This window comes from Streptomyces doebereineriae, assembly GCF_031845645.1.
Taxonomy (GTDB): Bacteria; Actinomycetota; Actinomycetes; order Streptomycetales; family Streptomycetaceae; genus Streptomyces; species Streptomyces canus.
The window spans coordinates 55,624-111,320 of the sequence record NZ_JAVREZ010000001.1; the positions used below are offsets into that span (position 1 = coordinate 55,624).

Below are 55,697 nucleotides of genomic sequence, written 5' to 3' on the forward strand. Positions count from 1 at the left end.
GCAGTTTCACCACGGCGCGCCCGGTGTCCGGATAGAGCGTGTCATTGACACAGGTCAGGAACAGGGCGACACGCATCGCGGCTCCTTGTGGTCGATCATCGGATGAGTGAAGCGTAGTCCGGGGTGGAAGTCCGGGGGAGACCCCGGTCAGTCCCCGGCGAGCCGGGCCTGCGCCTCGCGCCAGCGCGCGGAGTCGCCCTGCGGCTCGTACCGCGTGAGCGGCTGGGTCCGGGTGAGCAGCTCGCGCCCGCCCGCGAGGTCCCCCACGAGCCCGTGGGCCCGCGCCTGGACCAGGACGTTGCCGAGCGCGGCCGCCTCGGTCGGCCCCGCCACCACCGGCAGCCCGCAGGCGTCGGCGGTCAGCTGGCACAGCAGGGCGTTGCGCGTCCCGCCCCCGACGACGTGCACGACGTCGACGGGATGGCCGGCCAGCCGCTGCGCCTCGTCCACGGCCTTGTGGTGGGCCAGCGCGAGGGAGTCGAGGATGCACCGCGTGACCTCGGCGGGGGACTCCGGCACCGGCTGCCCCGAAACACGGCACGCCTCGGCGATCCGCTCCGGCATCCGGCCCGGCGCGAGGAACAGCGCGTCCCCGGCGTCCACCACCGACCGCAGCGCCGGCACCTTGGCCGCGTCCAGCAGCAGTTCGCCCAGGTCCGGGTCGCCCCAGGCCCGTACGCACTCCTGGAGCAGCCACAGCCCCATGATGTTGCGCAGATACCGGACCGTGCCGTCGAGCCCCAGCTCGTTGGTGAAGTTGGCGGCCCGGCTCTCCTCGGTCAGCACCGGAGCGTCGAGCTCCAGGCCCGCGAGGGACCAGGTGCCGGTGCAGATGTAGGCGAACCGCTCGCCGGACGCGGGCACGGCGGCCACCGCGGAGGCGGTGTCGTGCGATCCGACGGCCGTCACGGGCACGGGCCCGCGCAGTCCGGTCTCCTCCAGAACCTCGGGCCGCAGCAGCCCGGCCGGATCACCCGGCTGCCGCAGCGGCGCGAACAGCTCCAGGTCGATCCCGACCCGTTCGGCGATGTCGTACGACCACGCCCGCGTCCGGGGATCGATCAGCTGGGTGGTCGAGGCGTTGGTCAGCTCGGTGCCCTGCTCGCCGGTCAGCCAGTAGGTGAGCAGGTCGGGAACGAGCAACAGGCGCTGTGCGCCCACGAGTCGGTCCGCCACGAGCTGGTACAGCGTGTTGAACGGCGCGTACTGGAGCCCGGTCGCCGCGTAGAGCTCCGGCGCGGGCACGGTCGCCCACACCTTCTGCGCGACCCCTTCGGTGCGGGAGTCCCGGTAGTGCACCGGGTTGCCGAGCAGCGCCCCGTCGGCGTCCAGCAGTCCGTAGTCCACGGCCCAGCTGTCGATACCGACGGAGTCGACCTGACCGGCGGCCCGCAGCCCGTCCAGGACACCCCTGTACAGCGAGAGGATGTCCCAGCGCAGGCCCTCCGGGACCCGGACCGGCCGGTTCACGAACCGGTGTGCCTCGGACAGCTCCAGGCTGTCGGGGCCGACGCGGCCGACCATGACACGTCCGCTGGACGCGCCGAGGTCGACCGCGGCGTACGACTTCACGGACGCGCTCATCGCAGGAAGGCGGCCGCGACGCCGGCGTCGACCGGGACGTGCAGCCCGGTGGTGTGCGTCAGCTCCCCGCCGGCCAGCGCGAACACGGCGTTCGCCACGTGCTCGGGGAGCACCTCGCGCTTGAGGATGGTCCGCTGCGCGTAGAACTCGCCCAGCTTCTCCTCCTCCACGCCGTACACGGCCGCGCGCTTGGCACCCCAGCCGCCGGCGAAGATCCCGGACCCGCGCACCACACCGTCCGGGTTGACACCGTTGACGCGGATGCCGTGCTCGCCCAGCTCGGCGGCCAGCAGCCGCACCTGGTGGGCCTGGTCGGCCTTGGTGGCGGAGTAGGCGATGTTGTTGGGCCCGGCGAAGACGGCGTTCTTGGAGGCGATGTAGACGATGTCGCCGCCGAGCTTCTGCGCGATCATCACCCGGGCCGCCTCCCGCGACACAAGGAAGGAACCGCGCGCCATGATGTCGTGCTGGAGGTCCCAGTCCTTGGCGGAGGTCTCCAGGAGCGGCTTGGAGATGGAGATGCCCGCGTTGTTCACGACGAGGTCCACCCCACCGAAGGCCAGCACCGCGGCGCGGAACGACTCGGCGATCTGCTCCTCGGACGTGACGTCGACGGTCACGGCGACGGCCTTGTCGGGCCCGCCGAGCTCCTCGGCGACCGCGGCGGCGTTGTCGGCGTTGAGGTCGGCGACGACGACACACGCGCCCTCGGCGACAAGGCGCTGCGCGATGGCCTTCCCGATACCGCTGCCGGCGCCGGTCACCAGCGCCACGCGGGTCGCGAGCGGCTTGGGCTTCGGCATCCGCTGGAGCTTGGCCTCCTCGAGGGCCCAGTACTCGATGCGGAACTTCTCGGACTCCTCGATGGGCGCGTACGCCGAGACGGCCTCGGCGCCCCGCATCACGTTGATCGCGTTGACGTAGAACTCACCCGCGACCCGGGCGGTCTGCTTGTCCTTGCCGAAGGAGAACATGCCGACACCCGGGACGAGCACGATCGCCGGGTCGGCGCCACGCATGGCGGGGGAGTCGGGCAGCGCGTTCCGCTGGTAGTAGGCGGCGTACTCCTCGCGGTACTCGGCGTGCAGGACGTCGAGCCGCGCGATGGCCTCCTCCAGCGGAGCCGTGGGCGGCAGATCCAGGACGAGCGGCCGCACCTTGGTCCGCAGGAAGTGATCGGGGCAGGAGGTTCCGAGCGCGGCGAGCCGGGGGTGCTCGGCGCGGGCCAGGAACTCCAGGACGGCCTCGGAGTCGTTGAAGTGCCCGACCTGCGGCTTGTCCTGGGAGGCGACGGCGCGGACGTACGGCGCGAGGGCAGCGGCCCGCTCCCGCCGGTCGGCCTCGGCGAGGGCGCCGTAGCCCTCGATGACGGGCCCGAAGGGCTCGGCCTTGCCGCGCTCCTCCAGGAACGTCTCGGCGGTCCGGATGATGTGCAGCGAGTTCCGCTCGCACTCCTCGGCGGTGTCACCCCAGGCGGTGATCCCGTGCCCGCCGAGGACGACACCGATCGCCTGCGGGTTGGCGGCCTTGATGGCGGCGATGTCCAGCCCCAGCTGGAACCCGGGCCGCCGCCACGGCACCCAGGCGACGGTGTCGCCGAAACACTCGGCGGTCAGCTTTTCCCCGTCGGCGGCACAGGCCAGCGCGATACCGGAGTCCGGGTGCAGATGATCGACATGGGCGGCCTCGACCAGTCCGTGCATGGCGGTGTCGATGGACGGAGCCGCCCCACCCTTCCCATGCAGGCAGTAGTCGAACGCGGCGACCATCTCGTCCTCGCGCCCGACACCCGGGTACACGTCGACGAGCGCCCGCATCCGATCGAGCCGCAGCACGGCAAGCCCGCCTTCGGTGAGCGTCCCGAGGTCACCCCCGGACCCCTTGACCCACATCAGCTCGACGTCACCCCCGGTGACGGGGTCGGTGTCGGTGCCCTTGGCGGACGCGTTGCCGCCGGCGTAGTTGGTGTTACGGGCGTCGGAGCCGAGCCGGTGGGACCGGGCGAGGAGGGCGGCGGCTTCGGGATGGATTGCCATGAACTTCCAGTCCTTACTGAAAAGAGGGTGAGATGACTTCCCTAGGGGCGCGGGGAACTGCGCGACCAGCCACAACGGACTCGCACCCCGCATACGACAGAACCCGGCAGACGCCTACGCCCCCCACCCGGCCTGCTCCCCACCAACCCGCTCGGCCACGATCTTCTCGGCCCACCCGGACCGCTTGTACGCAGCAATCGGATTGGCGTCCAACCCCATCTCTTCCCGCACCTCGGCGAGAAGCGGCCGCACGTCGGTGTTGTACGCGTCCATCAGCACGGCGTTCGCCTCCAGAACATCACCCTCGCGCTGAGCCACGGCAAGAGCGTCCCGGTCGACCAGGAGCGCCTTGGCGGTCGCTTCCTGGACGTTCATGACGGACCGGATGATCGCCGGAATCTTCGCCTCGATGTTGTGGCACTGGTCGAGCATGAAGGCGACGTCGGGCGTGTACCCGCCGCCACGGATGACCTCGTACATGATCCGGAACAGCTGGAACGGATCGGCCGCCCCCACCATGAGGTCGTCGTCGGCGTAGAACCGCGAGTTGAAGTCGAACCCGCCGAGCTTCCCCTCCCGCAGCAGCGTGGCGACGATGAACTCGATGTTGGTGCCGGGAGCGTGGTGCCCGGTGTCGACGACGACCTGCGCCTTGGGCCCGAGCTTCAGACAGTGCGCGTACGCCGTCCCCCAGTCCGGCACGTCCGTCGAGTAGAAGGCCGGCTCGAAGAACTTGTACTCGAGCAGCATCCGCTGCCCGTCGCCCAGACGGTCGTACACCTCGGACAGACCTTCGGACAGTCGGTCCTGCCGGGCCCGCAGATCATCCTGACCGGGATAGTTCGTGCCGTCGGCGAACCACAGCTTCAGGTCCTGGGACCCGGTCGCGTCCATGATGTCGACGCACTCCAGCAGGTGATCGAGAGCCTTCCGCCGCACCGAGGCGTCCGGATGGCAGATGCTGCCCAGCTTGTAGTCGTCGTCCTGGAACGTGTTGGAGTTGATGGCGCCCAGCTTCACGCCCCGCTCCTCGGCGAGCTTCGCCAGTGCGGCGTAGTCCTCGACCTTGTCCCAGGGGATGTGCAGGGCGACGGTCGGGGCCACCCCGGTGAACGCGTGCACCTGCGCAGCGTCCTCCAGCTTCTCCTGCGGAGTACGCGGTACGCCCTGCTGGGCGAAGACCTTGAAGCGGGTTCCGGAGTTCCCGTACGCCCACGACGGCGTCTCGACTGCCTGGGTCTTGAGAGCGGCCTTCACCGCGGCGAGCTCGGTCACTTGAGGGCTCCTGTGACGTCGGGTCCGAAGGGCTTGCGAACAGCTTCACTGTGAAACGATTCAAGACGCGAAAGTATGGCGCCCTCGAAGGGGTGTCAACCCCTGCGGCCAAGGCTGTTGCCCGTGACCCTGCCGTGACCTGAGTCCATCGAAACATTTTCGACACGAACCCATTGACGTGACATGCGCTCCATGCCTAACGTCCCGGCAACCAAGTTGAAACCTTTCACGACGCCGAGAGGGTCGTCCCGCCGGCGTCGTCGAGGAGCCCCCAATGACCCACCCGTCCACCACGGGTCCGGCCCCGGTTCTCGCGCTCAGGGACATTTCGAAGTCCTTCGGCGCGGTTCGCGCCCTGCGGGACGTCTCCCTGGAGCTGTTTCCCGGGGAGGTACACGCCCTCGCCGGCGAGAACGGCGCGGGCAAGTCGACCCTCATCAAGACCCTCGCGGGAGTGCACCGGCCGGACACCGGCCAGGTAGTGCTCGACGGCGAGCCGGTCCTCTTCCACGGTCCCGGTGACGCCCGCGACGCCGGTATCGCCGTGATCTACCAGGAGCCCACGCTCTTCCCCGACCTGTCGATCGCCGAGAACATCTTCATGGGCCGCCAGCCCCGGCGCGCCCTGGGCCGGATCGACCACAAGGCCACGCACGCCGCGACCCTGGCGCTGATGCAGCGTCTCGGGGTCGAGCTCGACCCCGACCGCCCGGCGCGCGGCCTGTCCATCGCCGACCAGCAGATCGTCGAGATCGCCAAGGCGCTGTCCTTCGAGGCCCGGGTCCTGATCATGGACGAGCCGACCGCCGCCCTCACCGGCAGCGAGGTGGCCCGCCTCTTCGGCGTCGTCAAGGCGCTGCGCGAGCAGGGCGCCGCCGTCCTGTTCATCTCGCACCGGCTGGAGGAGATCTTCCAGATCTGCCAGCGGGTCACCACCCTGCGCGACGGCGCCTGGATCGCCAGTGAGCCGATCGAGGGCATGACCGAGGACGACCTCGTCCGCCGTATGGTCGGCCGCGACCTCGACGAGCTGTACCCCAAGCAGGACGTACGCCCCGGCGAGGTCGCGCTCACGGTGAGCCGGCTGACCCGGGAGGGCGTCTTCACCGACGTCTCCTTCGAGGTCAGGCAGGGCGAGATCGTCGGCCTCGCGGGGCTCGTCGGAGCGGGCCGTACCGAAGTCGCCCGAGCCGTGTTCGGCATCGACCGCTGGGACGCCGGCCAGGTTTCCGTGGACGGCAAGGTCCTGGTCAACGGCGCCCCCTCCACCGCGATGGCCGCAGGACTCGCGCTGGTCCCCGAGGACCGGCGCGCCCAGGGCCTCGTGATGGACATGTCGATCGAGCGCAACATCGGCCTCACCGGACTCCGTACGACCGTCAAGGCGGGCCTCATGGACCGCGGGGCCGAACGCAGCCGTTCGCTCGACTGGGCCGTCAAGCTCCAGGTGAAGTACGCCCGGATCGCCGACACCGTCAACACCCTGTCGGGCGGCAACCAGCAGAAGGTCGTCCTCGCCAAGTGGCTGGCCACCGGCCCCAAGGTGCTCATCGTCGACGAGCCGACCCGCGGCATCGACGTCGGCACCAAGGCCGAGGTGCACCGGCTGCTCAGCGAGCTGGCCGCCGACGGGGTGGCCATCCTGATGATCTCCTCCGACCTGCCCGAGATCCTCGGCATGGCCGACCGCGTGCTCGTGATGCACGAGGGCCGCCTCACCGCCGAGATCCCGCGCTCCGACGCCACCGAGGAAACCGTGATGGCCGCAGCCACCGGGAGGGCCGCCGCATGACGGTCACCACCCCCCAGCAGGCCCCTCCCGCAGAGGTGCCGAAGGCCGGTGCCACCCGGCTCGTCGACCGCGTCTTCAAGATGCGCGAGCTCGCCATCCTGCTCGTCTTCCTGGCGATGATCGTCGTCACCCAGATCGGGAACAGCGACTTCCTCACCGAGCAGGGCATCAAGGACCTGCTGCTGAACGCCACCATCCTGGTCCTGGTCGCCACCGGACAGTCGCTGGTGGTCATCACGAGGAACGTCGACCTCTCGGTCGGCTCCATCCTCGGGATCAGCGCCTTCGCCGCCGGTACCTACCTCCAGGGCGGCGGGAACCCCGTCGTGGCGATCGGGCTCGCGGTCCTGTTCGGCATCGGCTTCGGCCTACTCAACGGCCTCCTCGTCAGCCTCGGCCAGGTGCCCGCGCTCGTGGTCACCCTCGGCACGCTCTACATCATCCGGGGCATCGACTCCATCTGGGTCGGCTCCCGCCAGATCACGGCGGCCGACCTCCCGGACAGCTTCGTGAACTTCGGCTCCGGCGGCATCTCCGCAGTGCCCTACCTGGCCCTGATCGCGCTGGCGGTACTCATCGCCACCGCCTACTACCTCAAGCACTTCGGCAGCGGACGCGAGCTGTACGCGCTCGGCTCCAACCCCGAGGCCGCACGGCTCGCCGGCATCCCGGTGCGCAAGCGGATCCTGGCCGCGTACACCTTCTGCGGCGGCCTCGCCGGTCTCGCCGGCGCGATGTACCTGGCCCGGTTCGGCAACGTCGACTCGGGCACCGGAACCGGCTACGAACTGACCGTCGTCAGCGCGGTCGTGGTCGGCGGTGTCGTCTTCACCGGAGGCTCCGGCAGCGTCTACGGCGCGGCGCTCGGCGCCCTCCTGCTGACCTCCATCAACAGTGTGCTGCCCGCCCTCGGCGTCAGCTCGGTCTGGGTGCTCGCCATCAACGGCATCCTGCTCATCCTCGCCATCGCGGTCGACCGGATCGTCGCGCTGCGCGTGGCCTCCGCCCTGAAGAAGAGGAACGCCCGCCATGCCTGACTCCCTGACGCGTGCGATCCGCTGGGACACGGTCGTCGGCGCCCTCCTGATCGTGGTCCTGCTGCTGTCCTTCAGCACCGTCGACGGTTTCGGCAACGCGCTGAACCTGTCCTTCCTGATCGGCAACACCCTGCCGATCGCGCTGATCGCCCTGCCCATGACCATGCTCGTGGTCTCCGGCGAGATCGACCTCTCCGTCGCCTCCACCGCCGGTCTGTCCGGCGCGGTGATGGGCGCCCTGTGGAACCAGGGCCTGACGATCGAGGTGATCATCCCGATCTGCCTGGTTCTCGGTGTCGTGTGCGGGCTGGTCAACGGCCTGCTCGTCACCCGGCTGGGCCTGCCCTCCCTCGCCGTCACCATCGGCACCCTCGCCGCCTACCGGGGCATCGCACAGATCGTGCTCGGCTCCGACGCGGTGACCGACTTCCCGACGCAGTACCTGGACTTCGCGGCGGGCCGCGTTGGCGACACGTTCATCCCGCAGGCCTTCCTGCCCTTCGTCGTCCTGCTCGCTATCGCCGTGGTCGTCCTGCACGCCACGCCGTTCGGGCGGTCGGTGTTCGCGACCGGTGCGAGCGAGGAGGCGGCGCGTTTCGCGGGCATCCGGGTCAAGCGCCAGAAGCTGATCCTGTTCACGGTGACGGGTCTGATGGCCTCGCTCACCGGCATCTTCTGGGCACTGCACTACGCCAGTGCCCGCTACGACAACGCGACCGGCCTCGAACTCTCCGTGGTCGCCGCGGTGCTGCTCGGCGGTATCGACTTCGACGGAGGCAAGGGCACGCTCGGCGGTGCGATCGCGGGAGTCTTCCTGCTCGGCGCACTGCAGAACGTGATGAGCCTCCAGGACGTCTCCGCCCAGTCCCAGATCGTCGTCACCGGCGTTCTGCTCGTCCTCTCCGTGCTCGGCCCGCGGGTCGCACGGCAGATCTCGGTTGCGAGGGCCGGCCGCCGAGCCGCCTCGACACCGGCGTCCAAGGCGCCCACACCGGCCGCATAGGTCCGGGCGTTCAAGGAAACCTCGTATCCGCTCACCCTCGTAAGGAAGATCCGTCATGCGTAAGTCATCCCTCCGCCGTTCCTGCGCGGCCCTCGCCGCCGGCACCTCCCTCGCCCTCGCGCTCACCGCGTGCGGCGGCACCACCAAGAAGGACGTGCAGGACGAGGGCGCCTCGGCGGCCTCGACCGCCAAGGCGGACCCGAACGCGGCCACCAAGAAGGGCCTGACCGTCGGCTTCCTGCCCAAGCAGGTCAACAACCCGTACTTCACCTCCGCCGACAAGGGCGGCGAGGCGGCCCTGACGGAGCTCGGCTCGAAGTACAAGGAGGTCGGTCCGTCCAGCGCCACCGACACCGCCGGGCAGGTCTCCTACGTCAACACGCTCACCCAGCAGCAGGTGAACGCGATGGCCGTGTCCGCGCAGGACCCGGGCGCCCTGTGCACCGCCCTCAAGCAGGCCATGTCGAACGACATCAAGGTCGTCACCTACGACTCCGACACCAAGCCGGAGTGCCGCAACGCCTTCGTGTCGCAGGCCTCCGCCGAGGACCTGGGCCGCACCGAGGTGCAGCTGCTCGCCGAGCAGATCGGCTACAAGGGCGAGATCGCGATCCTGTCCGCCGCGCAGACGGCGACGAACCAGAACACCTGGATCGACTTCATGAAGGACGAGCTGAGCGACCCGAAGTACAAGAACATCAAGCTCGTCAAGGTCGCGTACGGCAACGACGACGCCCAGCAGTCCTTCCAGCAGACCCAGGGCCTGCTCCAGGAGTACCCGAACCTGAAGGGGATCATCTCCCCGACCACCGTCGGCATCAAGGCCGCGGCCCAGTACCTCTCCGGCTCCAAGTACAAGGGCAAGGTCAAGCTGACCGGCCTCGGCACCCCCAACGACATGCGCAAGTACGTCAAGAACGGCACCGTCGAGGGCTTCGAGCTGTGGGACCCGTCGAAGCTCGGCGCACTGGCCGCCCAGACCGCCGTCGCCCTGGTCTCCGGCCAGATCACCGGCAAGGAGGGCGAGACCTTCAAGGCCGGCGGCACCACGTACACCATCGGCAAGGACGGCGTGATCAACCTCGGCAAGCCGACCGTGTTCACCGCCAAGAACATCGACCAGTTCAACTTCTAGTTCCGGAGCGGTACTTCATGCAGCGCGTCTGTTTCCTCCTCAAGGTCCGTCAGGACAAGCTCGCCGAGTACCGCGAACGACACGCCGCCGTGTGGCCGGAGATGCTGGACGCACTCTCGGCCACCGGCTGGCACAACTACTCGCTCTTCCTGCGCGACGACGGCCTGCTCGTCGGCTATCTGGAGACCGAGGACTTCGAGGCCGCCAAGGCCGGTATGGAAGCCACCGAGGTCAACGCCCGCTGGCAGGCCGAGATGGGCGAGTTCTTCGAGTCCCTCGAAGGAGCCCGCCCGGACGAGGCGATGAAACCGCTCACTGAGGTGTTCCACCTCGCCTGACCTTCCCCATCAGGAGCCGCACCATGAGAAGACGCACACTGCTGGCAGGTGCCATCGTGTCCGCCATGTCCACCACCGCGCTCACCGGCGGCACCGCCCGCGCCGCCGACCCCGGTCCCTCCGTCACCCGGACCGGCACCACCACGCTCGACAGCCAGGCAGTCTTCTTCGTCTCCTACGACGGCCTCGTCAACAACAACTCGTTCCAGAAGAACGGCCTGCTGACCTACAAGGGCTATCAGTACGCCGTCTGGTACACCGCCGACAAGAACGCCGTCGTCGGCCGCCGCGTCCTCGGGGGGAGCACCTGGTCCACCGTCCAGGTCGGACACACCCTCAAGACCAGCGACTCCCACAACGTCATCTCCATGGGCGTCTCCAAGGTTGACGGCCGCCTCCACCTCAACATGGACTCGCACAGCGACGGCTTCACCTACGTCAAGTCGGTCGCCGGCCTCATGGACAACCCGTCAGGACTGAGCTGGACCGCGGCCCGGTTCGGCGCACCCCAGTCCACCCTGGACGGCCTCGCCCTCACCTCGCAGTTCACCTACCCGCAGTTCGTCTCCACCCCCGACGGCAAGCTCCAGCTCAGCTACCGGGTCGGGATATCCGGCAACGGCCGCAACGCCCTGGCGGAGTACGACGGTTCGACCTGGACCAACCTCGGCGAGTGGTCCGCCTCCACCGGCACCTACACCAGCGAGCACGGCTCCTCGACGGCCCGCAACATGTACCTGCACGGCATCGACTACGACAAGAACGGCCGGCTGCACTCCTTCTTCACCTGGCGCGAGCAGAACGGTGCCGTGATGTGCTCCAGCGGCGGCATCACCAACCACGACACCGGTTACGTCTACTCCGACGACCGCGGCCGCACCTGGCGCAACAACTCCGGCACCGTCGTCGGCACCACCGGCGGCTCCGACAAGGTCGCCGTCACCGACAGCGGCCTGGTCATCGACGCGCTGAACCCGGACCACTCCCTGATGAACCAGGAGAGCCAGTCCACGGACTCCTCGGGCCTGCCGCACGCGATCATCAGTTACGTCCCCGGCCGCTTCGGTCAGTGCACCACGAACTACGTCTCCGACCGCACCGCCAACGGCCGCGCCTTCCACGTCCGCAAGAACTCCTCGGGCACCTGGCAGAAGACCGAGATACCGGTCGTGCTCGGCTCCAGCCAGCGCACCAAACTGATCCTGGACAAGTACGACAACGCCTACGCGATCTTCCCGTTCGGCCGGATCGCCGGCGCCTCCAAGGCGTCCGGGTACACCGACTGGACGGTCCTGTTCGACGGCAGCGACCTCAACGCCTTCGGCGAGGTCGTGATCGACGAGATGCGGGTCGCACAGAGCAACGTGCTGTCGTTCATGTACCAGGAGAAGTCGAGCGGTACGACCCCCTCGGCGCTCCACGTCGTCGACTTCGCACTGCCTGCCTGATCGTGACCGGTGTGGGGGCGGCTCGACGATAATGTGAAAGTCGTCCTGTCGCCCCCCGTCTTCCTGGAGGTCCCTGCCCGATGGCCCAGTCGGTGGGTATCAAGGACGTCGCCCGCGCCGCCGGAGTCTCCGTCGGCACGGTCTCGAACGTCATCAATCGTCCGGACTCCGTCGCCACCGAGACCCGGGCGCGCGTCCTGTCCGCGATAGACCGGCTCGGCTATGTCCGCAGCGAGTCCGCGCGTCAACTGCGCGCGGGCCGCAGCCGGATCATGGGTCTGCTCGTGCTCGACATGGGCAACCCCTTCTTCGTCGACGTCGCGCGCGGCGCCGAACGGGCCGCCCGCGAGGACGGCCTCGGCGTGATGGTCTGCAACAGCGCCCAGAGTGCGAGCGAGGAGGCGGAGTACCTGTCCCTCTTCGCGGAGCAGCGGGTCCGGGGCGTACTGCTCACCCCGACCGACGCCTCCGGCCGCAACATCGACTCCTTCCGCCGCCACGGCATCCCCTTCGTCCTCGTCGACCGGGTCGCCGAGGGCACCACCGAGTGCTCGGTCTCCGTCGACGACGTCGCCGGCGGCGCCCTGGCCGTCCGGCACCTCGTGGACGCCGGGCACCGCTCCATCGCCTACGTCAGCGGCCCGCCCGGCCTCAACCAGGTCCGCGACCGCCGCACCGGCGCCCTCAACGCGCTGGCCGAGGCGGGCCTGGGCCCCGAGCATCTGCGCGAGCTGCCCACCGAACGGCTCGACGTGGCCGCGGGCCGGGACGCCGGCGCCCGTCTCCTCGGCCTCGCCGACCGCCCGACCGCAGTGTTCTGCGCCAACGACCTGCTCGCCCTCGGCGTCCTGCAGGCCATGTACGCGGCGGGGATCACGGTCCCCGACGACCTCGCCATCGTCGGCTACGACGACATCGAGTTCGCCGCCGCCGCGGCCGTCCCCCTCACCTCGGTCCGGCAGCCCGCCGTCACCATGGGCGCCCTGGCCGCCGAACTGCTTCTGGAGGAGACGGAGGCGGAGACCACCGGCAAGCGGCACGACCACCGCCGGGTGGTGCTCCAGCCCGAACTGGTGGTGCGGCGCTCCAGCCTGGCCGCCCGCTGACCGGGGAGTCAGTAAGATTTCATGATCGAAGGGGTCGGACGGCGGACGAACATGTGCTGAACTGGGACGCGTCCACAGAATGTCCGTCCGTCCCGGGAGCCCTGTTGACCGCGACCTACCGCCAGCCCGGCCTCGTCCTCACCGACCGCCGCTTCACCGTCCCCCTCGACCACGACGACCCGGCCGGGGAGACGATCGAGCTCTACGCCCGCGAGGCCGTCGCGAGCGACAAGGCGGGCCAGAACCTGCCGTGGCTGGTCTATCTCCAGGGCGGCCCGGGCTTCGGGGCGAACCGTTTCGTCGGCAAGGGAGCCTGGTTCGGCCGGGCCCTGAAGGAGTACCGCGTCCTCCTGCTCGACCAGCGCGGTACCGGCCACTCCACACCGGCCAACCGCCAGACGCTCCCGCTGCGCGGCGGCCCCGCCGAACAGGCCGACTACCTGGCCCGCTTCCGCGCCGACTCCATCGTCCGCGACTGCGAGGCGATCCGCGCCCAGGTGACCGGCGGCGCCCCCTGGACCGTCCTCGGCCAGAGCTTCGGCGGTTTCTGCGCCACGACCTATCTGTCCCTCGCCCCCGAGGGCCTCGCCGCCGCCCTCATCACCGGCGGTCTGCCCTCCCTCGACGGCCACGCCGACGACGTCTACCGGGCCGCCTACCCACGCGTGGAGCGCAAGGTCGCCGCGCACTACGCCCGCTATCCGCAGGACGTCGACCGGGCCCGCCGTATCGCCGACCATCTCCTCACCCGCGACGTCACCCTGCCGAACGGCTACCGCCTGACGGTCGAGGCCTTCCAGTCCCTCGGCATCCTCCTCGGCGGCGGCGAGGGCAGTCACCGGCTGCACTACCTGCTGGAGCACGCCTTCGTCCGCACCCCGCAGGGCCCGGAGCTCTCCGACGCGTTCCAGGAAGAGGTCCAGGGCCTCCTCTCCTACGCGCCCCACCCGCTCTACGCCCTCGTCCACGAGGCCACCTACGGCCAGGGCGAGCGCCCCACCGCCTGGTCGGCCGAACGGGTACGCACCGAGTTCCCGCAGTTCGACGCGGCCAAGGCCCTCGCCGGCGACGAGCCGTTGCTGTTCACCGGTGAGTCCATCCACCCCTGGCTGTTCGACTGCGACCCGGCGCTGCGCCCGCTGCGCGAGACCGCCGAGCTCCTCGCCGCCCGCACCGACTGGCAGCCCCTGTACGACCCGGCCCGCCTCGCCGCCAACGAGGTCCCGGTCGCCGCCGCCGTCTACCACGACGACATGTACGTCGACACGGCCCACTCCCTCGAGACCGCCCGCGCGATCCGCGGTCTGCGCACCTGGGTGACGGACGAGTTCGAGCACGACGGCGTCCGCGCGGGCGGCCCCCGTGTCCTGGACCGGCTGCTCGCCCTCGCCCGCGACGACGCCTGACGCCGGACACCCGGACAGCCCGCGGGTGGCGACATGCCGCACTCTCGATTCCGGCATAAGGTTCATTTCGGCCAGGTGTCGATGCCGGAGTCGAGAGGACGTCAGTCGATGAGCACACCGTCACCCCACGGACGGTCCCGGATCGCCGCCCTCGCCGTGGCCCTGGCCGCCGCGACCGCGTTCACCCTGACGGCCTGCGACGACGACTCCGGCGGCTCGTCGACGTCCTCCGCCACGCCCACGGCCCCGGACACGGCCTCCTTCTCCGGCAACGCGGCCTCCGCGCTCGCGTCCGCCAAGGCCTCGGTGCGGGCCGAGGCCTCGAAGCGGGCCGCGTCCGCCTCGGCTGCCGCCTCCTCCTTCGAGGCCTCCGTCTCCGCGGAGGTGGAGCGGGCCAACAAGGCCGCGCGGACCGAGCTCGCCAAGGTCGACGGACAGGGCAACGCGATGTCCGAGGTCACCATGACCGGCAAGCCGCGCTCCGAGACCGGCGGTCTGCTCGCCGTCGTCGTCACCATCACCAACAAGACCGACAAGACGGCCTCGTACGCCGTGCAGGTCGACTTCCTCGACTCGTCCGGCAAGGTGGTGGAGACCCGGTACGTCGGCGCCGAGGACCTCGGGCCGGGGCAGAAGGCACAGCCGGTCGCCGTCAGCCGCAAGCCCACCGAGCCGGTGCTGACCCCCAAGCTGGCGAAGGCGCAACGGTATTGACTCAGGCGGCCGCGGCCAGCGCGCCGGGTGTGCGGTGCGGGCTCACGACCCGTCCGTCCGGCAGGAGTTCACCGGTGTCGTCGAAGACGATGGTGCCGTTGCACAGCAGGCTCCAGCCCTGTTCGGGATGGGCCGAGACGATCACCGCGGTGTGGTGACAGGGGCTGTCGGCGGTGGGGCACGGGGGCTGATGGCTGCACATGACATCTCCTCGATGCGTTCGGCTCCTGCCTCGGTTCGGCCGATATCTCTGTGGTAGCCGAGCTTGTTTTCCGCTGGATGAGGAGACCCCCACATCGCAGGAATCTCATCGGTGAGTTCTCGTCAGGTCGGCCGGTCGGCGAGGCCGTTAGGCTGGCGGCGATATGCAAGAACAAATGCTCGACCTCAGCGGCGACTGCGCGCGGTGCTTCGGACTGTGCTGTGTCGCCCTGCCCTTCACCGCCTCCGCGGACTTCGCCCGTGACAAGCCCGCCGACACGCCGTGCCCGAACCTACGGGACGACCACCGGTGCGGCATCCACGCGAAACTGCGCGCCGAGGGCTACACCGGATGCACGGTCTACGACTGCTTCGGCGCCGGACAGAAGGTCTCGCAGGTCACCTTCGGCGGCCGGGACTGGCGTACCGGCCCGCGCGAGGACGCCCGCCGGATGTTCGACGTCTTCCCGGTCGTGCGCCAGCTCCACGAGTTGCTCTGGTACCTCACCGAGGCGCTCACCCTGCCCGCCGCCCGCCCGGTCCACGCCGACCTGCGCCGCATGCTGGAGCGAACCGACGCGCTCACCCGGGGCACCGCCGAAGACCTCGCCGCGCTGGACGTCCCCGCGCACCGGCAGGAGGTCAACGTCCTTCTGCTCAGGACCAGTGAGCTGGTGCGGGCCGGATTCGGCGCCGCGAACAGGAAGAAGAACCGCCGGGGCGCGGACCTGATGGGCGCCCGCCTCAAGGGCGCCGACCTGCGCGGAGCCACCCTTCGCGGCGCCTATCTCATAGCGGCCGACCTCACCGGCGCCGACCTGCGCGGCGCGGATCTGATCGGTGCCGATCTGCGCGACGCCGACCTGACGGACGCGGACCTGACGGGCGCCTTCTTCCTCACCCAGCCTCAGCTGAACGCGGCCCGGGGCAGCGCCGGCACCCGGCTGCCGGACTCAGTCACCCGCCCCGGACACTGGACAGCGTGACTCCGAGGCGGCCGGGGCCTCGTCGGAATCCGCCACGGGGGCGGCCGTAGCGCCACTGCCCGACCGCCGTTCCAAGTGCAGCCGCAGCCCCTCCGGCATCAGCGTCAGCCGCTCGGTCACGCTGAGCCGGTAGCCGGGGTCGGCCCGCAGCTCGTAGCGGCGCAGCAGCAGCCCGAGCACCAGCGTGGCCTCGTGGAGCGCGAACTGCCGCCCGATGCAGGCCCGGGCCCCGGTGCCGAACGGCTTGAAGACATGCGGGGGACGCGAGCGTACGGCCTTGGGGTCGAAGCGGTCCGGGTCGAACCGCTCGGCGTCGGCGCCCCACACCTCGGGGTCGCGTTGCAGCATCGGCGTGAGCACCAGCGTCCACGCCCCGCGGCGCATCAGGTGCCGCCCGGCCAGCACGGTGTCCTGGACGGCCTCCCGGGCGAACGCGGGTGCCGTGGGCCACAGCCGCAGCGACTCGTCCAGTACCCGGCGCACGTACCGCAGCTTCGCCACCTGGTCGTACCCCGGCACGGCGGCCGAGCCCCAGACGCGGTCCACCTCGGCACGCGCGCGTGCCGCGACCTCGGGGTGCCGGGAGAGGTAGTGCAGGGCGAAGGAGAGCGCGCCCGACGTCGTCTCGTGGCCGGCCACCAGGAAGGTGATGACCTGCCGGCGGACGTTCTCCGGGGACAGCCGCTCACCGGTCTCCGGGTGGGCCGTCTCCAGCATCCGGTCCAGCAGATCGCCGTCCCCGCCCGCCGCGCGCCGGGCCCCGACCAGGTCGTCGACCATGCGGTTGAGGTAGGCGATGTCGTCCGCGTTGCGCTGCGCGGCGCGCCGTAGAAGAGCCGGGAAGGGCACGGAGTTGAGGCGCTGCGCGTAGGTCAGGGTGCCCACCATGGCCGTCACGAAGGGATGCGGCCGGTCCCGCTCGAAGGAGCCGAAGTCATGGCCGAACCCGGTCCGCGCGATGGTCTCCAGGGTCAGCTTGGTCATGTCGCCGGGGACGTCCACCGACCGGCCCGCCGCCTGCTCGCGGTCCCAGCGGTCCGTCAGCCGCCCGGCGACGGCCAGCATCATCGGGTGGTAGGCCTCCATCGCCTCGCGGCTGAAGCCCGGTGCCAGCACGTCGTGTGCCAGTTGCCAGTTCGGCTCGTGGTTGTACGCGGTGAACAGCCCGTCGCCGGCGACCGGCCGCAGATTGGCGACCCCCAGACCGACATGCTTCGCGAACCGCGACTCGTCCGCCAGATCCGCCACCAGATCGGCACCCCAGACGAACACGAACTCCCGGTTGAACGCCTTGCGCCGGTAGATCGGCCCCAATTGGCGAGCGAAGCGCAGGGAGTCCTGGAGCGGGGTGGCCCGGTTGACGCCGAGGACGTCACCGAGCAGGGGGAGTCGGCGCGGCGGGTGCGGAATGCGGTGCAGCTCCGGCCAGCCCAGCTCGGCACTGCGGAAACCCCTCGGCTCCGCGGCCCTTGTCGTCGTCTCCGCCATGACGAGATCTCCCTTGATCCAGCGGCAGGTGAGTGCGTTGTACGTGGGTTCAATAACGCGTCTCAGTCTGATCCCGTTGTTGAACCGGCGTCAAGTAAAGTGCGGGCATGGCCGGGAAGCAGGGCGAGCGCACGCGCCGCAGGCTCAGCACCGGGGAGCGCCGGGAGCAGCTCCTGTCGGTGGGGGCGAGGCTGTTCTCGGAGAGCCCGTACGACGAGGTGTGGATCGAGCAGGTCGCGGAGATCGCCGGTGTCTCGCGCGGGCTGCTCTACCACTACTTCCCGACGAAGCGGGACTTCTTCGCGGCGGTCGTCGAGCGCGAGAGCGGGCGGATGCTGGCCATGACTGCGGCCGTGCCCGGCATCCCGGTGCGCGAGCAGCTCACCGCGGGGCTGGACACCTATCTGGAGTACGTGTCGGCGCACGCCCACGGCTACCGCGCCTTTCACCGTGCCGACGCCGCAGGGGACCAGTCCGTCCGCAAGGTCTACCAGCGGGCACTGGCCGCACAGGAGCGGCAGATCCTGGCGGCGCTGGCCGCGGATCCGGAGTTCGGGGCCCAGGCCGAAGAGCGCCCCGACCTCTCGCTGGCCGTCCGCGGCTGGCTGGCCTTCACCACGGCCGTGTGTCTGGAGTGGCTGAGGGGCTCGGACCTCTCCCGGGAACAGGTGCGCGATCTGTGCGCACGGGCCCTGCTCGGCGTTCTCAGGCCCTGACCCGGAATTCGCACGTCCGTCACGCATCCCATGGTTGGCTTCGTCGCCGATCTTCGATAAGTTAGGCAAGGCTTACCTTAGGAGGTAACGGATGAGTGACAGCCAACCCTGGACGGCCGCGCCTTCCGCGGCGGAGCACGCCCGGTCGGTGCTCGCCGCCTCGTGGTCCTGCGCGGTGACCGCCGAGGGCGGCCGCGAGGAGTTCGTCGGCGCGCACACCGTCGCCGAGGACGGACGGGTGACACTGGAGGTGCCCGAGGACAGCGCCCTGGTCGCGGCCGCGATCTGCGCGCCCCGCGGCGAGCCGTCCGCCGTCCTGGAGTTCGCCGACGTGGCGCCCGTCCCCGTGCGCAGCCGTATCCGCGCCCGGCTCTGGATCGCCGGCTGGTTCGTCCCCGGGGACGGCCGGCTGGAGTTCACGACCACGCGCGTGGTGCTGCGCCGGCCGTCCGGCGCGGTGGTCGTCGACCTCGACGAGTTCGCCGCCGCCGAGCCCGACCCGCTCGCCACGGCCGAGGCCCGGCTGCTCACCCACCTCGCCGACTGCCACCCCGACGCGGTGGAGCGGCTCACCCGGCTCGTCGACGCCGACAGCCTGCACGGCGCGGTCCGCGTTCAGCCCCTCGCCGTGGACCGGCACGGACTGACGCTGCGCATCGAGCGCGCCCGCGCCCACGGCGACGTACGCCTGCCCTTCCACGCGCCCGCCGACGACGTGGCACGGCTGACGGAACGCATGCACGTCCTGCTGACCCAGGCGAGCGCCGCGTCCTGCCCGCGTGCCCTACAGCGGCAGCGCACAGACCGCGACGGGTGAGGCGAACGGCTCCCCGGCGCGCCGCAGTTCACCGCTCGTCGTGCCCACGTGGAACACGCTGACGCTGCTGGACCTCTGATTCGCCGCGAACAGCAGTGTCCCGTCCGGCGAGAAGGCGATCTGCCGCGGGAAGTCACCGTTCACCGCAACCGTGTCGAGCAGCCGGAGCCGGGCGCCGTCCGCCTCCACCGCATAGCGCGTGAGGCTGTTGTGGCCCCGGTTGGCGAGATAGGCGTACGAGCCGTTCGCGGTGACCAGCAGCTGCGCCGGGTAGTTCGTGCCCGAGCCCGTTCCCGTGGACTGTGCCGCCCCGACGGAGAGGCGGCCGGTCTTGCGGTCGTAGGCGCAGACCGCCACGGTGTTGTCGGCCTCGTTGGCCAGGTAGGCGTACCGGCCCCCGGGATGGAAGGTGAGATGGCGCGGTCCGGCACCGGCCCGGGTGCGCGCCCGCGAGACCTCCGTGAGAGCGCCGGTCCGTTCGTTCAGGCGGTAGCTGTAGACGGTGTCCGTGCCCAGGTCGACGGCGAGTACATGGCCGCCGTCGGGACTGGTGAGGAACTGGTGGGCGTGCGGACCCTCCTGGCCGGGCCCCGGCGCCGGACTGGAGTGCGTGACCGTGTCCCTGCGCTCGCCGAGTGCTCCCGAGGAGTCGATCGGATGCACGGTCACACTGCCGGAGCCGTAGTTCGCGCTGAGCAGCCAGCGGCCGCCCGGATGCACCGAGAGATGACAAGGCCCCGCCCCGCCAGTGCTGCGGCTCCCCAGGACCTTGCGGTCGGACAGGCGTACGGCGGTCACGGCGCCGGCGTCCTGCTCGGCGACCGCGTACAACGTGCGGCCGTCGGGGTGCACGGCGAGATACGACGGATTGGTGACGCCGGTGATCGTGCCGGTGCCGGTGATACGCCCGCTGTCGGGGTCGTACCTGGCGACGCCGATGCCGTTGCCGCCGCCCTCGGCGGAGGTGTAGGTGCCGAGGTAGAGGGGGCGGGGGCCGGTCGGAGCCGGAGCAGACGGTGTTTTCGCCGGGCCCGGTGAGACAGCAGCCCCGGGGGAGCCGGGGGTCCGCGAGGGCACCGACGCCGACGACGATCCGGATGACGTCGAGCAGCCGACGAGTCCCGAGGCGGCTCCCGCGAGAACGCCGACGAAGCCGCGCCTGCTGCAGCCGTCGTTCGCACTGCCCATCCCTGCGCACCCCGGGTGATCGATCGTCGCGGTCGTGACAGCCACCTTCACCCGGATCACGCGCCCCGTGCAACCCGAGCCCCCGCGCCCCGCTACCAGTCGCCGTCCTGGACCGGCTTGCCCGGTGCGTCCCCCAGCTCCTTGACCTGGTGCGATCCCGGCGGCTGCCAGGGCTCGTGATCGTCCCCGAGCCAGTCGCCGACCGGCTTCACGTCCTCCAGCGGATCCGTCGGAGCGAGGTCCTCCGCGTCCTGGTCGTAGTAGTCGAACCAGGGCAGCCCCGCGTTGGTGTACGCGGCGCGGTCCACGGGCGACGGCGGGGGAGCCTCGCCGGTGATGCGGCGCCACTCGGGCGGTGTCACCAGGTGCACGAACACCCGACCGGCCGGTGTGTCCGCCCAGTCCGACAGGGGCCGGTCGTCCCGGTAGACCTCCTGGCGCATGGAACCGCCGACGCCGAGTCCCATGGCCGGAGCGCTGCGGGGCGCCCCCGCCGGAGCGGCAGGCGCGGCCATCGCCATGGGCGCGGCAGCGCCGTAGCCCATGGCGGACCTGCTCACCGACCGCAGCCGCCGCTGCGCCTCCCGCCACTCGGCCAGCCGCCCCTCGGCCAGCGGGAAGGACTGCAGCTGGACGCCGCCCCAGACCTCCTCGCCCGTGACCTGCCCCTCGACGGTCGCGCCCAGTCCGAGCGGCACGGCCACGAACTGGCGGACCGTCCCCTTGCCGGAGTTGATGCCGTCCAGCCACGGCTGGCGGGGCAGGACCACGTAGTTCTGCGGGTCACGGCTGAGCCGGTCGCTCCAGGGCTTCCCGGAGACCGCGCACACCTTGCCCACCCCGACCTGGAGGGCGGCGGGCTCGGTGGTGCTCCCGAAGCTCAGCCACATCGCCTCTCGCAGGTAGACCGGCAGCATCACCCCGCCGCGGGCCCGCCACTGCTCCGGCACGGTGTCGGGGTAGTCGGAGACACGGCGCACCGGGAACTCGCCGAGCCCCGGCGGCAGCGGATGCGTGCCCGTCTCGGGCAGCCGCAGGGTGCGGACGAACCGCACCGCCGCACCGCCCGGCAGCCGCAGTGTGTTCCCGTCGATCCGCACGCTCGTGCCGGTCATCGGCCCGCCCCCCTGTGTCTGCTCGATGTGCCTACCTCACCTGGAACGACGGGAGGGCACCGGGCGGTTCCCGCGCCACCGCTCCTGGAGCCGGGTCAGACGCGGCATCCGCTCGCGCTGCTCGCGGGCGGCCCGGTCCAGCTCCTCCAGCAGGCGGCGGGAGCGGTGCTCGGTGTCGAGCTCGTCGAGGATGCGGTTGACCTCGGTGAGGACGGCGCCGTGCAGCTGCCAGTGGCGGGAGTCGCGCTGGATCTCCTCCAGCAGCAGCTGGGCCAGTTTGTCGCGGGTCGCCGTGGCCTGGCGCAGCTCGGCGGTGAGCCGGGCCTCCGCGGACTCGGCGCTCACGCTGACATGCGTGGTGACCAGGACCGCGAAGCTGACCACGGCGTCGCCGATCTCCGACAGCAACTGCTCCACCGTACGGCCGGTCTCGGGCCCGAACAGCGGGTCGGGAGCCTGTCCCTCGTCGATCGCGTAGGGCTCGTCGGCGAAGGGGTCGCGTTGCTTCGCGAGGTCGGTGAGGGTGCGGGCGAGGACCCGCAGCACGACCGTGCAGATCTCCAGGGTGTCCAGGCCGGTGCGCAGCACCACCCGGTGCAGCAGACCCTCCTTCACCCTGGGGTTCAGTTTGAGACTGTCCTCGGCCTGCCGGAGGGCCGCGTCCACCTCGACGATGTCGTGGTCGAGCTCGCGCGCCTCGTACAGCCGGGCCGTCGCCAGCTCCACGGGCGTACGGCCCGCGGCCTCCTCGCCGATCCGCAGCATCAGCTTCCGCAGCCGGCGGGCCAGCCCCTCGATCGACTCGCCCGCCTCGCCCACCCACACCGGGGGAGCGAGCAGCAGATTGAAGGCGAGGCCGACGACCGCGCCGATCAGCGTCTCCACCACGCGCGCCCAGGCGGTGTCCCCGACGGTCGTCACCCCGAGCACCAGCATCGCGCTGATCGCCACCTCGGGCACGAACTCCTCGACCCGCACCAGCCGTCCGACCACCAGCGACGCCACGATCAGCAGGGCCAGGCTCCACCAGGTCAGACCCACCAGCAGACTGAAGGCGATGGCGACGAGGACGCCGGTCACCACGGAGTTCACCCGGCGGATGCCGGTGGTGAGCGTGGAGTAGAGGGTGACCTGCACGACCAGCAGCGCGGTCAGGGGAGCCGTGAGCGGCGCCGCTTCCGGGCTGAGCCGCAGCGCGATGACGTACGCGATCGTCGCCGCGCCCGCCGACCGCAGCGTCTGCACGACGACAGGGTCCCGGTGCCGCTTCACAAACCGCACCAGGGACGCCTTCCACTCACGTACATCTCGCATCCTCAGTGTGTTCCTCTTCCACATAGGCGTCCGGTGCACTCCTTGCGGACCGTAACTGTCCGCAAGCGTGCCCACATTGTGGGGTGCGGCCGGTTGACGGCAAGGGGCCAGGGCAGTGATCGCGGACACCCGCACGACCTCGGCGATCCCTGGGGAAAACCCCCGGCGTCGACGGTGGACCGCCGGATGGTCCGCGGCCGGTCGGGGGCGAAAGCGTGGAGCGATGACCTGGAAACGGACCTCCACCATCCTGACCCTGCTCATCACCCTCGGCACGGCCGTGCCGGCGGCGGCGACGACCCGGGCACCGGCCCCGACCGTCGTCGAAGCCCTCGACCGGACCGCGCACCCCCTGCGGACCGTCGAACCCGGCGGCGACACCCGCGATCTGCGCCCCCTCGACCGGATGATCGCCGACGCCGAGGTCGTCGGCGTCGGCGAGGCCACGCACGGCTCGCACGACTTCTTCGCCCTCAAGGACCGCCTCTTCCGCCACCTCGTCGAGAAGAAGGGCTTTCGCACCTTCGCCCTGGAAGCCCCCTGGAGCACCGGCCTGCGGCTCGACGACTACGTGGTGCACGGCAAGGGAGACCCGCGGCGCATCATGCGCGAGGAGTTCCAGCGCGACTATCTGTGGTGGAACAACACCGACTATCTGCGGCTCGTCGAGTGGATGCGGGAGTACAACATCCGCCACCCCGCCGACCCCGTCCGCTTCATCGGGGACGACACCGCCTGGACCGGACCCGAGGTGTACGACGAGGTGGTGGCCCGTGTGGCCGCCGCCGACCCCGCCTCCGGCGAGCGCCTGAACGGGCTGTACCGCGGGCTGCGGCCCACCGCGCCGACGGGAACGTACATCGAGAGCTACCTCGGCAAGCCGTACGCCGAACGCAGGGAGATGGCCGAACGCACCGGTGAGGCGCTGGAGCTGGTGAGGCGGACGGGGGCCGACGGGGGGACCGTCCAGGACGCCACGGCGATCGACCGCACCGCCCGCCAGTACGCCTTCGACTTCGAGGAGCCCGGACAGATCGCCGAGGCCATGCGCTACCGCGACCAGGCGATGGCCGCCAACGTGCTCTGGTGGCAACGGCACACCGGGACCAAGGTCCTGCTTTCCGCGCACGACGCCCATGTCGGCTACGAGAGCTACGACCCCGCCTACCCGAAGATGCAGGGTGCCTTCCTGCGCGACGGTCTGGGGGCGGCGTACGTGAACATCGGCCTGACCTTCGACCGGGGCTCGTTCAACGCCACCGACCAGGACGAGACCGCCGTCCGGCGCTGGACGGTGGGCCCGGCCGCCCCCGGCAGCAACGAGCGGACCCTCGACCGGGTGAGGTACCGCGACTACGCGGTCGATCTGCGGACCGTCGGCTCACCAGCGCGTGCGTGGCTGCGCCAGGCCCGCCCGACCTACCGGATCGGCACCGCGTACCCCGACGGCCCGCACGACGTCGCCCTGGCCCGCACCCACGACATCCTGATCCACCTTCACCGGGTGGAGGCGGCCCGGCTGCGGGACCGGTAGCCGGCGATCTTCGCGAGGTTGCCGCAGCGGTCCATCGAGCACCAACGGCGGCGGCGGGCCTGCGAATCGTCCAGGAACAGCAGGGAACAGTCCGGGTTCTCGCACTCCTTGACGCGCTCCAGGAGCGGGCCCCGCACCAGGAGTACGGCGTCCCGTGCCACCGTCGCCAGGGCCGCGCGGGCCGGACTGCGCGCCGTCCAGCGAACCGGACCCAACTGGGGCGCGAGATCCGGCTGGGCGGCGACCGAGTTGACCCGCTCCATGTCGGCCGGGTCGGGCTCCCGGCCGGCCATCGCGGCGCGGACCAGGCCGTACAGGGCCTCGCGCAGGAGGCGGGCGTCCGTCAGGTCCCGAGGGGTGACCCGCACCGCACCCGCGTCGGTGGCCAGCTCCGCCTCCGTGATCCAGCGCGCGAGGGCCGCGGTGTCGGGGAGTCGCTCCAGCGGCGTGGCGTGCCGTTTGCCGAGGGTGGCCGCGAAGTCCAGACAGGGGCGGCCGCCGATGAACGGGAACGCGAGTGCCGGGTCGGCGGGGGCGGGGCTGCCGGTCATGCGTTGAGCGTACACCGGTTCATGGGGTGTCGGAACGGTACGCCAACCCTCTTGACACCGGTTGAGGAGGTGTCGGATGGTGACACCAGTTCAACCGGTGTCAGTTGCTCGGGTGGCCGGGCAGAGAGCAGGTGCGGTATGCGTGCGGTGCGGATCGACAGGTTCGGCGGACCGGAGGTATTGGTGCCGGTCGACGTCCCCGACCCGGTGCCCGGCCCCGGAGAGGTGCTGGTGCGGATCGCCGCGGCCGGGGTGAACCGGGCGGACGCCCTGCTCCGCGCCGGCCTCTACCACCGCGCCGGACGCCCGCCGCTCATCCCGGGCGCCGAGGCGGCGGGGGTCGTCGTGGAGGTGGGGGAGGGGGTGACCGACTTCGCGCCAGGACAGCGGGTCATGGCCCTGGACGGCGGCAAGTCATCAGGTTTCTACGCCGAGTTGGCGACGGTATCCGCCACCCAGGTGGTCGTGCTCCCCGACGGTGTGGACCTGGCCCGGGCGGCCGCCCTGCCGATCGCCTGGCTCAGCGCCTGGTACTGCGTGCGGCACCTCGCCCGTGTCTCCAAGGACGACACCGTGGTGGTGAAGGCGGCGGCGAGCGGTGTCGGCACCGCGGCCGTGCAGATCGCCGCCGAGGCGGGGGCGCGGGTCATCGCCCTCGCCGGCTCGGCCGAGAAGGCCGCCTGGGCGGGAGAGTTCGGCGCCGACGTCACCGTCGACACCTCCGCCTTCCCCGACGACGCCGAGGTCGAGGAGGTGCTCCGGCTCACCGACGGCCGTGGCGCCGACGTCGTCCTGGACACCGTCGGCGGCCGGGCCTTCGGGCGCAGTCTGCGTGAAGTGGGCCACGGCGGCCGGGTCGTGGCCCTCGCCAACGTCGCCCTGGAGTCGAGCACCGTCGACACCCGCGACTTCTATCCCAAGAACGCCTCGATCCTCGGCTTCCAGCTCACCAACCTCCAGATCCACGGCTACGACCCGCGCCCCGACCTGCGGGAACTGGCCGACCGGGTCGCCGCCGGCGGCTATCGCGTGCCGATCGAGACCGTCGTACCCCTGGAAGAGGCGCGGGCCGCCCACGAGCGGCTGGAACGGCGTGACAACCGCGGCAAGATCGTGCTCTCGGTCGGACCGGAATTCGGCAAATGAGATGCGGGCGTCCTCCTCGCCAGGTGATCATCCGATGAGTCGTGGGTGAGGAGACGCCGGTGAATCCAGTGGGGCCGGTACGGGCACAGGCAGCGCTGAACCATGTGGCCGCCGTCTCGGAGGGGCCGGCCGTCGCCCCGGACGTGCGCATCACGCTGAACTTCCATCCGGACCGCGTGGCGCGCGGCCTGCCCCTCCTGGAGGCCCTGGCCCAGGACGGCGCCTACCACTCGCAGTTCGTCACCGGCACGAGCAACGGCGGGCTGACCGCGCGCCCGGGCGGCGACCGCTGGCGCTGGGAGAGCCGGATCTTCGGCGGCGCCTACGACGACGCGGACGCCCATGACCGGCCGGTGTACGGCGCCCTGAACTTCCGTCGTCAAGTGGTGGGAGCGGCCCCGCGGTTCGGCTCCTCGCACTTCCGGCTGACCGGCGAGCCGCTGGCCCGCGCCACCTTCTGCTACCCCGACAGCGCCGCCGAGCCGGTCCACTTCGGGGTCGCCGCAGGCATGGCCCTGATAGCCCTCGCGGAGGCGGACGAGCAGGACGCCCTCGACGACTACATCGAGGCCCAGGTGCACGGCGGCGTGGACCTGGCCCGCGATGTGGAGGCCCTCGTCCTGGACGCGAGCTACCGGGACACCCCCGTCGAGGCGGCGGCACACCTGCTGCCCGTCCCCGTCGAGTGGCACCCCGGCTACCGGATCACCGTCGCGGAACTGCACCGCCACGCCCACTACCGCGGACAGGAGTACGCCGACCTGGGCGCGAGCATCGCCGAGGACGGAGTGGTCGACCCGCGCATCATCGGCGACGCCGCCCGGACGGGCCGCTACGAACTCCAGCACCTGAAGATGGTCTGGCACACACTGGCCCGCTTCGGGGCGCCGGAGGCGACGGCTCATGCGAGGCGACGCGCGGGGATCCTTCGCACTCCTGCCGACTCGGTCGGCGGAGGATAGGGGCGACCGGTTCGTGCTCGTTTGATGCTTATGCGCCCGTAGGACCTTGGTACGTGACGGCACCCGTCATCTGCTCCGTCCTCCCGGGCGTGTCAGGAGGTGGTCCGTGAATCCGTGGGCACTGGTGGTGGCGGGTACGGCGGTCGCCTTCTATGGAGTGCTGTCACGACGGCTGTCCACCACGGTGGTGTCCGGACCGCTGGTGTTCGTGGCGGCGGGGCTGGCCATCGGCCCCCTCGGCCTGGGGCTCGTCCAGGAGGACGAAAGTCTGGAGCCGGTCCGGGCCCTGTTGGAGGGCGCGCTGGCGGTGGTGCTGTTCACCGACGCGTCTGCGATCCGGGGGCGCGAGCTGCGGCGGGAGCGGTCTCTGCCGTTGCGGCTGCTGGCTGTGGGGCTGCCGTTGACGATGGCGTTGGGGTGGCTGGTGGCATGGCCGTTGTTGCCGGGTCTCGGCATGTGGGAACTGGCTCTGGTCGCTGTCATTCTGGGTCCCACGGACGCGGCGCTGGGCCAGCAGGCGGTCTCGGACCGCAGGGTGCCCGCGTTGGTGCGCCATGGCCTGGACGTCGAGTCCGGGCTGAACGACGGTTTGGCGCTGCCGTTCTTCGTTCTGGCGCTGGCCGCGGCAGGAGGCGGCCATGGCGATCAGGGTGTCGGTGAGACGTTCCTGCGCGCCCTGCTGCTGAGCTCGGCGATCGGTTCCGTCGTGGGCTGGGCCGCTGCCCGGCTCCTGCGCTGGTCGGCCGCCCGCGGATGGGCTGCTCACGAGTGGCGCCAGCTGGCGTCGCTGGCCGTCCCGGCCGTCGCCTACCCCGTGGCCGTCGAGGCCGAGGGCAGCGGATTCATCGCTGTCTGGGTCGCCGGTCTGGCGTTCGGGAACGTACTTCGAAAGTCCGCTTCTCCTGCGCGCGGTGCCGACGCGGGCGTGTCCGGCGATGCGACCGCCTTCACGGAACGGCTCGGCCTGCTGCTCACCTCGATGAGCTTCCTGGCCTTCGGCGCGATCATTCTGGGCCCGGTGCTGGAGCACATGACCTGGCGGATGCTGGTGTACGCCGTACTGAGCCTGACCATGATCCGGATGCTCCCGGTCGCCGTGGCCCTGCTCGGAACCGGCCTGCGGCCGGCGACGTTCGCCTACATCGGCTGGTTCGGTCCGCGTGGACTGGCCTCTGTGGTGTTCGGTCTGCTGGCTGTCGAAGAGCACCTGCCGGGCACACACGTCCTCGGCGGCGCAGTGGCCTTGACGGTCGCCTTGAGCGTCTGCCTGCACGGAGCCACCGCTCCGCTGCTGGGCGGCCGTTACGGTGCCTGGTATTCCAGGACTCTCGCGATCCACCCCGGCCTCAAGGAACACGCGGATGTTCCGGACGAGGGTGTCGGTACGCCTCGGGGCGGCCCGGACCCGGCACGGTAGCCATGACCTGGGAGTCTTCCGCCTGCCACTGTTTACAATCGCAGGCGACCGGGGGGCGCTCGCAAGTGAGGTGGTCTCGATGGCGGTGACGGTACCGGCGGGCGATGCCCGCGTTGTCGCGGTCCGCGCTGCGCTGGAGCCCTTCGGCTGGCAGTCGTTCACGGCCCAACTGGTCTGCAGCCGTGCGGTTGCCGCCATGGACGGTGGGCAGGTATTTCCCCGCCCCCGCGGTCCGTCGAACGGGCCGAGCCCGCAGAACGAGTGCGCCGAAGCGCTGGTGCAGGTCCTGGATGCTTGCCGGTGGCGGTCGCTGACCGTCGACCGGCTGAGTCGGCTGCTGGTGGACGCCGCGCAGGCATGGCGCCAGGAGCGGGCCTGGTTCGACATCCGGCTGGGCCTGTTGCTGGACGGCATCGGCTGACCACCAGGCCCGGCCATGGGTCACTGTCGGGCCATGTGCATGCGCATCTCGCTGGGTGCGTCGACGATCAAGTCGCCGGACATGTCGACCGTGACGCCGTGCAGGGTGCCCGTGAAGCGGAACGGTGCCCGGTAGTCGGAGGTGACGGCCGAGCCGGGGTTGGCGCCGCAGCACATGCCGCCGGGGTTGAAGGCGACCGGTGTCGTGAACGGCATCTCGATCTCGCCGACCAGGCGGTCGTCGACGTAGAGCTGGGCGCGGCCGGGAGAGCCCTTGCCCACCGCGATGTCCGGGCTACCGGTGGGCTCGAACTCGAAGCGCAGCGTGTGGCGGCCCTCGGGGACGGTTTCGCCCGAGGTCACATGGTGCAGCGCGCGGTGGACGTAGTTGTGGGCGTAGTGCAGGTGATTGTCCTTGACGTAGAAGGACCAGCCGCCGGCGTTGGTGCCCTGGCACAGCAGCACGCCCTCGGCTCCGCCGGGCGGGATCTCCACGTCGGCGGTGATGCTGTGCGGGCGGTTGAGGACCCGGGGAGCGACGGCGGCCGGCAGGGCCTGCGTGTCGGGGCGGAGGGTGTAGCTGGTCCTGTCCGCGGTGATCTGCGGACGCTCGAGCATCATGCGCTCGAGGGCGCTGCCGTCGATCGGGAGCACGTTGTACCTGCCGGCCTCCACGTACCACAGGGCGATCATCTCGATGAGCTTGCTGCGGTGTTCCTCGGCGACGTTGCGGGTCTCGGCGACGTCCTCGGCGACGTGGTACAGCTCCCAGTGATGGGCGTCCAGGTCGTCCAGGTCCGCCATGGTGATCGGAGTACCGAACGGCTTCCCGGCCTCGGCGAACGAAGGGCCGGGCCAGGGACAGACCGCACGCCAGCCGTCATGGTCGATCGCCCGGTGCCCGAACATCTCGTAGTACTGAGTGCGGTGGCGCGTCGGGGCCGCGGGATCGTCGAAGGTGTGCGCGAAACTCACCCCGTGCAGGGGTGACTGGGTGACGCCCCGGATGGTCGTGGGCGGCTCGATTCCCAGCACGTCGAGGACGGTGGGCACCATGTCGATGATGTGCGCGAACTGGGAGCGGACCTCACCGCGCGCCCGGATGCCCGCCGGCCAGTGGACCAGGAACGGATCGCTGACGCCGCCCCGGTAGGTCTCCCGCTTCCACCGCCGGAACGGCGTGTTGCCCGCCCACGTCCAGCCCCACGGATAGTGGTTGAACGTCTCCGGTCCGCCGATCTCGTCGATCCGCGCCAGGCTCTCCTCCAATGACTCGGGCGCATTGTTGAAGAACTGCAGCTCGTTGGTCGTGCCGGTGACCCCGCCCTCGGCACTGGCCCCGTTGTCGGAGACCACCATGATCAGCGTGTTGTCGAACTCGCCGGTCTCCTTCAGGAAGTTCATCAGCCGGCCGATGTGGTGGTCGGTGTGGGAGAGAAACCCGGCGTAGACCTCCATCATCCGCGCCGCCAGGCGACGCGCGTCCGGCGACAGCGACTCCCAGGCGGGCACGTCCGGGTCGCGCGGCGACACCGCGGCGTCCGGCGGCACGATGCCGAGCTGCTTCTGCCGGTCGAAGGTGCGCTCACGGTAGGCGTCCCAGCCGTCGTCGAACTGGCCCCGGTACCCGTCTGCCCACTCCTTGGGCACATGGTGCGGGGCATGCGTGGCACCGGGGCAGAAGTGCAGGTAGAACGGCTTGTCCGGGGCGACCTGCTTGGCATCCGCGATGAACGACATCGCCCGATCGGCCAGGTCCGCCGTGAGGTGGTAGCCCTCCTCCGGCGTCGCCGGGGGCTCGACCTGGTGGTTGTCGTACACCAGGTCCGGATACCACTGACTGGAGTCCCCGCCCAGGAAGCCGTAGAACCGGTCGAAGCCCCGCCCCAGCGGCCACCGGTCGTACGGTCCCGCGGCCGACTCGTGCTCCGAGGGCATCAGGTGCCACTTGCCGATCATGTACGTGTTGTAGCCGTGCTGGACCAGCATCTCGGAGAGCATCCCGTTCTCGAACGGGATCTGCCCGTTGTAGCCGGGATAGCCGGTGGCCAGCTCGGTGATCGCCGCCATGCCGTTGGCGTGGTGGTTGCGGCCGGTCATGACGCACGAGCGGGACGGCGAGCACAGCGCGGTGGTGTGCATGTTGGAGTACAGCAGCCCGTCCGCCGCCAGGGCGTCCAGGTTCGGCGTCCTGATCGGGCTGCCGTAGCAGCCCAGCTGACCGTACCCCGTGTCGTCGAGCACGATCATCAGCACGTTCGGTGCACCTGGCACAGCCCGTACCGGTTGCGGCCATGCCGGCGTCGACTCGTCCGTCGTACGGCCGATCACTCCGGGGAACGACCGCCCCGGCTGGTACTCACTCCAGGATGCCTGCGACATTCCCGGCCTCCGTTCCACCGCGTGCACGCCGGTACCTGCATTGATGGCCCGAGGCGCGTCTTCAACGCTAGGCCGCGAGGATCAAGGCCGCCATCCGGACAGATCTGTCCGGCGCCCGCGCATACGTCTGCGGAGACGGATCACGAATGGCCCTCGGTGCGCGGGACGCGTTCCGTACCCTGTTCCGGGAACACATGCCCGACGCCGACCGGACGGTTGCCGGGCAGGGAGAAGGGGGCGGGACGTTGGTGGACTCCTGGGAATGGGCCCGGCGGGTGCTGGAGGGCGCGGGTCTCGACCCAGGCCGCCTCGCCGCGCTGCGGCCGCTGAGCGGCGGCACGTACAACACCGTCGAGGAGCTCCTGCTCACCGACGGCACCCGTTTCGTCCTCAAGGTCCCGCCCGCGTCCACGGTTCCCGGCCTGCGCTACGAGCGTGAACTCCTGGTCTCCGAGGCGGAGTTCTACCGCGCCGCCGCCGTGGCCGAGGTCGCGGCGCCGCACGTCGTGGCCCTCGGTGAGGACACCGCCGTACCCCATCTGCTGATGACCGCGTGTCCCGGCGAGCCCTGGGACGGCTCGGTGACCGATGCCGAACGGGCCCCGCTGCGAAGGGAGTTGGGTCGCCAGGTGGCCCGGCTGCACACCGTGACCGGGCCGGGCTTCGGCTACCCCTCCGGTGCTCTCGGTCCGCTCGCCCCCGACTGGCGGACCGCGTTCACGGCCATGATCGAGGCGATCCTGGACGACGCCCGGGACTACGGAGCACGGCTGCCCCGCTCCGTCGACCAGGTGGCGAGCACACTGAGGGCCGGCTTCCCCGCCCTCGACGAGGTGACGGTCCCCGCCCTGGTCCACTTCGACCTGTGGGACGGCAACATCCTGCTGGACCGCCGGGCAGACGGGGAGCTGCGCATCGGCGGGCTCATCGACGGGGAGCGGATGCTCTGGGGCGACCCCCTCGCCGACTTCGTCTCCCTGGCGCTGCTCGGGGACATCAAGAAGGACGAGGCGTTCCTCGCGGGCTACCGGGAGGAGGGCGGCCGGGCCGAGTTCGACGTGCCGGCCCGGGTGCGGCTGGCCCTCTACCGCGCCTACCTCTACCTGATCATGCTCACCGAGACCGTCCCGCGGGCGGTCGACGACGAGAGGGAACGCTGGGTCCAGTCGGCGGTGGCACCGGAACTCGTCGCCGCCCTGGACGAGATCGAGGCCCTCGCCCGGGTCGCGGGAGCCTGACCACCCTTGAACGGACGCACCGTACGCGACCTCAGACGCGCCAACCGCACTGCCGTACTGCAGCGCCTCTACTTCGACGGCCCCCTCAGCCGCTTCGAACTCGGCCCGGTCACCGGGCTCAGTTCCGGCTCGGTCAGCAACGTCGTCGCCGACCTGGTGGCCGACGGCCTGTTGGAGGAGGCCGGCAGCGTCGATTCCGACGGCGGACGTCCCCGCACCCTGCTGCGGGTGGCGCCCGGCAGCGGCCACATGATCGGCGTCGACGTCGGCGAGACCCGGGTGCGCGTCGAGCTGTTCGACCTGACCCTCACCGAACTCGCCCGCGCCGAACGGCTGTTGACCCAGCGGAGCTACGACGTCGAGGCCATCGTCGGGCACATCCGCGACGGCATCGCCGAGGTGCTCGCCGGTACCGGGACCGAGCCCGAGGCGCTGCTCGGCGTCGGCATCGGCGTGCCCGGCATCGTCGCGCACACCCCCCGGAGCGGGGCCGTCGTGCACGGACAGACCATCGGCTGGGACGCCGTCCCGCTGGAGGCACTGCTGCGCACCGGCTCCCCGCTGCCCGGCAGTGTCCGGTACTTCATCGACAACGGCGCCAAGACCCTCGGCCAGGCCGAAATGTGGTTCGGCGGCGGCCGCGGTGCCCGCAGCGCCGTCGTGGTCCTCTTCGGCTCCGGCGTCGGCGCCTGTCTGGTGACGCCCGAGGTGGAGCACGGCCGGGCGGTCGAATGGGGGCATCTGACCGTACGGGTCAGGGGGCGCCGCTGCCGCTGCGGTGCCCTCGGCTGCCTGGAGGCCTACGCGGGCGCCGAGTCGCTGCTCGAGCGCTGGCGGGAAGCGGGCGGCCGCCCGCCCGAGGGCGCCGACGAGGAGACCGCGCTGGCCGCGATGCTCGCCGCCGCCCACCCGGCCGAGGGCGCCGAGGCCGACCCGGTGGCCCTCGCCGTCCTGGAGGAGACCGCCGAGTACCTGGGCGCAGGCCTGTCCGACCTGATCAACCTCTTCCAGCCCGAGCGGATCATCGTGGGCGGCTGGGCCGGGCTCCAGCTCGGCGCCCGGTTCCTGCCCGCCGTACGACGCCACGCGACGGCGTACGCGCTGCGGTACCCGGCCGAAAAGGTCACCGTCGACCTAGGCCGTCTCGGGCCCGACGCGGTCACCGTCGGCGCGGCCATTCTCCCGCTCGCCGACTTCTTCGCCCGCGGCGGCCGGCGACCCGAACCCACGCCCGAGGGGCCGGCACCGGCCTGGCGGACGGCCCTGGAGGAGCGGGCCCCGCGCTGACGTTTCGCCGACCTGCGCGGAGGTACTCGCGCTCCCGCCATGAACGCGAAGGGAGGACGCCGTGGACCACCGTCAGGAAGCACCCGGCGAGAACGGTGACCCCGTCCCGCGGGATCTGCCGGACCAGCAGGCGGGCGAGGGCGAGGATCCCTGGGAGGTCGCCGACGTCCCGGACGAGGAGCCCGGCACCGACGAGCCCGAGGCCGTCCCCGACACCGACGAGGCGGGCACCGGCCGGCAGGGGGCGACGCGGTCGGACACCGTGCACCCCGAGCACCCGGGGGCCGAGGAGTCCACCGGCTGACGCCTGGGCCGCAAGGGCCGCTCAGCCGACCTTGCGGCCCTTCATCGGCTCCGTCCGCGCCCCCGCGCCCTGCTGCATCCCGTGCAGGAACTCCTCCAGGACCTCGGTCGCCGTGTGCTCCGGGTGCCAGCCGAGTTCGGTACGCGCACGCGTGCAGTCCATCAGGGGCAGCCGCAGCACCGCGTCGAACAGATGCGGGGACGCGGGCAGCAGATGCAGGCCCCACGCGGCCGCGATCGCCGAGCGGGCCGCGGTGCGCGGCAGCCGTACGGGACGGGCGTCGAGCATCCCGGCCAGCAACTCGGCGTCGACCGTCGGCTCACCCGCCAGATTGAAGGCGCCCCGCACGTCCGAGCGCACCGCCAGTGCGTAGGCCTGGGCGGCGTCGTCGGTGTGCAGAGCCTGCACCCGCAGACCCGGAATGTCGGGGAGGAAGCGCAGCAGGTCGGGCCGGGCCAGCTGGCCCGGCAGGAAACGGCCGCCGAAGATGCGGCGCTGCTCGCTCGCCGACTCCCGCTTGAAGAGGAACGCCGGACGCATCCGTACGACCCGGACGGCGGGGTGGTCGCGCTCGAAAATGTCCAGGGCGCGCTCCAGATAGGCCTTCTCCCGGCAGTACGCGGCGTCCGGCCAGCCGTGCGTCGGCCACGACTCGTCCACCGCGTGCTCCTTCGGACCCGGGGAGTAGGCGCCCACGGACGACGCGTGCACCAGCGCCGGCACCTTGGCCGCCGCGACCGCCTCGAACACCCGGATCGAGCCGAGGACGTTGGTGCGCCAGGTCACCGCCGGGTCGTGCGTCGGCTGGAACGCCCACGCCAGATGGACCACCGCGTCGGCGCCCGCGAACTCCTCGGTCAGATCGGTCCGTTCCGATGCCAGGTCGACCGCGGACCACTCGGTCCGGTCGGGCGACCAGTCCGGGATCCGCCGGGCCAGGCCCCGTACGGAGCCGACCTCCGGATCCTCGGAGAGAAGGCGCACCACGCTGGTTCCCACGTTGCCGGTGGCGCCCGTGACCACGATCCTGCTGCCGGTTGAAGTGCTCACGTTCGGCTCCTTCGGGCCGCTGGGGCGGGGGACCGCCCGAGTACCCGGCCACCGGCGATGCACGCGGTGCACGGCACGGTACGCGGCCACGAGATGATCACCCCATGAGCGAGATCATCCTGATGTCCGACGCCCGTGTCGCCGCCGTCCCCGTCGAGGAGAACGGCGAACTCCTCGTGGACGTCCGCGCCCACCTCCGCGTCGACGACCGCAAGCACGAGGACTCCGGGGGCGCCGAGGTCCATCTGCGCCAGGGTGTCCTCGACCGGCTGCTCCGGGCGCAGGCCCTGCTGCCCGACGGTCTGCGCCTGCTCTTCGTCGAGGGGTACCGGCCGCCCGCCCTCCAGCGGCACTACTTCGAGACGTACGCCGACGGACTGCGCGCCGCCCACCCGGACTGGTCCGCCGACCGGATCCGCACCGCGGCCAGCCGCTATGTCTCCCCGCCCGAGATAGCCCCGCACAGCGCCGGCGCGGCCGTCGACCTCACCCTCACCGACGCCGACGGCCGCGAACTCGACCTGGGCACCGCCATGAACGCCAGCCCCGAGGAGAGCGACGGCGCCTGCTACACGGGCGCCGGCAACATCACCGAGGAGGCCAAGGCCAACCGGGACGTGCTCGGCCAGGCGCTGAGCGCGGCGGGCCTGGTCAACTATCCGACGGAGTGGTGGCACTGGTCCTACGGCGACCGCTACTGGGCCCTGCAGACCGGCGCGCCGGCCGCGCTGTACGGCCCGAAAGAACTCGACGCGGCGTAGCGCCTGGCGGCGGCCCGGGGCCTCGGCGCCCGCCGTCTCAAAGGGCCCCGGCGATCTTGACGCCGACCGTCCCCAGGCTCAGGCGAACGCGTTCACTCCCGTGAGCTCCGCCGACAGCGTCCACAGGCGCTCCGCCTGCTCCGGGTCGGTCGCCCACGCCCTGACGCCGCCGCTCTCGTCGCCGTCGACGGCGGGCTCGGCGATGTCGCAGTCCTCCAGGTAGACCCCGCCCATCCCGGCCAGCTGGGGCGAGGTCGCCGCCCACACCTGCGTGGCCGCGCCCTGCTCCGGGCTCTTGAAGCCCGAGGGGTTGAGCACGTTGCCCTGCTCGTCGATCCAGCCGCGCTCCACCATCTCCGACTTGGGCAGGTGGCGCTGCAACGGGGTGAGGATGCCGCCGGGGTGGAGCGAGAAGGCCCGCACACCGCGGTCGGCGCCGACCTTGTCGAGGTGGACGGCGAACAGGACGTTCGCCGTCTTGGCCTGGCCGTAGGCCTGCCACTTGTCGTAGCCGGTCCGCCAGTGGACGTCGTCCCAGCGCATCCCGGAGAAGTGGTGGGCGCGCGAGGACACCGAGACCACGCGGGCGCCGCCGGGCTCGATCGCCGGCCACAGCCGGTTGACCAGCGCGAAGTGACCGAGGTGGTTGGTCGCGAACTGCGCCTCCCAGCCCGGCCCGACCCGCGTCTCCGGGCAGGCCATGATCCCGGCGTTGTCGATGACGAGGTCGACCGTGCGGCCCGAGTCGAGGAACCGCTCGGCGAAGGCGCGCACGCTCTCCAGGTCGCCGAGGTCGAGTTCGTCCAGTTCGACACCGTCGAGGCCGGCCAGGGCCTTCCAGGCGGTGTCGGGACGCCGGGCCGGGACGACGACCCGGGCACCCGCCTTCGTGAGCGCCCGGGTGGTCTCCAGGCCGAGCCCCGAGTAGCCGCCGGTGACGATGGCGAGCTTGCCGGACAGGTCGATGCCCGCGAGAACGTCGTCGGCGGTGCTGTGGGCGCCGAACCCCGAACCGATCTTGTGCTGTGCAGTGCTCATGACGGGAACGCTACGAATTGGAGTGCTCTCGAAGTCAAGCCCACACCGCCCGGGGCACCAGGCCCGGACAAGAGGAAGCCCCGACCGGACGGGGGAATCACGGTCGGGGCGGTCTCGCGGTGGGCACGGACGGCGGTCGCCTCTCGGCGAAAGGCTCCACAGGGCTTCAGCCGAACGATCGTCCCTGTGGGCAAAAGGTGAGGCCCGGGGACACTGTCCCGTCCGTACCCACGCTCTGTTCAACGGGCAACCACCCTGGGGTGTTCCGCCGTTGAGGGCATTCTCGGGTGAGCTGTGTCACCCGTGCCGACCGGTCGGAACGGTCTCGCTCCACAGGTTCTCGGCCTGCAGCAGCAGGCTCCCCAGCACCGTCGTGCCGTCGCCCCCCTGCCCGGCGTGCTCCCGCAGACCGTCCTGCAGCTGTCCGCGCAGCTCGCGCATCGCCGACTCGGCATGGTCGTCCGGACGGGCCGCGCCGTCGGCCGTCAGCAGCCGGTCGCTCTCCGCGTGACAGGCGTCGCCGATCAGCTGCAGGAGGTCGGCGTACGCGTCCAGCGCCGGCCTGGCGGGTGGCGCGGGGGCGCGGCCGTCGTCGGCGGCCACGGCCAGGGTCCGGGTGAGCGCGCGGATGTGCCCGGTGACACGGCTCCAGCGCTCGTCGTCCTGCTCCGGCGGGACCGACGCGGGAAGCCGCCGTACGGCACGCCGGGGGGCGGCGGTCAGCCGCAGGCTCTCCCGGCTCCAGCCACGGGCGGACCGCAGCGCGTCCAGCCGGCGCTCCAGCCGGGCCGAGGCATGCGACCACCCCTGCGCGTCCCACTCGCCGTCCCGCAGGTCACCGGCCACGGTGTGCAGCACGTCGCCCGCCTCCCGGGCCAGCGCTGCGAGGTTCTCCCGCACGTCCCGCAGATGGATCGGCGGAAGCACGAACGCGTTCACGGCGATACCGATGACCGCGCCGAGCGCGGCCTGCCCCACCCGGTGGCCGACGGCAAAGACGTCGGCCGCGCCGGTGGCGAGGGTGAACAGCGCGGTGGTGGCGCCGTAGATCCCCTGGTCGCCGAAGCGCGGCCAGTTCGCCAGCAGCATCAGCAGCGGTACCGACAGCGCCACGGCACCCAGCGTGTTCCCTGTGACGGCCAGGGCCAGCGACGCCAGCAGCGCCCCGGCGCAGATCGCCGTGAACTGCCGAGCGGCCTGCATCAGCGAGCTGTACACGGTCGCCTGCACCAGCACCACGGCCACCCAGGGCGCCATCAGGGCCATCGGATCGCCCATCCACACGCCCGCCACGAGCCAGGCGAGGATCGCGGCGGCCGAGGCCTTGAGCGACTGCACAAGCAGATCGCGCTCCCGCCCGGGCCCGCGGCAGGCGGCACGGGCCGCCCGGCCGACGGCGTGTGCCTCCTCCCGCAGGGCGTGCGTCGGGCGGGGCTGTCCACGTAGAGCTTCCGTCACACCAGTCATCCGCTGTGGGTTCCGTGCCGTCCGGCAGGTCATGCCAAAGGACTGTCCGCAAGCGATGCCAGCAGGTGGGCCGGATCGTCGTAGATCGCCTGCGCGCCCGCCTCCACCAGGTCGGCGCGAGGGATGCCGCCGCACAGGACGCCGACGCAGCGCACGCCCGCCCGGGAGCCGGCCCGCATGTCCCACACGGTGTCGCCGACGAAGACCGCGCGCTCCGTGGGCACCCCGGCCAGCTCCAGCGCGTGTTCGACGGGCTCGGGGGCGGGCTTGCCCTGCTCCACGTCGTCGGCGCTCGCGGTGGCCATGATCGCGTCGTCGGCGTCGATCGCCCGGCGCAGCGCGGACAGCTCCGCCCCGCCCGCCGAGGTGGCGAGCACCACGCGCCAGCCGTCCTGGTCGAGGCGGCGCAGCAGCCGCCCGGCGTCCTGGAGCGCCGGCAGCCGGTCGAAGTACTGCCCGTACAGGGCCTTGTGGGCGGCGCTGAGCTCGTCGTCCTGGTCCTTGTCGCGGTCGTCGCCGAGGAGATGGGCGACGAGGTCGTCGGAGCCGAGTCCGATGGCCCGGTGCACGGCATGCATCGGCACCCGGTGGCCCGCCTGCCGGAGCGCCTCCCACCACGTCGTCACATGCAGATGGTTGGTGTCCACCAGAGTGCCGTCGACGTCGAACACTGCCGCGCGTTGCATGAACCGCCCCTTTCCTGTCGTGCCCTCCCTAGTACCACGTCAGACGTTCGCCACTCGGGACGGCACCCGGCCCTCCCGGGACCAGGCCAGCAGCTCCTCCCGAGCCCAGGTGGTCACGATCCGCTCGGCGGGCACCCCGCACTCCTCCGCCCGCGCGCACCCGAGGATCTGCCAGTCGAGCTGGCCGGGCGCGTGCGCGTCGGTGTCGACCGAGAACAGCACGCCCGCGTCGACCGCCCGGCGCAGCAGCCGGCGCGGCGGATCGAGGCGCTCCGGACGGCTGTTGATCTCCACCGCCGTGCCGGACTCGGCGCACGCGGCGAACACCTCGTCGGCGTCGAACTCCGACTCGGGCCGCCCCCGCCCGGTCACCAGACGTCCCGTGCAGTGCCCGAGGACGTTCGCGTGCGGATCGCGTACGGCGGCCACCATGCGCCGGGTCATCGCCCGGGCGTCCATGCGCAGCTTGGAGTGCACGGACACCACCACCACGTCCAGCCGCTCCAGGAGTTCCGGTTCCTGGTCCAGCGAGCCGTCGTCGAGGATGTCGCACTCGATGCCGGTGAGCAGCCGGAACGGCGCCCATGTCCCGTTCAGCGCCGCCACCACGTCCAGCTGGTGCCGCAGCCGCTCCGGGGACAGCCCCCGGGCCACCGTCAGCCGTGGCGAGTGGTCGGTCAGCACCGCCCACTCATGGCCGAGCTCCGCCGCGGTCCGGCCCATCTCCTCGATCGGGCTGCCGCCGTCCGACCAGTCGGAGTGCAGATGGCAGTCGCCCCGCAGCAGCGCCCGCAGCTTCTCGCCGCCCCGGGCGCGCGGCGCGCTGGACTCACCCTCCAGCTTCTCCAGGTAGCCGGGCACCCCTCCGGCCAGCGCCTCACGCACCACCTGCGCGGTCTTCGGGCCGACGCCCTTGAGCGACTCCAGCGACCCGGCCTGCGCGCGCTCGCGCACCTCGTCCGCGGGCAGCTCGGCCAGCACCCGGGCCGCCGTACGGAAGGCACGCACGCGGTACGTCGGTGCCAGGGACCGCTCCAGCAGGAAGGCGATCCGGTCCAGGGCTTCGACGGGATCCATCGCCACCTCCTCCTCCAGGGTTCCCCACGCCCACGGGGCCCGCACGACGGGCGAGCGGTTTGTCGGGTACGCCGCCGGGTACTGCGATGCCTCGTCGGATGTCACTCGGACCTCGGACCCCGGACGTCCGGCAACCGCCTCGTCACCCCTGACGAAGCCCCCGTTCCCGAGGAGGCCCAGATGTCCGCCCCCACCGCACCCCGCACCAAGGTGGCCGTGATCACCGGAGCCGACTCCGGCATCGGCCGGGCCACCGCCGTCCGGCTGGCCCGGGCGGGGATGGACATCGGCATCACGTGGCACACCGATCTGAAGGGTGCCGAGGAGACCGCCGAGGAGGTCCGCGCACACGGGCAGCGGGCCGTCGTGGCCCAGATGGACCTCACGCGGCTGCCCGTCGCCGCCGGCACGGTCGACGAACTGTGCGACCGGCTCGGCCGCCTCGACGTCCTGGTCAACAACGCGGGCACGGGCACCATGACGCCCTTCCTCGACCTGGAGCTCGACACCGTCCGCGAGGTCCTCGACGTCGACCTCGTCGGCCCCTTCCTGTGCGGCCAGCGGGCCGCCCGGCACATGATCCAGCAGGGCTCGGGCGGCCGGATCGTCAACGTGACCTCCGTCCACGAGCACCAGCCGCGGGTCGGTGCCGCCCCCTACTGCGCGGCCAAGGGCGGCCTAGGGCTGGTCACCCAGGTCATGGCCCTGGAACTCGCCGAGCACGGCATCACCGTCAACGCGGTCGCGCCCGGAGAGATCGCCACCCCGATGACCGGCCAGGACGACAGCGACGTCCACACCGAGGACCGCCCCGGCGTCCCGCTCGGCCGTCCGGGGGACGCCCGCGAGGTGGCCGCCGTGATCGCCTTCCTCGCCGGCCCCGAGGCCACGTATGTCACCGGCGCGTCCTGGAGTGTCGACGGCGGCATGCTGAGGATGGGCCCGCAGGCCGGCTCGCACCTCGAGGACGACGAGTGGCGGCGCCCTTGAGGGAGTCCCGGTAGCGGAAGCCCCTCCCACAGTCGTTCGCGCGGCCGGCCACCCGGGGGAGCGGTCGAGGCGGCGGTCCTCGCCCTGCTCCGCGGTTGACGCGCGCCAGTCGCGCCCGGGCATTGCGTTCTACGCTCTATGCATGACCGAAATCGCGAGCCCGCACATCGCCACCCCGCGGATCATCGTGCTCGGGGTCCAGCCGACCACGCCTCCCTTCCGGATCGTGGAGATCGACGGGGAGGTGGTCGGCGAGGCGAGGGCCGTCACCGACGTCCTGGAGGCGGCCGCCGCCTTCGGCATCACGGTCCACGACCTGGACGATCCGGACGTGGTCCGCTGGGTGGGCGGCGACAAGTTCACCTGGACCCGGCACTGACCCTGGTTCAGCCGACCGTCCACTTCTGGTTGGCGCCGCCCGTGCAGGTCCACAGCTGCAACCGGGTGCCGTTGGCCGAGCTGTTGCCGGTCACGTCGAGGCACTTGTCGGCCTGCGGGTTGACGATGTCGCGTGCGCCCGTGACGGTCCACCGCTGGGCCCCGGAGCCGTTGCAGTCGTAGAGCTGGACCGCCGTCCCGTCCGCGGTGCCGCCGCCCGTCACGTCCAGGCACTTCCCCAGCGCGCGGATCGTGCCGTCCGAGCCGACGGTCCATTGCTGGGCGGCGGTGCCGTTGCAGTCGTAGAGCTGGACGGCCGTCCCGTTCGCGGGGTTCGCCCCGGCGACGTCCACGCACTTGCCGGCCAGGCCCCGGATCGCCGCCCCCGTCGCCGTGTCGCCGGTGGTCACCGACACGTGGTCCACCACGAGCTGCTGCGGGAACACCGTGGAGCCGTCCGGGTCGCCGGGCCAGTAGCCGCCGACCGCGAGGTTCAGGATCAGGAAGAACGGCTTGTTGAACACCCAGGTGCGGCCGCCCAGGTCGGCGGGCGTGCGGCGCTGGTAGACGTTCCCGTCCACGGACCAGGTGATCGAGTCGGGTGCCCAGTCGACGGCGAAGGTGTGGAAGGCGTCCGCGAAGGCCTGGCCGTTCGGCAGGGAGTAGCCGGCGCCTATGCCGCCCGAGCCGGAGTAGCCGGGGCCGTGGAGCGTGCCGTGGACGGTCGAGGGCTCGAAGCCGACGTTCTCCATGACGTCGATCTCGCCCGAGTCCGGCCAGTTGACCGGTGTGCCGAGCATCCAGAACGCCGGCCACATGCCCTGCCCGCGCGGGATCTTCATCCGCGCCTCGACGTGCCCGTACCGCGCCGTGAACTGCCCGGAGGTGTTCAGCCGTGCCGAGGTGTACTGGCAGGTGCCGTACCAGCACTGGTAGTTCGCCGGGTTCTCCCGCCGGGCCGTGATCACGAGATGGCCCTGGCCGTCGAGAGCGGCGTTCTTGTTGCCCGACGTGTAGTACTGCCGCTCATGGTTGTTGACGTTGTCGCCGGTCTCGATCTGCCACTTCGAGGAGTCGACGGCGGCTCCGGCGGGCCCGTCGAAGGAGTCGGAGAAGGTCACCGCGGCGGCGGAGACGGCGGGTGGGTCCGCCTGGGCGGTACCCGACGAGATCAGGACGGCGGACAGGGCGGCGAGGAGACATCTGCGCAGCAGGCGTGAGGCGGCCACGGCTCTTCCTTCGAGGTGGGGGGGTGAAGGTGTCGCCTCTTGATTTAAGGAGTGAGTTAAGGGCCCGTCAATACTTTGGTACGGACCAGGAGTTGAGTCAGGAGGGTTTCCTCAAGCCTTCTTCGCCGACTTGACGGCCGGCCTCTTGTGCACCGCCCGGCTCAGCCGCCGCCCCAGCAGCAGATAGCCGATCAGAGCGCCGGCCGTGTTGAGGATGACGTCGTCGATGTCGAACGCCCGCCCCTCCACCAGCGCGCCCTGCGCGAACTCGACCAGCAGCATCACCACGGCCGTCAGCAGCAGGATCCGCAGCAGCCCACGGGTCTTGGGAGCCACGATCGGCACCAGGATCCCGAACGGCACGCCCAGCAGGATGTTCCCACCGATCTGCTTGACGGCGTCCCGCATCTCCGGCTGGTCCAGATACGCCTTGAGGGAGGCGCCGGGATGCAGATTGGTGTGGGTCAGGTCCACCGAAGCGGGTGAGGGCTCCAGGGTCAGCCGGGCCAGGACGACGGCGAACGCCACCATGAACGCGAAGGCGAACACCATCGCCACGAAACGCACGACGAGGGAGAGCGGATCGCGCCGCGGGCGGGCGGGTTTCGCCGTGCGCTCGGTCTTGGCGGTGCCGGTGTCCGATCCCGCTCGCGAACGTGAGGGCGCCCAGGCCATGAAATCCTCCACTCTCAACTTCCCCGTGTCGTGAGGCGATTACCCCTGAACGGCCCGTAAATGCCGCCGCGCCCCGACCGGCTCCCGGTTTCCCTTCGTACGGTCGGGGCACTCCGGGCTGAGTACCGCGCGCGTCGACACCGCACGCCCCAGGGCCGGTGTTTGGATGGCGCGCGACGGACCTTTCCCGGGCCGCGGTGGCGAGGAGGTGGCGCATGAACGGGCGTACGACACTCCTCGCCACGGCCGAACTCCTCGGCTGGTGGGCCGCGCTCGCCGTGCTCTGGCTCGTGTTCATCAGCACCGTGGACACCCTGGAACTCGCGGTCGGCGCGGGCGCCGCCTGCCTCGGCGCACTCGCCGCCCGGGCCGCCCGAAGGGCGGTGACGGGACGGTGAACGGCTGGATCCTCGCGGCGGCCGTCACCCTCGGCGGGGGAGTGGGCGCCACCGTGTGGGGCGTCGCCACCGGGCCGCTCAGCCGCCGGGTCGTGGCACAGAACCTGTGCACCCCGTTCGCCTGCCCCGCCCTCCTGCTGCTCTCCCAGGGCTACGACCGCCCCTCCTACGTCGATCTCGCCCTGGTCCTCGCCCTGCTGGGCCCGGTCGGCACCCTCGTCTTCGCGAGGCTGCTCGCCGACGAACTGGCCGAGGACCCGCCGAGCGCCTGGGGTCTGACCTACGCGGCCGCCGCGGTCGGCGCGGTGGTCGTACCCGCGTTGTGCGTGGCCGTCGGGCCGAGCCGGGCCATGGCCAAGCTCCTGGTCGTCGGCGTCCTGCTGATCGGCGGGAACGTCGTCGCCTCACGTGCCCTGTCCGGCGGCTTCCCGGAGGTCCGCCGTGGCTGACGCGGTGATCGTCGTCGCCCTGCTTCTGGTCGCCGTCTCCGCGACGGCGGCGGTGGCCGTCCGCGACCCCGTGCGCCAGGCCCTCGTACTGTCCGTGCTCGGTGTGGTCCTCGCGGTCCTGTTCACCGTGCTGCAGGCACCCGACGTGGCCCTGTCGCAGCTCGCGGTCGGCTCCGCCCTCACCCCGCTGCTGCTCCTGCTCGCGGTCCACAAGGTGAAGCGGCGCGGGCGGAAGGAAGGACGCCACCGGTGAGCCGACGCGTCCGACTGTGGCTCCTGGCGGTGGGCGGCGCGGGCCTGGCGACCCTCTTCGTGGCCGCCGCCCTCGACCTGCCCGCCTTCGGCGGCGACCGCCATCCCTACGGCGACCGGGCCGTCCACGCCTCCCTGGCCCGGCACACCGCCAACGTCATCGCCTCCGTCAACTTCGACCAGCGCGCCTTCGACACCCTCGGCGAGATGACCATCCTCTTCGCGGCCGTCATCGGCTGCGTGATCCTGCTGCGCCAGACCCGCGACGAACACCGCGACCGCCCCGCCCCCGAGAAGGTGGCCCGCCCGGTCCGCCGCCACGCCCTCCTCGTCCTCCCCGTCGCCCTGCTCACCGGCCTCTACGTGATCGCCCACGGCCAGCTCAGCCCCGGCGGCGGCTTCCAGGGCGGCGTCGTCGCCGCGACCTCCCTGCACCTGCTCTACCTGGGCGCCGACTACCGGGCCCTGGAACGCGTCCGGCCGGTCGGCCTGTACGAGACCGGCGACGCGATCGCCACCTCCGCCTACGTCGTCACCGGCCTCGCCGGACTGATCGGCGGTACGGCCTTCCTCGCCAACACCGTGCTGCCGTACGGCACCTTCAACACGCTGTCCTCCGGCGGCACCGTCCCCCTGCTGAACGCGGCCGTCGGCATGGAGGTCGCCTGCGCGGTCGTCGTCCTGCTCGCCCGCTTCCTGGACCAGGCCGTCGAGATCGAGGAGGGGAACGGGAAGTGATGGATGTCTTTCCCTATCTGGTGGCCGGATGGGTCTTCCTGGCCGGCTGCTACGGCCTCGCCACCAGCCGCAACCTGATCCACGCCGTCGGCTGCCTGTCCGTGTGCCAGGCCGGCACCTACGTCCTGCTGCTGACGGTCGGCTACCGCGACGGTGCCACCGCCCCTGTCTTCTCCGACCTGAAACCCGGCTCCCGCCCGGTCGTCGACCCGGTCGTGCAGGCCCTGACGCTGACCGATGTCGTCGTCGGCGCCACCGTCACCGCCCTGCTGCTCGCCCTCGTCGTGCAGATCTCCAAACGGCACGGCACCGTCGACCCCGACGAACTCTCCGAGCTGCGCGGCTGATGGACGCTTCGCTGCCCCTGCTGGTGGCCGTACCGCTGCTCGGCGCCACCCTGCTGGTGGCCGGCGGCCGCATGTTGCCCCGGCCCGTCGCCGAGACCGTCGGCTGCGCGGTCTCCGCGGGCACGGCCGGCCTCGCCCTCGTCCTCCTGCTGAACTGCTCCCCGCCCTTCCTGGAGTGGGCCGGCGGCTGGACACCCGTGGACGGACAGAGCGTCGGCATCGTGCTGACCGGGGACGGCCCCGGCCTCGGCATGGCCGCGCTCGCCTCCCTGCTCACCCTGGCGGCACTGGCGTACTCCTGGCACTACTTCGACGAACCGCCGCGCGGCCACGCCGGTTCCTTCCCCGCGCTGCTGCTGCTCTTCCAGGGCGGCATGTGCGGGTTCGCGATCGCGGGCGACCTGTTCAACGCTTTCGTGTGGTTCGAGCTGATGAGCGTCGTGGCGTACGCCCTCACCGGGCACCGGGTCGAGGAGGCCAGAGCCGTGCAGGGCGCACTCACCTTCGCGGTCGTCACCTCGCTCGGCGCCTACGCCATGCTCATGGGCATCGGGCTGCTGTACGCGCGCACCGGCGAACTCGGCATGCACCAGATCGGGCGCGGACTGGACGCGCACGGACGCCCCGACGCCCTGGTCCTCGCCGCGTTCGTCCTGGTCATGACCGGACTGCTGGTCAAGGCGGCCGCCGTCCCCTTCCACTTCTGGCTGCCCGACGCGCACGCCGTCGCCCCCACCCCGGTGTGCATGCTGCTGTCGGGTGTCATGGTCGAACTCGGCGTCTTCGGCGTCTGGCGCGTCTACGGCACGGTCTTCTCCGGACCCGGCGGCGTCCCGGCCCCCGAGTTCGAGCGGGCCCTCGTGGTGCTGGGCGCGCTGACGGCTGTGATCGGCGCGGTGATGTGCTGGTACCAGCGGCACATCAAACGGCTCCTGGCCTACTCGACGGTCGCCCACACCGGGCTCTTCCTCGTCGGCATCGGCGTCCTGAAGCCCGAGGCCGACGACGGGATCGCCCTGTACGTCCTCGGCCACGCCGGAGTGAAGGCCGCCCTGTTCGCGTGCACCGGCATCCTCCTCGACCGGTACGGCAGCGTCGACGAGCACGCCCTGTACGGCAGGGCCCGCGAACTGAAGGGCGTCGCCGTGCTGTTCGTCCTGGGAGCCCTCGGCCTCGCGGGCCTGCCGCCGTTCGGCACGGCACTCGGCAAGTCGGTGACGGAGGAGGCCGTGGGAGGCCCGCTCACGGTGCTGTACGTGGCGGCGAGCGCGGTGACCGCCGCGGCCGTTCTGCGGGTCGCCGCCCGGGTGTTCCTCGGCCTGGGCCCCAGGCCCGAGGCCGGTTCGGGGTACGAGACCACCGGCTCCGGCGAGCGGCCCGAGACCCGGCACCGGCTCAGCCGGATCCCGGACACCATGACGGCGGTGCCCGCCGTACTGCTCGCCGGAGCCGTCACCGTCGGCGTGGCCCCCGGTTTCGCGAAGGTGGTCGCCCACTCCGTGAACGAGACCGGATCCGCGGGGGTGTTCACCTCCGTCCACTGGACCCCGGCCGGGGTCCTGTTGGGCCTGGTCTCGACCCTGCTGGCCGGGGTCCTCGCCCTCCTCGCCGTCATCCGCCCGAAGCCGTTCGCCGCACCGGACCGGGCGCTGCCGCTACGGCGCCTGCAGTCCGGGCACGTCGGCGACTACGTGGCATGGGTGCTGGTGGGCACCACCGTGCTCGGCGCCCTCACCCTGCCGGGCATGCTCGGCGGCTGATCAGTTGCCGTAGGTGACCTCGACCTTCTTGAAGCCGAGCGAACTCAGCAGGCCCTTCAGCATGTTGGTGGTGTTGGTCTCGGCCCGCTTCGTCAGCTCGCTCTCCTTCGCCGCCTCGTTGATGTGCTTCACCGCGAGCTTCTGCACGGCCTGTTCGCCGTTGGGGTTGTCGGAGAAGAAGTCGCCGAGCCGGTCGAGCAGACCGCGCTGCTTGGAGACCGCGTAGGAGCGGTCGGCGTCCAGCGTGGCCTTGCCGAGCTGCGCGTGCGGCAGATGGAGGGTGGCGGCCGTGCGGTCCTCGTTGACCGTCACGTCGTTCTTGGCGACCTTGCCGAGGTCGACATAGGCGTCGACGGCGCCCGCCCCGACATACAGGGTGCGGGAGCCGCGGATCGCGTCGGGCAGGTACTTGGTGTCCTTCTCCAGATCCACGACGACCTGGAAATTGCCGGAGGCGGCGTCGTAACGGCTGATGTCCTGGATGGACTCCAGAAGTGCGGGACCCGAACGGTCGTGGGTCTCCGTGCCGAACAGGTCCTTGAGGCCAGGGAGCACACTGAACCGGATCCCGGCGAAGAACACCACGAGCACCACCACGACGGCGGTCAGTATCTTCGCCCAGCCGGGCATGCGCCTGGACACGCGCCTGATGGGAGTCGTCATGCGACGGCCCTCCTTCCTACTGCACGGATGCCCAGGGATGACCCCCAAAAGCCCTGCCGGACCGTCTTGTTGGCCGATTGGGACACTGACGGGACACAGCGGGGCGCACTAGCGTGGAGAACTCCGTGTACCGGCGTGTCTGGAGACTTGGATGAGCACAGACAGCACGTCCCGGACCCTTCGTCCCATGCACCGCATCCCCCTGCCCGAGAACGGCCCGCCCCGGCTCACCACCCTGGCCACCGGCACCCCGGTGTGGCTCGTGACCCGCTACGCCGATGTGCGCCAGGTGCTCATGGACCCCCGCTTCAACAGGAAGTCCCTCAGGGACGCGGACGCCCCGCCCCTGCTCGTCGTACCGAACCTGCTGGACTCCCCGGACGGCCTCCTCAACCAGGACGGCCCGCCCCACCAGCTGCTGCGGGGCACGGTCCAGCGGGCCTTCACCCCACGCGCGATCGCCCGCTGGCGGCCCTGGACCGCCTCCGTGGTGGAGACCCTCCTCGACGATCTCGCGGGGCAGCCACAACCCGCCGACATCGTCGAGGGGTTCACCCGCCGGCTGCCGGTGTCGGTGATCTCCCGGCTGATGGGCCTGGAACACGCCGACTGGGAGCGCATCCGGGACTGGGCCGACCACGCCCTGTCCGGCGGTGCGCACAGTGCCGAGGAAGTCGGCGCGGCCATGCGGGAGTTCGGCCTGTTCTGCGCGGAACTGGTCGCCGAGCGGCGCAAGGAGCCGGGCGACGACCTGGTGAGCGCCCTGGTCGTCGCCGGCGACGACCTCGGGATCGAGGAGCCCCGACTGGTCGTCCTGGTCCTGGGCCTGGTCGTCGCCGGACACGAGACGACCATGACCGCCCTCGGCAACATCGTCGTCCATCTCCTCACCGACGGGCGGCAGGCCTGGCCGGGGCTCGCCGAGAGCCAGGAGGCGGCCGAGACCGCGGTCGAACAGCTTCTGCGCACGATCCCGTTGAGCGAGGGGAGGGTGCTGCCCGGGCTGATCCGCCGGGCCGTGGCGGAGGTCGAGGTCGGCGGGGTGACGATTCCCGCCGGAGCGGTGGTCGCCGTCCAGACCAACGCGGCGAACAGGGACCCCGACGTCTTCCCGCAGCCCGACGAGACCGATCTGTTCGCCCCTCTCACCACCCCGAGCGTGGTCTTCGGTGCCGGTCCCCACCACTGCCTGGGCGCCTGGCTGGCCCGCCTGGAGCTGGGGCTGGCCCTGCATCGGCTGGCGGTCCGGTTCCCGGGGCTGCGGGCCGAGTTCACGCAGGAGACGATCGAGTGGCGGGAGGGGCAGATGACACGGGGGCCGCGGCGGTTGCCGGTGTCGTGGTGAGTGCTCCTAGTGAGGCTTGAGTTCCCGGTCGCCCGAGGGCCGGGACCACCACACCCCTTCACCGTGCGTGAGACCGGGCAGTCGGAGTTCGATCTCGCGCACCCTCCGGGCCGGGAGCTCGCCGGTGATCAGCCATGCGGTGGTGCCGCCGGTTGTGCCCGTGAACTCGGCACCCGCTGAGGCGAGTTGCGCGGTCACCGGGGCCAGCGCATCGAGGGGGACCTCCGCCTCGAACGTGTGATACGGCTCGAACAGCCGCGTCCCGGCCTGCTCCAGGGCCCGGCGCAGCACGATCGGCGTGAGCCCCCGGAAGTCGGCGGCGGTACTGAGCGGCCCGACGAAACCGGAACGGACGAGGACGACCCGGTAGTCCGTCACGGTCGCGCCCGTCAGCCCGGTCCGCATGCTCGCGTGGACCGTCTCCTCGATGGCCTGGTGGAACGCCCGGGGGAGTGCGCCGAGTTCCGTCTCGTACGCGAACACCCCGCCGGAGCCCCGCTCGCCCGGCTCGACCCGCAGTCCGATCGTCGCCCAGTAGCGCACGCGATCGTGCCGGGGCAGTTCGTCGCAGGCCTCACCGGTGCCGCGCGGGCGCTCCAGGTACCGGACCCGGGCCGGCTCGAAGTCCACCTCGACACCGAAGTCCTGGGCGAGGGTCGCCGCGAGCACCTCCATCTGGACCTCGCCGTAGAGGAGCAGTGTGGTGGCGCCCGCGGTCGTGGGACGGGCGTGGATCAGCGGGTCCTGGTCGGCGAGGGTCAGCAGCGCCGAGCGCAGCCGCGCCGCCTGTTCGGGGTGACGGGCGGTGACCAGGGTTTCCAGGGTCGGGGGCGCGAACTGCGGTGTGCGCTCGGTGAGTTCGCCGAGCCGGTCGCCCACGCGCAGGCCGGAGGAGAAGGTCAGCGCCGCGATGTTCCCCGCGGTCAGCGGCCCGGCGAGACGGGTGACCCGCCCGGAGACCCGGCTGGTCGTCCCGTCGGCCTCACGTCTGAGGAGGGTGAGGCGCTGCCGTTCGGTCACCTCACCGCCGTAGAGCCGCAGATACGCGGTGCGCTCGCCGCCGGGTCCGGGCCGCACCGCGAACACCGTCCCGCGCGGATCGCCCTCGGGTGTCACGGGAGGGCGGGGGATCAGCCGGGTCATCCCCTCGACCAGTTCGGGGATCCCCTGGCCGCCGAGGGCGGAGCCGAAGAACACCGGGTGGAAGGAGCCGTCGGCGGTGCGGGCGGCAAGGGCCTTGTGGAGGTCGTCAGGGGTGGGCTCCGGGCCGTCCACGACCGCCGTGAGGATGTCCGGGTCCACGTCGGCGAGAGCCTCGGCAAGTCGCCGGTCGTCCTTCGCGAGGGCCGTCACGTGGGCGTCGGGCGTGCCGATGCCCGCCACCTGCGTCAGCGGGGCGACGTACGGCGTCAGCCGGCGCCGGATGTCGGCGAGCAGGCCGTCGGCGCGGGCGCCCGCCCGGTCGATCTTGTTGACGAAGACCAGTGTGGGCAGCCGCAGCCTGCGCAGGGTCCGCATCAGTACCCGGGTCTGCGCCTGCACGCCCTCCACGGCGGACAGCAGCAGCACCGCGCCGTCGAGTACCTCCAGGGCGCGCTCGACCTCGGCGATGAAGTCGGAGTGGCCCGGGGTGTCGATGAGATTGATCCGGGTGTCGCCGACGGTGAAGGAGGCGACCGCGGAGCGGATGGTGATGCCGCGCTGCCGCTCGATCGCGCCGTCGTCCGTGCGGGTGTCACCGGTGTCGACGCTGCCGAGCCGGTCGATCGCGCCGTGGTCGAACAGCAGCCGCTCGGTGAGGCTGGTCTTACCGGCGTCGACGTGGGCCAGAATGCCGATGTTCAGGGTGTGCATACGGGGTGGAGTCCTCGGAAGCCGTGGGCCGAAGGGGGCACTGGGTGACTTCGAGGAGTCGGCGCATGCGGGGCATCCTGACGTGAGAGGGCTCGGACATCGCCATGATGGCGCCCCTGCGCAGGGGGACCGCAACCGAATATCGGCGGCCGGGCAGCCGGGGGGCGAGCCCAGTAGCATGAGCCCGGCAGCCCGAGATGATCATCCTAGGAGCAGGTCCGTGCGAGACATCGCCGTGTTCAGCGGTAGCGCCCACCCCGAGCTGGCGGCGGAGGTCTGCGCGCATCTCGGTGTGCCGCTCAGTCCCACCCGGGTCAGCCGTTTCGCCAACGACTGCCTGGAGGTGCAGCTCCAGGCGAACTGCCGGGAGCGGGACGTCTTCCTCATCCAGCCGCTGGTCAGGCCGGTCCAGGAGCACCTGGTGGAGCTGCTGCTGATGTGCGACGCGGCACGGGGTGCCTCGGCGCGCCGGATCACCGTCGTCATGCCGCACTACTCCTACGCCCGCTCCGACAAGAAGGACGAGCCCCGCATCTCCCTCGGCGGGCGGCTCGTCGCCGACCTGATGGTGTCGGCCGGGGCGAGCCGTGTCCTCGCCATGACCCTGCACTCCCCGCAGGTGCACGGCTTCTTCTCGGTGCCCGTCGACCACCTGCACGCCCTGCGCGAGCTGGCCGCGCACTTCCGGCAGTACGACCTCTCACGCACCACCGTCGTCTCCCCGGACCTCGGCAACGCCAAGGAGGCGGCCGCCTTCGCCCGGCTGATCGGCGCCCAGGTGGCCGCGGGCGCCAAGCAGCGGTTCGCCGACGACCGGGTCAGCATCAGCGACGTCATCGGCGAGGTCGCCGGACGGGATGTCATCGTGCTGGACGACGAGATCGCCAAGGGCAGCACGGTCCTGGAACTGCTCGACAGGCTGAGGGAGTTGGGCCCGCGCTCCATCCGGGTCGCGTGCACGCACGGCCTCTTTGCGGACGGTGCCCTCAAGAGGATCGGCGAGCAGCCCGACGTACTGGAGATCGTGTGCACCAACACGGTGCCGGTCCCCGACGAGGAGCGCACCGACAAGCTGCAGATCCTGTCCATCGCCCCGGCGCTCGCCGAGGCCGTACGGCGCATTCACAACGGTGAGTCCGTCAGCGCCCTGTTCGACGCGCCCCGGAGCGAATAGCGCAGGGTCATAACGGCTCGGACGTGGCCTCGGGCTGGCCCAGGGCCGCGTCCAGCGACGGCAGCGGGGGCAGCAGCCGGGCCAGGCCGGTCACCCGGATGACCCGCAGGGTGAGCGGATGTGTGCAGACCAGGAGCAGCCTGCCGTTGTTGTCGAGCACGCGCGAGCGGGCCCGGTACAGCAGCCGCAGCCCGGAGCAGTCGAAGAACTCCACGCCGCTGAGGTCGATGACCAGCCGTGCGTCGGGACGTCCCGTGACGCGGTCCAGGTGGGGGAGGAGCTCCACGGCCGCGGCGATGTCGATCTCCCCGCGGAACTCCAGCACCGTGTGACCGCGGTCCTGGTGGACGCGCAGATGCCGGGACAGCGGCGCGGATTCCTGCTGCACGACGACATCGCCTCCAACCGGCTCCACAGGCGGCATGGGGTGCGTGCCAATCCGTTCCCCGCCCTGCAAGTTACCCTCGATGGAGTGAATTTGAGCATGTTCGATTGACATATGTCTGCGAATTGCGGCCGCCAGTTCGCAACGGGTTCACGCGGGGCTCGCGCCCGGCTCACGACAGGGCGTGCCAGGCCGTGGTCAGCGCTTGACGGAACTGCTCGGTCTGGTGCGCGGTGAGGTCCCGCACCATCCGCTCCTCCAGCTCCCGCACCGGGCCCTCGTGCTGGGCGAGCAGCGCGCGCCCCTCCTCGGTCAGCAGGATCAGCAGTTCGCGGCGGTTCTTCGGATTGCGCTCCCGGCGGATCAGTCCGCGGGTCTCCAGGGACCGCACGAGATCGGCGATCGACTGGGCGGTGACGAACGAGTCCCGGGCCAGTTGAGCCGCCGACAACCCGTCGTGCCGCTCGAGGACCGTGAGGGCCGTGTACTGCAGAGCGGTGATCCCGGACGGCCTGACCAGCTCGTCCAGATGGGAACGGACGACGAGCTCCACCTGTTTCACCATGTAGAGGAGCGACGGGGGCGCCTTGGTCACCTGTGTGTCGAGCATGGGTTCAGGCTAGAGCATTGACAGGAAACCTGTCTGTAAAGAGACTGCGAACCAACAGGAATCCTGTTGGTTGAAATCTTGGCGACGAAGCTGAGGAGCGGCGATGTCCCCCATCGAGATCGAACCCGGACGGCTGTTTGTGGGCGGCCAGTGGCGTGAGGCCGCCGACGGCGCACGCACCGAGGTGGTCGACCCGTCCCGGGGCGCGGTCGTCACCACCGTCGCGGAGGCCGGCGCCGCCGACGTGGACGCGGCCGTCCGCTCCGCCCGGGAGGCCTTCGACGGCGGCGCCTGGTCCGGCCTCAGCGGTCGCGAGCGGGGCCGGATCCTGCACCGGGTCGCCGAACTGATCCGTGAGAACGCCGACGAACTCGCGCAACTGGAGAGCCTGGACGTCGGCAAGCCGATCTCGCTGTGCCACGCCGTGGACGTGACCAACGCGGCCAACGACTACGAGCACTTCGCGGCCCTCGCCCACTCCCTGGACGGCTCCGTCCGGAACACACCCATGAACGCCCTCGCGTACACCAAGCGCGAGCCGCTGGGTGTGGTCGCCGCGATCACCCCGTTCAACTTCCCGCTGATCCTCGCCGGTTCCAAGATCGGCCCCGCGCTCGCCGCCGGCAACACGGTCGTGCACAAGCCGGCCGACGAGACCCCGCTCAGCGCCCTCTACATGGCCGGACTGCTCCAGCGGGCCGGCGTCCCCGACGGGGTCGTCAACGTGGTCACCGGCGCCGGGCCGGTGGCCGGTGAGGCCCTGCTGCGCCACCGCGGGGTCGACAAGGTCGCCTTCACCGGCTCCACCGCGATCGGCCGGCACGTGGCGGCCACCGCGGGAGAGGCGCTCAAGCCCGTCACCATGGAGCTCGGCGGCAACGCGGCCAACATCGTCTTCGAGGACGCCGACCTGGAGAAGGCGGTCGGCGCGATCATCAAGGCGTTCGTCTTCAACACCGGCCAGTTCTGCATGGGTGGCCCGCGCCTGCTCGTGGCCCGCTCGGTCCACAGCACCCTGCTGGGCATCCTCGCCGACGCCGTGCCCGGCGTGCCGGTCGGCGACCCGCGCGACCCCGGGACCGTCGTCGGTCCGATGGCGGGGGAGAAGCACCTGAAGAAGGTCGAGGAGTACGTCGACCTGGCCCGCAAGGAGGGCGGCCGGATCGTCTGCGGCGGTGAGCGCCTCGACCTGGACGGCGGCTTCTACTACAAGCCCACGGTGATCGCCGACCTCTCCAACGACTCCCGGGTCGTGCAGGAGGAGATCTTCGGACCGGTGCTGACCGTGCAGCCCTTCGACAGCGAGGACGAGGCCGTCGCCCTCGCCAACTCCACGCCGTACGGCCTGGCGTCGGGCGTCCAGACCACGAACCTCGCCCGCGCGCACCGGGTTGCGGACCGGCTCCAGGCGGGCATCGTCTGGGTCAACGACTGGGCGATGCTCGACCCCGCGGTGCCCTTCGGCGGGGTCAAGGACTCCGGCTACGGCCGCGAGTACGGCCCCGAGGCGCTCGACGCCTACACCAGGGTCAAGTCCGTCGTCGTCTCGCTCGACTGAGCGCGCGCCCGAACACGCTTGAAGACAAAGGGAGTTCGTACGATGCCCACCACCACCCGCGCCGCCGTCGTCGAGTCCGGCGGAGCACCCTTCACCCTCTCCGACATCGAGCTCGACGAGCCCGGGCCGCACGAGGCGCTCGTCCGCATGGTCGCCACGGGTCTGTGTCACACCGACCTCGGGGTGGCGAGCGGCGGACTGCCCTTCCCGCTGCCCGGAGTCCTCGGACACGAGGGCGCGGGAGTCGTCGAGGCCGTCGGACCGGCCGTCACCGGTGTCGCCCCCGGCGACCACGTCGTGCTGTCCTTCACCTCCTGCGGCGACTGCCGCAACTGCGACGGCGGCCACCCCGCCTACTGCGCCACCTGGCTGCCGCTGAACCTCCTGGGCGGCCGCCGGGCCGACGGCACCAGCACCATCAGCCGGGACGGCGAGCCGCTCGGCGGCCACTTCTTCGGCCAGTCCTCGTTCGCCGAGCGCGCCCTGGTCGACGAGCGCAGCCTCGTCAAGGTCGACCGGGACGTGCCGCTGGAGTCCATCGCCCCGCTCGGCTGCGGAGTGCAGACCGGCGTCGGCGCCGTGTGGAACGTCCTGAAGCCGGTCACCGGTTCCACCATCGTGGTGCTCGGCGCCGGAGCGGTCGGCCTCTCCGCCGTCATGGCCGCCGCCCTCACCCCCGCCACGACGATCGTCGCTGTCGACCGGGTCGGCGAACGCCTCACCTTGGCAAGGGAGTTGGGCGCCACCCACACCGTCAACGGGGCCGAGGAGGACCTCGGCGAGGCGCTCGCCGCCATCACCGGCGGTCAGGGCGCGGACGGCATCGTGGAGACCACGGGCAACGTGAAGGTCCTGCGCCAGGGCGTCGACGCG

Annotated in this window: 55 protein-coding genes (2 of these 55 only partly in view); 33 read left to right on the plus strand and 22 right to left on the minus strand. The window is 71.3% G+C overall.

Going from position 1 to position 55,697, the window contains the following annotated elements:
• From RNB18_RS00260 to rhaI, 4 genes are all read right to left on the minus strand, one after another.
• A protein-coding gene (locus RNB18_RS00260; protein ID WP_311712074.1) for a (Fe-S)-binding protein crosses the window boundary here: on the minus strand, positions 1–76 show its 5' portion. Its footprint begins 680 nt before the window's first position; the window shows 76 of its 756 coding nt (coding positions 1–76); the start codon lies at positions 74–76; its stop codon lies beyond the left edge, outside the window.
• A 71-nt stretch (positions 77–147) separates the two neighbouring features.
• Positions 148–1,584, minus strand: a complete 1,437-nt coding sequence (locus RNB18_RS00265; protein WP_311712075.1) for a rhamnulokinase — start codon at positions 1,582–1,584, stop codon at positions 148–150.
• The gene (locus tag RNB18_RS00270) at positions 1,581–3,620 is read right to left on the minus strand and encodes a bifunctional aldolase/short-chain dehydrogenase (protein ID WP_311712076.1); all 2,040 of its coding nucleotides are present in this window, start codon (positions 3,618–3,620) and stop codon (positions 1,581–1,583) included. Before RNB18_RS00270 ends, RNB18_RS00265 begins: the two co-directional genes overlap by 4 nt.
• Before the next feature lie 114 nt (positions 3,621–3,734).
• A complete protein-coding gene (gene rhaI / locus RNB18_RS00275; RefSeq protein WP_311712077.1) occupies positions 3,735–4,895 on the minus strand; it encodes an L-rhamnose isomerase in 1,161 nt (386 codons plus the stop codon).
• Positions 4,896–5,169: 274 nt separating this feature from the next.
• Between rhaI and RNB18_RS00280 the strand changes: the two genes are divergently transcribed.
• The 9 genes from RNB18_RS00280 to RNB18_RS00320 all read left to right on the plus strand — a co-directional run bounded on the left by RNB18_RS00280 (position 5,170) and on the right by RNB18_RS00320 (position 14,874).
• Entirely contained in the window at positions 5,170–6,687 is a 1,518-nt protein-coding gene (locus RNB18_RS00280; RefSeq protein WP_059204297.1) for a sugar ABC transporter ATP-binding protein, read from the plus strand.
• Positions 6,684–7,724 carry an ABC transporter permease gene (locus RNB18_RS00285; RefSeq protein ID WP_311712078.1) on the plus strand — a complete coding sequence of 347 codons (1,041 nt, stop codon included), beginning with the start codon at positions 6,684–6,686 and terminating at the stop codon, positions 7,722–7,724. The genes RNB18_RS00280 and RNB18_RS00285 overlap by 4 nt, the downstream gene beginning before the upstream one ends.
• On the plus strand, positions 7,717–8,727 hold the full coding sequence (locus RNB18_RS00290; protein WP_311712079.1) for an ABC transporter permease: 1,011 nt from the start codon (positions 7,717–7,719) through the stop codon (positions 8,725–8,727). Before RNB18_RS00285 ends, RNB18_RS00290 begins: the two co-directional genes overlap by 8 nt.
• Positions 8,728–8,782: 55 nt before the next feature.
• Positions 8,783–9,862: a rhamnose ABC transporter substrate-binding protein gene (gene rhaS / locus RNB18_RS00295; RefSeq protein WP_280860895.1), complete on the plus strand. Its 1,080-nt coding sequence runs from the start codon at positions 8,783–8,785 to the stop codon at positions 9,860–9,862.
• A gap of 17 nt (positions 9,863–9,879) precedes the next feature.
• Positions 9,880–10,200 (plus strand): L-rhamnose mutarotase, encoded by a 321-nt coding sequence (locus RNB18_RS00300; RefSeq protein ID WP_311712080.1) that lies wholly within the window; start codon positions 9,880–9,882, stop codon positions 10,198–10,200.
• A 23-nt stretch (positions 10,201–10,223) separates the two neighbouring features.
• Positions 10,224–11,648, plus strand: a complete 1,425-nt coding sequence (locus RNB18_RS00305) for a BNR repeat-containing protein (protein ID WP_311712081.1) — start codon at positions 10,224–10,226, stop codon at positions 11,646–11,648.
• A gap of 80 nt (positions 11,649–11,728) precedes the next feature.
• Positions 11,729–12,754 (plus strand): LacI family DNA-binding transcriptional regulator, encoded by a 1,026-nt coding sequence (locus RNB18_RS00310; protein WP_311712082.1) that lies wholly within the window; start codon positions 11,729–11,731, stop codon positions 12,752–12,754.
• A 104-nt stretch (positions 12,755–12,858) separates the two neighbouring features.
• The gene (locus tag RNB18_RS00315) at positions 12,859–14,160 is read left to right on the plus strand and encodes an alpha/beta fold hydrolase (protein WP_311712083.1); all 1,302 of its coding nucleotides are present in this window, start codon (positions 12,859–12,861) and stop codon (positions 14,158–14,160) included.
• A 108-nt stretch (positions 14,161–14,268) separates the two neighbouring features.
• On the plus strand, positions 14,269–14,874 hold the full coding sequence (locus tag RNB18_RS00320; RefSeq protein ID WP_311712084.1) for an FxLYD domain-containing protein: 606 nt from the start codon (positions 14,269–14,271) through the stop codon (positions 14,872–14,874).
• A 1-nt stretch (position 14,875) separates the two neighbouring features.
• Here RNB18_RS00320 and RNB18_RS00325 read toward each other — a convergent pair whose 3' ends face one another.
• On the minus strand, positions 14,876–15,076 hold the full coding sequence (locus tag RNB18_RS00325; RefSeq protein WP_266393399.1) for a DUF5999 family protein: 201 nt from the start codon (positions 15,074–15,076) through the stop codon (positions 14,876–14,878).
• A gap of 175 nt (positions 15,077–15,251) precedes the next feature.
• On the opposite strand from RNB18_RS00325, the gene RNB18_RS00330 reads away from it, so the two are divergent.
• The gene (locus RNB18_RS00330) at positions 15,252–16,061 is read left to right on the plus strand and encodes a pentapeptide repeat-containing protein (protein ID WP_311712085.1); all 810 of its coding nucleotides are present in this window, start codon (positions 15,252–15,254) and stop codon (positions 16,059–16,061) included.
• Here the strand turns inward: RNB18_RS00330 and RNB18_RS00335 are convergent.
• Positions 16,029–17,549 carry a cytochrome P450 gene (locus RNB18_RS00335; protein WP_311712086.1) on the minus strand — a complete coding sequence of 507 codons (1,521 nt, stop codon included), beginning with the start codon at positions 17,547–17,549 and terminating at the stop codon, positions 16,029–16,031. The genes RNB18_RS00330 and RNB18_RS00335 overlap by 33 nt on opposite strands.
• 107 nt (positions 17,550–17,656) lie before the next feature.
• On the opposite strand from RNB18_RS00335, the gene RNB18_RS00340 reads away from it, so the two are divergent.
• Both RNB18_RS00340 and RNB18_RS00345 read left to right on the plus strand, forming a co-directional pair.
• Entirely contained in the window at positions 17,657–18,265 is a 609-nt protein-coding gene (locus RNB18_RS00340) for a TetR/AcrR family transcriptional regulator (RefSeq protein WP_311712087.1), read from the plus strand.
• 91 nt (positions 18,266–18,356) lie between these two features.
• Positions 18,357–19,082: a DUF2470 domain-containing protein gene (locus tag RNB18_RS00345; RefSeq protein WP_311712088.1), complete on the plus strand. Its 726-nt coding sequence runs from the start codon at positions 18,357–18,359 to the stop codon at positions 19,080–19,082.
• Here the strand turns inward: RNB18_RS00345 and RNB18_RS00350 are convergent.
• The 3 genes from RNB18_RS00350 to RNB18_RS00360 all read right to left on the minus strand — a co-directional run bounded on the left by RNB18_RS00350 (position 19,050) and on the right by RNB18_RS00360 (position 22,699).
• Complete coding sequence (locus tag RNB18_RS00350; protein WP_311712089.1) at positions 19,050–20,270, minus strand: lactonase family protein; 1,221 nt, start codon at positions 20,268–20,270, stop codon at positions 19,050–19,052. The two genes, RNB18_RS00345 and RNB18_RS00350, sit on opposite strands and share 33 nt — an antisense overlap.
• 92 nt (positions 20,271–20,362) lie before the next feature.
• Complete coding sequence (locus tag RNB18_RS00355) at positions 20,363–21,385, minus strand: hypothetical protein (RefSeq protein ID WP_311712090.1); 1,023 nt, start codon at positions 21,383–21,385, stop codon at positions 20,363–20,365.
• Positions 21,386–21,421: 36 nt separating this feature from the next.
• Complete coding sequence (locus RNB18_RS00360) at positions 21,422–22,699, minus strand: FUSC family protein (RefSeq protein ID WP_311712091.1); 1,278 nt, start codon at positions 22,697–22,699, stop codon at positions 21,422–21,424.
• Positions 22,700–22,922: 223 nt separating this feature from the next.
• Here RNB18_RS00360 and RNB18_RS00365 point away from each other — a divergent pair, with 223 nt between their 5' ends.
• Positions 22,923–24,233, plus strand: coding sequence for an erythromycin esterase family protein (locus tag RNB18_RS00365; protein WP_311712092.1), 1,311 nt, complete (start codon positions 22,923–22,925; stop codon positions 24,231–24,233).
• Here the strand turns inward: RNB18_RS00365 and RNB18_RS00370 are convergent.
• A complete protein-coding gene (locus RNB18_RS00370; RefSeq protein ID WP_311712093.1) occupies positions 24,197–24,784 on the minus strand; it encodes a CGNR zinc finger domain-containing protein in 588 nt (195 codons plus the stop codon). The genes RNB18_RS00365 and RNB18_RS00370 overlap by 37 nt on opposite strands.
• Before the next feature lie 138 nt (positions 24,785–24,922).
• Between RNB18_RS00370 and RNB18_RS00375 the strand changes: the two genes are divergently transcribed.
• From RNB18_RS00375 to RNB18_RS00390, 4 genes are all read left to right on the plus strand, one after another.
• Complete coding sequence (locus RNB18_RS00375) at positions 24,923–25,930, plus strand: quinone oxidoreductase family protein (RefSeq protein ID WP_311712094.1); 1,008 nt, start codon at positions 24,923–24,925, stop codon at positions 25,928–25,930.
• A 59-nt stretch (positions 25,931–25,989) separates the two neighbouring features.
• Positions 25,990–26,892 carry a DUF3626 domain-containing protein gene (locus RNB18_RS00380; protein WP_311712095.1) on the plus strand — a complete coding sequence of 301 codons (903 nt, stop codon included), beginning with the start codon at positions 25,990–25,992 and terminating at the stop codon, positions 26,890–26,892.
• A 106-nt stretch (positions 26,893–26,998) separates the two neighbouring features.
• Positions 26,999–28,309: a cation:proton antiporter gene (locus RNB18_RS00385; RefSeq protein ID WP_311712097.1), complete on the plus strand. Its 1,311-nt coding sequence runs from the start codon at positions 26,999–27,001 to the stop codon at positions 28,307–28,309.
• A gap of 79 nt (positions 28,310–28,388) precedes the next feature.
• Positions 28,389–28,730: a hypothetical protein gene (locus RNB18_RS00390; protein ID WP_311712098.1), complete on the plus strand. Its 342-nt coding sequence runs from the start codon at positions 28,389–28,391 to the stop codon at positions 28,728–28,730.
• A 20-nt stretch (positions 28,731–28,750) separates the two neighbouring features.
• On the opposite strand, the gene RNB18_RS00395 is transcribed toward RNB18_RS00390, so the two are convergent.
• Positions 28,751–31,111 (minus strand): arylsulfatase, encoded by a 2,361-nt coding sequence (locus tag RNB18_RS00395; protein ID WP_311712099.1) that lies wholly within the window; start codon positions 31,109–31,111, stop codon positions 28,751–28,753.
• A gap of 245 nt (positions 31,112–31,356) precedes the next feature.
• Here RNB18_RS00395 and RNB18_RS00400 point away from each other — a divergent pair, with 245 nt between their 5' ends.
• From RNB18_RS00400 to RNB18_RS00410, 3 genes are all read left to right on the plus strand, one after another.
• On the plus strand, positions 31,357–32,349 hold the full coding sequence (locus RNB18_RS00400) for a phosphotransferase family protein (RefSeq protein WP_311712981.1): 993 nt from the start codon (positions 31,357–31,359) through the stop codon (positions 32,347–32,349).
• A 6-nt stretch (positions 32,350–32,355) separates the two neighbouring features.
• Positions 32,356–33,636 carry an ROK family transcriptional regulator gene (locus RNB18_RS00405; RefSeq protein ID WP_311712100.1) on the plus strand — a complete coding sequence of 427 codons (1,281 nt, stop codon included), beginning with the start codon at positions 32,356–32,358 and terminating at the stop codon, positions 33,634–33,636.
• A gap of 61 nt (positions 33,637–33,697) precedes the next feature.
• Positions 33,698–33,940 (plus strand): hypothetical protein, encoded by a 243-nt coding sequence (locus RNB18_RS00410; protein WP_266511894.1) that lies wholly within the window; start codon positions 33,698–33,700, stop codon positions 33,938–33,940.
• 21 nt (positions 33,941–33,961) lie between these two features.
• Here the strand turns inward: RNB18_RS00410 and RNB18_RS00415 are convergent, their stop codons facing one another.
• A complete protein-coding gene (locus RNB18_RS00415; RefSeq protein WP_311712101.1) occupies positions 33,962–34,990 on the minus strand; it encodes an SDR family oxidoreductase in 1,029 nt (342 codons plus the stop codon).
• Positions 34,991–35,094: 104 nt separating this feature from the next.
• On the opposite strand from RNB18_RS00415, the gene RNB18_RS00420 reads away from it, so the two are divergent.
• On the plus strand, positions 35,095–35,751 hold the full coding sequence (locus tag RNB18_RS00420; RefSeq protein ID WP_311712102.1) for a M15 family metallopeptidase: 657 nt from the start codon (positions 35,095–35,097) through the stop codon (positions 35,749–35,751).
• Positions 35,752–35,829: 78 nt separating this feature from the next.
• On the opposite strand, the gene RNB18_RS00425 is transcribed toward RNB18_RS00420, so the two are convergent.
• The 4 genes from RNB18_RS00425 to RNB18_RS00440 all read right to left on the minus strand — a co-directional run bounded on the left by RNB18_RS00425 (position 35,830) and on the right by RNB18_RS00440 (position 40,019).
• Positions 35,830–36,789, minus strand: a complete 960-nt coding sequence (locus RNB18_RS00425) for an SDR family NAD(P)-dependent oxidoreductase (protein ID WP_311712103.1) — start codon at positions 36,787–36,789, stop codon at positions 35,830–35,832.
• A 297-nt stretch (positions 36,790–37,086) separates the two neighbouring features.
• A complete protein-coding gene (locus tag RNB18_RS00430; protein WP_311712104.1) occupies positions 37,087–38,256 on the minus strand; it encodes an FUSC family protein in 1,170 nt (389 codons plus the stop codon).
• Positions 38,257–38,285: 29 nt separating this feature from the next.
• A complete protein-coding gene (locus RNB18_RS00435; RefSeq protein ID WP_311712105.1) occupies positions 38,286–38,942 on the minus strand; it encodes an HAD family hydrolase in 657 nt (218 codons plus the stop codon).
• A 39-nt stretch (positions 38,943–38,981) separates the two neighbouring features.
• Positions 38,982–40,019: a PHP domain-containing protein gene (locus tag RNB18_RS00440; protein WP_311712106.1), complete on the minus strand. Its 1,038-nt coding sequence runs from the start codon at positions 40,017–40,019 to the stop codon at positions 38,982–38,984.
• Between the two features lie 180 nt (positions 40,020–40,199).
• Between RNB18_RS00440 and RNB18_RS00445 the strand changes: the two genes are divergently transcribed.
• Entirely contained in the window at positions 40,200–41,009 is an 810-nt protein-coding gene (locus RNB18_RS00445) for an SDR family oxidoreductase (protein ID WP_311712107.1), read from the plus strand.
• Positions 41,010–41,151: 142 nt separating this feature from the next.
• On the plus strand, positions 41,152–41,388 hold the full coding sequence (locus RNB18_RS00450) for a hypothetical protein (protein ID WP_057613237.1): 237 nt from the start codon (positions 41,152–41,154) through the stop codon (positions 41,386–41,388).
• Between the two features lie 7 nt (positions 41,389–41,395).
• On the opposite strand, the gene RNB18_RS00455 is transcribed toward RNB18_RS00450, so the two are convergent.
• Both RNB18_RS00455 and RNB18_RS00460 read right to left on the minus strand, forming a co-directional pair.
• Complete coding sequence (locus RNB18_RS00455) at positions 41,396–42,616, minus strand: RICIN domain-containing protein (protein ID WP_311712108.1); 1,221 nt, start codon at positions 42,614–42,616, stop codon at positions 41,396–41,398.
• 111 nt (positions 42,617–42,727) lie between these two features.
• Positions 42,728–43,291 (minus strand): VanZ family protein, encoded by a 564-nt coding sequence (locus RNB18_RS00460; RefSeq protein ID WP_311712109.1) that lies wholly within the window; start codon positions 43,289–43,291, stop codon positions 42,728–42,730.
• 215 nt (positions 43,292–43,506) lie between these two features.
• Here RNB18_RS00460 and RNB18_RS00465 point away from each other — a divergent pair, with 215 nt between their 5' ends.
• From RNB18_RS00465 to RNB18_RS00490, 6 genes are read left to right on the plus strand one after another with little or no spacing between them, the layout of a single operon-like run.
• Positions 43,507–43,689: a hypothetical protein gene (locus RNB18_RS00465; protein ID WP_311712110.1), complete on the plus strand. Its 183-nt coding sequence runs from the start codon at positions 43,507–43,509 to the stop codon at positions 43,687–43,689.
• Positions 43,686–44,138 (plus strand): monovalent cation/H+ antiporter complex subunit F, encoded by a 453-nt coding sequence (locus tag RNB18_RS00470; RefSeq protein ID WP_311712111.1) that lies wholly within the window; start codon positions 43,686–43,688, stop codon positions 44,136–44,138. The genes RNB18_RS00465 and RNB18_RS00470 overlap by 4 nt, the downstream gene beginning before the upstream one ends.
• Positions 44,131–44,391, plus strand: coding sequence for a hydrogenase subunit MbhD domain-containing protein (locus RNB18_RS00475; RefSeq protein WP_280860863.1), 261 nt, complete (start codon positions 44,131–44,133; stop codon positions 44,389–44,391). Before RNB18_RS00470 ends, RNB18_RS00475 begins: the two co-directional genes overlap by 8 nt.
• Positions 44,388–45,128 carry a hydrogen gas-evolving membrane-bound hydrogenase subunit E gene (mbhE, locus tag RNB18_RS00480; protein WP_311712112.1) on the plus strand — a complete coding sequence of 247 codons (741 nt, stop codon included), beginning with the start codon at positions 44,388–44,390 and terminating at the stop codon, positions 45,126–45,128. Before RNB18_RS00475 ends, mbhE begins: the two co-directional genes overlap by 4 nt.
• A complete protein-coding gene (locus tag RNB18_RS00485; protein WP_062040132.1) occupies positions 45,128–45,475 on the plus strand; it encodes a sodium:proton antiporter in 348 nt (115 codons plus the stop codon). The genes mbhE and RNB18_RS00485 overlap by 1 nt, the downstream gene beginning before the upstream one ends.
• Positions 45,475–47,235 carry a complex I subunit 5 family protein gene (locus RNB18_RS00490; RefSeq protein ID WP_311712113.1) on the plus strand — a complete coding sequence of 587 codons (1,761 nt, stop codon included), beginning with the start codon at positions 45,475–45,477 and terminating at the stop codon, positions 47,233–47,235. Before RNB18_RS00485 ends, RNB18_RS00490 begins: the two co-directional genes overlap by 1 nt.
• Here RNB18_RS00490 and RNB18_RS00495 read toward each other — a convergent pair whose 3' ends face one another.
• Positions 47,236–47,898 carry a DUF4230 domain-containing protein gene (locus RNB18_RS00495; RefSeq protein ID WP_311712114.1) on the minus strand — a complete coding sequence of 221 codons (663 nt, stop codon included), beginning with the start codon at positions 47,896–47,898 and terminating at the stop codon, positions 47,236–47,238. It lies immediately after the preceding gene.
• A gap of 151 nt (positions 47,899–48,049) precedes the next feature.
• On the opposite strand from RNB18_RS00495, the gene RNB18_RS00500 reads away from it, so the two are divergent.
• On the plus strand, positions 48,050–49,243 hold the full coding sequence (locus RNB18_RS00500; RefSeq protein ID WP_311712115.1) for a cytochrome P450: 1,194 nt from the start codon (positions 48,050–48,052) through the stop codon (positions 49,241–49,243).
• A 6-nt stretch (positions 49,244–49,249) separates the two neighbouring features.
• Here RNB18_RS00500 and otr(A) read toward each other — a convergent pair whose 3' ends face one another.
• Positions 49,250–51,097, minus strand: a complete 1,848-nt coding sequence (gene otr(A) / locus RNB18_RS00505; protein ID WP_311712116.1) for a tetracycline resistance ribosomal protection protein Otr(A) — start codon at positions 51,095–51,097, stop codon at positions 49,250–49,252.
• A gap of 220 nt (positions 51,098–51,317) precedes the next feature.
• On the opposite strand from otr(A), the gene RNB18_RS00510 reads away from it, so the two are divergent.
• Entirely contained in the window at positions 51,318–52,271 is a 954-nt protein-coding gene (locus tag RNB18_RS00510) for a ribose-phosphate diphosphokinase (RefSeq protein ID WP_311712117.1), read from the plus strand.
• A gap of 7 nt (positions 52,272–52,278) precedes the next feature.
• Here RNB18_RS00510 and RNB18_RS00515 read toward each other — a convergent pair whose 3' ends face one another.
• Both RNB18_RS00515 and RNB18_RS00520 read right to left on the minus strand, forming a co-directional pair.
• Positions 52,279–52,695 (minus strand): anti-sigma factor antagonist, encoded by a 417-nt coding sequence (locus RNB18_RS00515; protein ID WP_311712118.1) that lies wholly within the window; start codon positions 52,693–52,695, stop codon positions 52,279–52,281.
• Positions 52,696–52,828: 133 nt separating this feature from the next.
• Positions 52,829–53,266 (minus strand): MarR family winged helix-turn-helix transcriptional regulator, encoded by a 438-nt coding sequence (locus tag RNB18_RS00520; protein WP_311712119.1) that lies wholly within the window; start codon positions 53,264–53,266, stop codon positions 52,829–52,831.
• Positions 53,267–53,369: 103 nt separating this feature from the next.
• Between RNB18_RS00520 and RNB18_RS00525 the strand changes: the two genes are divergently transcribed.
• Entirely contained in the window at positions 53,370–54,824 is a 1,455-nt protein-coding gene (locus tag RNB18_RS00525) for an aldehyde dehydrogenase family protein (RefSeq protein WP_311712120.1), read from the plus strand.
• Positions 54,825–54,866: 42 nt separating this feature from the next.
• On the plus strand, positions 54,867–55,697 hold the 5' portion of the coding sequence (locus tag RNB18_RS00530) for an NAD(P)-dependent alcohol dehydrogenase (protein WP_311712121.1). It continues 276 nt past the right edge of the window; 831 of the gene's 1,107 nt are visible here — the first part of the coding sequence; its start codon is at positions 54,867–54,869; its stop codon lies beyond the right edge, outside the window.

Bases quoted from the DNA above. Each gene is read 5' to 3' on its own strand.
- RNB18_RS00265 (WP_311712075.1), bottom strand. From the start codon at position 1,584: ATGAGCGCGTCCGTGAAGTCGTACGCCGCGGTCGACCTCGGCGCGTCC.
- RNB18_RS00270 (WP_311712076.1), bottom strand. From the start codon at position 3,620: ATGGCAATCCATCCCGAAGCCGCCGCCCTCCTCGCCCGGTCCCACCGG.
- RNB18_RS00280 (WP_059204297.1), top strand. From the start codon at position 5,170: ATGACCCACCCGTCCACCACGGGTCCGGCCCCGGTTCTCGCGCTCAGG.
- RNB18_RS00285 (WP_311712078.1), top strand. From the start codon at position 6,684: ATGACGGTCACCACCCCCCAGCAGGCCCCTCCCGCAGAGGTGCCGAAG.
- RNB18_RS00290 (WP_311712079.1), top strand. From the start codon at position 7,717: ATGCCTGACTCCCTGACGCGTGCGATCCGCTGGGACACGGTCGTCGGC.
- rhaS (WP_280860895.1), top strand. From the start codon at position 8,783: ATGCGTAAGTCATCCCTCCGCCGTTCCTGCGCGGCCCTCGCCGCCGGC.
- RNB18_RS00300 (WP_311712080.1), top strand. From the start codon at position 9,880: ATGCAGCGCGTCTGTTTCCTCCTCAAGGTCCGTCAGGACAAGCTCGCC.
- RNB18_RS00305 (WP_311712081.1), top strand. From the start codon at position 10,224: ATGAGAAGACGCACACTGCTGGCAGGTGCCATCGTGTCCGCCATGTCC.
- RNB18_RS00310 (WP_311712082.1), top strand. From the start codon at position 11,729: ATGGCCCAGTCGGTGGGTATCAAGGACGTCGCCCGCGCCGCCGGAGTC.
- RNB18_RS00320 (WP_311712084.1), top strand. From the start codon at position 14,269: ATGAGCACACCGTCACCCCACGGACGGTCCCGGATCGCCGCCCTCGCC.
- RNB18_RS00325 (WP_266393399.1), bottom strand. From the start codon at position 15,076: ATGTGCAGCCATCAGCCCCCGTGCCCCACCGCCGACAGCCCCTGTCAC.
- RNB18_RS00330 (WP_311712085.1), top strand. From the start codon at position 15,252: ATGCTCGACCTCAGCGGCGACTGCGCGCGGTGCTTCGGACTGTGCTGT.
- RNB18_RS00335 (WP_311712086.1), bottom strand. From the start codon at position 17,549: ATGGCGGAGACGACGACAAGGGCCGCGGAGCCGAGGGGTTTCCGCAGT.
- RNB18_RS00340 (WP_311712087.1), top strand. From the start codon at position 17,657: ATGGCCGGGAAGCAGGGCGAGCGCACGCGCCGCAGGCTCAGCACCGGG.
- RNB18_RS00345 (WP_311712088.1), top strand. From the start codon at position 18,357: ATGAGTGACAGCCAACCCTGGACGGCCGCGCCTTCCGCGGCGGAGCAC.
- RNB18_RS00350 (WP_311712089.1), bottom strand. From the start codon at position 20,270: ATGGGCAGTGCGAACGACGGCTGCAGCAGGCGCGGCTTCGTCGGCGTT.
- RNB18_RS00355 (WP_311712090.1), bottom strand. From the start codon at position 21,385: ATGACCGGCACGAGCGTGCGGATCGACGGGAACACACTGCGGCTGCCG.
- RNB18_RS00360 (WP_311712091.1), bottom strand. From the start codon at position 22,699: ATGCGAGATGTACGTGAGTGGAAGGCGTCCCTGGTGCGGTTTGTGAAG.
- RNB18_RS00365 (WP_311712092.1), top strand. From the start codon at position 22,923: ATGACCTGGAAACGGACCTCCACCATCCTGACCCTGCTCATCACCCTC.
- RNB18_RS00370 (WP_311712093.1), bottom strand. From the start codon at position 24,784: ATGACCGGCAGCCCCGCCCCCGCCGACCCGGCACTCGCGTTCCCGTTC.
- RNB18_RS00375 (WP_311712094.1), top strand. From the start codon at position 24,923: ATGCGTGCGGTGCGGATCGACAGGTTCGGCGGACCGGAGGTATTGGTG.
- RNB18_RS00390 (WP_311712098.1), top strand. From the start codon at position 28,389: ATGGCGGTGACGGTACCGGCGGGCGATGCCCGCGTTGTCGCGGTCCGC.
- RNB18_RS00395 (WP_311712099.1), bottom strand. From the start codon at position 31,111: ATGTCGCAGGCATCCTGGAGTGAGTACCAGCCGGGGCGGTCGTTCCCC.
- RNB18_RS00420 (WP_311712102.1), top strand. From the start codon at position 35,095: ATGAGCGAGATCATCCTGATGTCCGACGCCCGTGTCGCCGCCGTCCCC.
- RNB18_RS00425 (WP_311712103.1), bottom strand. From the start codon at position 36,789: ATGAGCACTGCACAGCACAAGATCGGTTCGGGGTTCGGCGCCCACAGC.
- RNB18_RS00430 (WP_311712104.1), bottom strand. From the start codon at position 38,256: ATGACTGGTGTGACGGAAGCTCTACGTGGACAGCCCCGCCCGACGCAC.
- RNB18_RS00435 (WP_311712105.1), bottom strand. From the start codon at position 38,942: ATGCAACGCGCGGCAGTGTTCGACGTCGACGGCACTCTGGTGGACACC.
- RNB18_RS00440 (WP_311712106.1), bottom strand. From the start codon at position 40,019: ATGGATCCCGTCGAAGCCCTGGACCGGATCGCCTTCCTGCTGGAGCGG.
- RNB18_RS00445 (WP_311712107.1), top strand. From the start codon at position 40,200: ATGTCCGCCCCCACCGCACCCCGCACCAAGGTGGCCGTGATCACCGGA.
- RNB18_RS00450 (WP_057613237.1), top strand. From the start codon at position 41,152: ATGACCGAAATCGCGAGCCCGCACATCGCCACCCCGCGGATCATCGTG.
- RNB18_RS00460 (WP_311712109.1), bottom strand. From the start codon at position 43,291: ATGGCCTGGGCGCCCTCACGTTCGCGAGCGGGATCGGACACCGGCACC.
- RNB18_RS00465 (WP_311712110.1), top strand. From the start codon at position 43,507: ATGAACGGGCGTACGACACTCCTCGCCACGGCCGAACTCCTCGGCTGG.
- RNB18_RS00485 (WP_062040132.1), top strand. From the start codon at position 45,128: ATGGATGTCTTTCCCTATCTGGTGGCCGGATGGGTCTTCCTGGCCGGC.
- RNB18_RS00490 (WP_311712113.1), top strand. From the start codon at position 45,475: ATGGACGCTTCGCTGCCCCTGCTGGTGGCCGTACCGCTGCTCGGCGCC.
- RNB18_RS00495 (WP_311712114.1), bottom strand. From the start codon at position 47,898: ATGACGACTCCCATCAGGCGCGTGTCCAGGCGCATGCCCGGCTGGGCG.
- RNB18_RS00500 (WP_311712115.1), top strand. From the start codon at position 48,050: ATGAGCACAGACAGCACGTCCCGGACCCTTCGTCCCATGCACCGCATC.
- RNB18_RS00515 (WP_311712118.1), bottom strand. From the start codon at position 52,695: ATGCCGCCTGTGGAGCCGGTTGGAGGCGATGTCGTCGTGCAGCAGGAA.
- RNB18_RS00520 (WP_311712119.1), bottom strand. From the start codon at position 53,266: ATGCTCGACACACAGGTGACCAAGGCGCCCCCGTCGCTCCTCTACATG.
- RNB18_RS00525 (WP_311712120.1), top strand. From the start codon at position 53,370: ATGTCCCCCATCGAGATCGAACCCGGACGGCTGTTTGTGGGCGGCCAG.